This window comes from Streptomyces sp. NPDC058459 (assembly GCF_042721685.1).
Classification (GTDB): domain Bacteria; phylum Actinomycetota; class Actinomycetes; order Streptomycetales; family Streptomycetaceae; genus Streptomyces.
The window spans coordinates 1-50,310 of sequence record NZ_JBHXLV010000019.1; the positions used below are offsets into that span (position 1 = coordinate 1).

Consider the following 50,310-nt stretch of genomic DNA (forward strand, 5'->3'; position numbering starts at 1 on the left):
GCCCGGGAGACACGCTCCCGGGCCGCGTAGCACTCCCGGAAGCCTCAGCCGACGACCGTCCAGGTGTCCCCGCCCGCCAGCAGCGTGGCCAGGTCGCCCTTGCCCTGCTGCTCGATCGCCGTGTCCAGCTGCTCGGACATCAGGCTGTCGTAGACCGGCCGGTCCACCGCGCGGAACACCCCGATCGGGGTGTGGTGCAGGGTGTCGGGGTCGGCGAGGCGGGACAGGGCGAAGGCGGTGGTGGGGGAGGCCGCGTGCGCGTCGTGGACCAGCAGGTCGGCCTCGTTGTCCGGGGTCACGGTGACCACCGTCAGCTCACCGGTGCGGTCCCGGACGACCCCGCGCGAGCCGTCCGCGCCGAACCGCACCTGCTGCCCGTGCTCCAGCCGGATCAGCGCCTCCTCGGCCCGCTGCTTGTCCTTGAGGGCGTCGAAGGCACCGTCGTTGTAGATGTTGCAGTTCTGGTAGATCTCGATCAGCGCGGTGCCCGGATGGTCGGCAGCCGCCCGCAGCACCTCGGTCAGATGCCTGCGGTCGGAGTCGATGGTCCGGGCGACGAACGACGCCTCCGCGCCGAGCGCCAGGGACACCGGGTTGAACGGCGCGTCCAGCGACCCCATCGGCGTCGACTTGGTGATCTTGCCGAGTTCGGAGGTCGGGGAGTACTGGCCCTTGGTGAGGCCGTAGATCCGGTTATTGAACAGCAGGATCTTGAGGTTCACATTGCGGCGCAGCGCGTGGATCAGGTGGTTGCCGCCGATGGACAGGGCGTCCCCGTCACCGGTGACCACCCACACCGACAGGTCCCGCCGGCTGGCGGCGAGCCCGGTCGCGATGGCCGGGGCGCGGCCGTGGATGGAGTGCATCCCGTAGGTGTTCATGTAGTACGGGAAGCGGGACGAGCAGCCGATGCCCGAGACGAAGACGATGTTCTCCCTCGCCAGCCCCAGCTCCGGCATGAAGCCCTGCACGGCCGCGAGGATCGCGTAGTCACCGCAGCCTGGGCACCAGCGGACCTCCTGGTCGGACTTGAAGTCCTTCATCGACTGCTTGCCCTCGGCCTTGGGGACCAGCTGGAGCAGCTCGCGTGCGGAGTCAGTCATCGATGGCCTCCTTGAGCGCGGTGGCGAGCTGTTCCGCCTTGAACGGCATGCCGTTGACCTGGTTGAACGAGCGGGCGTCGACGAGGTACTTCGCCCGGATCAGGGTGGCGAGCTGCCCGAGGTTCATCTCCGGGACCACCACCTTGTCGTAACCCTCCAGCAACTCGCCGAGGTTGGCCGGGAAGGGGTTGAGGTGGCGCAGATGCGCCTGCGCGATCGACTCACCGGCCGCGCGCAGCCGCCGTACCGCCGCCGTGACGGGGCCGTATGTCGAACCCCAGCCCAGCACCAGCGTCCGCGCGCCGTCCGGATCGTCCACCTCGACGTCGGGGACGTCGACGCCGTCGATCTTGGCCTGGCGGGTGCGGACCATCAGGTCGTGGTTGGCCGGGTCGTAGGAGATGTTGCCCGTGCCGTACTGCTTCTCGATGCCGCCGATGCGGTGCTCCAGGCCCGGTGTGCCGGGTACGGCCCAGGGGCGGGCCAGTGTGTGCGGGTCCCGCTCGTACGGCCAGAAGACCTCGGTGCCGTCCTCCAGGGTGTGGTTCGGCCCCTGCGCGAACTGGACCTGGAGATCCGGGAGTTCGTTGATGTCCGGGACGCGCCACGGCTCCGAGCCGTTGGCCAGGTAGCCGTCGGAGAGCAGGAACACCGGGGTGCGGTAGGTCACCGCGATCCGGGCCGCCTCCAGAGCCGCGTAGAAGCAGTCGGCGGGCGTGCGGGGGGCGACCACGGGCACCGGTGCCTCGCCGTTGCGCCCGTACATCGCCTGCAGCAGATCGGCCTGCTCGGTCTTGGTCGGCAGCCCCGTCGACGGCCCGCCACGCTGGATGTCGATCACCAGCAGCGGCAGCTCCAGCGACACCGCGAGCCCGATGGTCTCCGACTTCAGCGCCACACCGGGACCGGACGTCGTCGTCACGGCGAGGGACCCGCCGAAGGCGGCCCCCAGCGCCGCGCCGATGCCCGCGATCTCGTCCTCCGCCTGGAAGGTCCGCACACCGAAGTTCTTGTGCTTCGACAGTTCGTGCAGGATGTCGGAGGCCGGGGTGATCGGGTACGAGCCCAGGAACAGCGGCAGATCCGCCTGCTGCGAGGCGGCGATCAGCCCGTAGGCGAGGGCCAGGTTCCCGGAGATGTTGCGGTAGACGCCGGGCGGGAAGGCCCGCGCGGCCGGCGCCACCTCGTAGGAGACGGCGAAGTCCTCCGTCGTCTCACCGAAGTTCCAGCCCGCACGGAACGCGGCCACGTTGGCCGCCGCGATGTCCGGCTTCCTGGCGAACTTGGTGGTCAGGAACTTCTCGGTGGCCTCGGTGGGCCGGTGGTACATCCAGCTCAGCAGCCCGAGCGCGAACATGTTCTTGCTGCGCTCGGCCTCCTTGCGGGAGAGGTCGAACTCCTTCAGCGCCTCGACCGTGAGCGTGGTCAGCGGCACCGGGTGCAGGTGATAGCCGTCGAGCGAGCCGTCGTCCAGCGGGGAGCCGGCGTACCCCACCTTCTGCAGCGCCCGCTTGGTGAACTCGTCCGTGTTGACGATGATCTCGGCGCCGCGCGGCAGATCGCCGACGTTGGCCTTCAGCGCGGCCGGGTTCATGGCGACCAGCACGTTCGGCGCGTCGCCCGGGGTCAGGATGTCGTGGTCGGCGAAGTGGAGCTGGAACGAGGAGACGCCGGGCAGGGTGCCGGCGGGCGCGCGGATCTCAGCGGGGAAATTGGGAAGGGTGGAGAGGTCGTTGCCGAAGGACGCGGTCGACGAGGTGAACCGGTCCCCGGTGAGCTGCATACCGTCACCGGAGTCCCCCGCGAACCGGATGATCACCCGGTCCAGGCGCCGTACGTCCTTCGCTCCACCCGGTCTGCGCTGCTCACCCGCGGTGTTCTCGTCGGCCTGCTCCGCTGGGCTGCTGACCTGACTGGTCACTGAACTGGACCTCCTTCGAGGCGGCCGTCCGGGGGCGGTCTTCCCCCGGACCAATCCCAGGACCAACCCTACGTCGCTCAGGGTCGGCTTCCGAGGATCGCTGCGTATCTCCCGGCATATGGACTTGCTTATGCCGCCCAGTCTCGGTGCGTCAGGAGTTCAGGTAGGTCAGCACCGCCAGAACACGCCGGTGGTCTCCGTCGCTCGGGGTCAGCCCCAGCTTCATGAAGATGTTGCTGACGTGCTTCTCGACCGCGCCGTCGCTCACCACGAGCTGCCGGGCCACCGCCGAATTGGTCCGCCCCTCCGCCATCAGCCCCAGCACCTCGCGCTCGCGCGGGGTCAGCGCCGCCAGCACGTCCTGCTTGCGGCTGCGGCCCAGCAGCTGTGCCACCACCTCCGGGTCCAGCGCCGTACCGCCCGACGCGACCCGCTCCACCGCGGCGACGAACTCGCGCACGTCCGCGACCCGGTCCTTCAGCAGATAGCCGACCCCCCGGCTGGAACCGGCCAGCAGTTCGGTGGCGTACCGCTCCTCCACGTACTGCGACAGCACCAGCACCCCCAGCTCGGGGTGGCGGCCGCGCAGCTCCACGGCGGCCCGCACCCCCTCGTCGGTGTGCGTCGGCGGCATCCGTACGTCCGCCACCACCACGTCCGGCAGCTCGCCTCGCCCGGCCAGCTCCGCGATGGTGGCGAGCAGCGCCTCCGCGTCCGCGACCCCGGCCACCACCTCGTGCCCGAGGTCGGTCAGCAGCCGGGTCAGCCCCTCTCTGAGCAGCACCGAGTCCTCGGCGATCACCACACGCACCTTGTTCTCCACGATTCCCCGAGCCCCCACACGCCTGCCGACAAGGAGGCCCAGCATCTCAGTTCCCCGGGGTCCGCCAGGGCAGTTCGGCGGTGACGACGGTCGGCCCGCCGGGCGGGGAGTCCACGACGAGCACCCCGTCGACCGCGCCGAGCCGCTCGGCGAGTCCGGCGAGTCCTGATCCGCGGCTGGGGTCGGCTCCGCCGGTGCCGTTGTCGGTGATCTGGAGCATGAGGTGGTGGGGGGTGTGCCAGAGGTCGAGGGTGGCGTGGGTGGCGTGGCTGTGTTTGCTGATGTTCTGGAGGAGTTCGCTGGCGGTGTAGTAGGTGATTCCTTCGATGGCGGGTGCGGGTCGGGTGGGGAGGTCGACGGTGAGGGTGACGGGGGTGGTGCAGCGGGTGGCGATGTGGGAGAGGGCTGCGTCGAGTCCTCGGTCGGTGAGGATGGCGGGGTGGATGCCTCGGGCGAGGTCGCGGAGTTCTTTGAGGGCGGTTTTGACTTCGCCGTGGGCTTCTTCGACCATGCGGGCGGCGGTTTCGGGGTCGTGGTGGAGTTTTTCCTTGGCGAGGCCGAGTTCCATGGCGAGGTTGACGAGGCGTGCCTGTGCTCCGTCGTGGAGGTCGCGTTCGATGCGGCGCAGGTCGGCGGCGGCGGTGTCGACCACGACACCCCGGTCCGACTCCAGCTCCTCCACCCGTGCCGTCAGCCGCGAGGGGCCGAGCAGCCCGCGCACCAGCAGCCCGTCCACCGTGGTGAGCCCCCGCAGCACCCACGGGGTGAGGAGCGTGAACACCAGGCCGGTCAGCGAGGTCACGGTGATCTCGAAGGGGTTGTCCAGGTAGACGCTGTGGTGGCCGTCCCCGTAGAGCTGGATGCCGCCCTGCCCGACCCACATCGGGAACACCCAGAACCACAGCGGGTACGTCAGCAGCGCCCAGCCGTACGTCCAGAAGCTGACGGCCACCGAGAACGAGAACACCGCCCACGGGAAGTGGACCAGCCCGTACACCAGGTGCCGCCAGGACGAGCCGCTCTTGAGCACCGCGCCGAGCCAGGGCAGCAGCCCCGGTCCGCTGGGCTTCAGCGGCTCCGGCGCGGCCACCCGCACCCTGAGCAGCGCGCCGGCCCGCGCCCGCTCCAGCACTCCGAAGCCCCGGCAGCCGACCAGGGCCAGCGCGAGGACGGGCACCCCGACGAAGGTGACCAGCAGGCCGGCGCCGAGCGACATCATCGTGACCGTCCACACGAACAGGGCGACGGCCACCGGCAGTCCGGTCAGTACGTAGCCCAGCTCCCGCCAGGTCCGTGCCTCCAGCGGCGCCCGCAGCGCGGCGGGGAGGCGGGGGCGGCCGGGCTCTTCCCGGTATGACGTGAGATGCGTGGCCATCGGTGTCTTCCTCGTTCTCCTGGTGGTGGCGTACCTGCTCAGCGTGCCCGTCCGCACCCGGTGCGGACCATGGCGTGTGTCCCCGTCTCGAACAGGGGGTTCTCCCTACCGCCCGGCGCCCCGCCCGGCGCCCCGCCCGGCGCCCCGCTCGTCGCCACGGTCCCGCCAGGGCAGTTCCGCGGTGACGACGGTCGGCCCGCCGGGCGGGGAGTCCACGACGAGCACCCCGTCGACCGCGCCGAGCCGCTCGGCGAGTCCGGCGAGTCCTGATCCGCGGCTGGGGTCGGCTCCGCCGGTGCCGTTGTCGGTGATCTGGAGCATGAGGTGGTGGGGGGTGTGCCAGAGGTCGAGGGTGGCGTGGGTGGCGTGGCTGTGTTTGCTGATGTTCTGGAGGAGTTCGCTGGCGGTGTAGTAGGTGATTCCTTCGATGGCGGGTGCGGGTCGGGTGGGGAGGTCGACGGTGAGGGTGACGGGGGTGGTGCAGCGGGTGGCGATGTGGGAGAGGGCTGCGTCGAGTCCTCGGTCGGTGAGGATGGCGGGGTGGATGCCTCGGGCGAGGTCGCGGAGTTCTTTGAGGGCGGTTTTGACTTCGCCGTGGGCTTCTTCGACCATGCGGGCGGCGGTTTCGGGGTCGTGGTGGAGTTTTTCCTTGGCGAGGCCGAGTTCCATGGCGAGGTTGACGAGGCGTGCCTGTGCTCCGTCGTGGAGGTCGCGTTCGATGCGGCGCAGGTCGGCGGCGGCGGTGTCGACCACGACACCCCGGTCCGACTCCAGCTCCGCGATCCGGCGCTCCAGCTCGTCCGAGGGTGCCAGCAGGGCCCGCGCCATCGCCCGGTCCACGTTCGCCAGGCCCCGCGCCACGTGGCCCAGCACCGGCCACAGCACGAAGAACGAGGTCAGCACGGTGGTGAAGGTCAGCACGCCCCAGGGCAGCCGGATCAGGCAGTAGAGCATCGACCGCCAGCCCACCGGGTCCCGCAGCGCCTGCCACAGCCCCCGCACCACCCCGCCGCCCCGGGCGAACGGCCGCGGCGACGGCTCCGGCACCCGCACCCCGAGCAGCACCCGGACCCGCGCCCGCTCCAGCCGGCCCAGCAGCCGGGCGCCCAGCAGCGAGCCCGCGAGCAGCGGCAGCCCGAGTACCGTGACGGTGAGGCCCCCGCTCACGGACAGCACGGTGACCGCGTAGACGAAGCCGGCCACCGCCAGCGGCAGGTTCAGCAGGAGATGCGCGATCTCCTTCCAGGTGTGCGCGTCGAAGGCGAGCCGGGCGGACGGCGGACGGCCGGGGTCGCCGGCCGGTCCGGCGGCGGGAGCGGGAACGGTCATGGCGGCCAGCCTGCCGTGCCCGGAGGGCCGTACGCCATGCGGTGGACCGCCTCCCGGCCCCTGGGGAAAACCCCACCCCGGGCCTCGCTGGGCGTGACGGGCTGCTTACCGGCGCCTTATCAGGGCCTAGACTCCCGTGCGTACGCAAACCTCCGGCCGCATCCGTCACCTGGTGCGCCGAGGCCACGAAGGACACGCGGTCCAGGGAGCGAGGACGCACGGTGCGGGAGACGCTGGGGGTTACGACGGTCGCCGCGGCCGACACCGCGCCGGACTACTTCGGTTCCTACTCGGTCGTGGGCCTGCTCGCCGTCGTCGGCGTGCTCTTCGTCGCGGCCGCCTTCGGCGCCGGCCGCCTGCTGCGGCCCGTGGTGCCCACCCCCGAGAAGCTCATGACCTACGAGTGCGGCGTCGACCCCGTCGGCGAGGGCTGGGCCCACACCCAGGTCCGCTACTACGTCTACGCCTTCCTGTACGTGGTCTTCGCCGTCGACTCGGTCTTCCTGTTCCCCTGGGCGACGGTCTTCGCCACCCCCGGCTACGGCGCGGCCACCCTGGTGGAGATGTTCGTCTTCCTGGGCTTCCTCGCCGTCGGCCTGCTGTACGCCTACAAGAAGGGCGTCCTGACATGGACGTGAACCCGGCCGCCCCCGAGCCGGTGCTGCTGCCCGAGCCCAAGAGGCTGGGCGCCCTGTCCCGGCTCGCCCCCGAGCCGATGAAGGTCGTCCTGAACTGGGGCCGCCGCTACTCGCTGTGGGTCTTCAACTTCGGCCTCGCCTGCTGCGCGATCGAGTTCATCGCCGCGTCGATGGCCCGCCACGACTTCATCCGGCTCGGCGTCATCCCCTTCGCGCCGGGCCCCCGCCAGGCGGACCTGATGGTCGTCTCCGGCACGGTCACCGACAAGATGGCGCCCGCCGTGAAGCGGCTGTACGAGCAGATGCCCGAGCCGAAGTACGTCATCTCCTTCGGCGCCTGCTCCAACTGCGGCGGACCGTACTGGGACTCCTACTCCGTCACCAAGGGCGTCGACCAGATCATCCCGGTCGACGTGTACGTGCCGGGCTGCCCGCCGCGCCCCGAGGCGCTGCTCCAGGGCATCCTGAAGCTCCAGGAGAAGATCGCCCGCGAGTCCCTGGCGGAGCGGTACGGCACGGGGGGCGCCGCCCGCCCGTCCGCCGCCGCGCTCCGGAGCGGCCTGGTGCGTCCCCCCGCCGTGGGGGAGGGGGACGCGCGATGAGCACCGGCTGGCTGCCCGCCCCCGCGGACGAACTCTTCGGCCCCGACGCCACCGCCGAGGAGTCGTACGACGTCCTCACCGTCGACGTGCCTCCCGCCGCCTGGCTCACCGCCCTTGAGACGGCCCGCACGACGCTGACCTGCACCTACTTCGACTGGCTGAGCGCGGTCGACGAACCCGGCACCGGCTTCCGGGTCTCCGCCCACGTCGTCGCCCTGCACCCGGTCCGCCGCCTGCTGGTGCGGACGACCGTCCCGCACGAGGCGCCGGTGCTGCCGAGCGCCGTCGGCGTGTACGCGGGCGCCGCCTGGCACGAGCGGGAGACCCACGAGATGTTCGGGGTCGACTTCACCGGCCACCCCGGACTGGAGCACCTGCTCCTCCCGGAGAACTTCGAGGGCCACCCACTGCGCAAGGACTTCGTCCTAGCCGCCCGCGTCGCCAAGGCGTGGCCGGGGGCGAAGGAACCGGGCGAGTCGGAACACGGCGGCCCGAAGCGACGCCAGATGCTCCCGCCGGGGGTGCCCGACCCGAACGAATGGGGCCCACTGAAGGGCCAGTTGCCACCGGCACCGTCGCGTCCCGCGAGGGGAGCGGCGGGGGAGCGCCCGGCTCGGCGGGCTCAGTCCACGGGAGAGCCCGGAGCCGACGCTGTCCGCCCGCGCGGTACTCGGAGTGCGGGTGAGGGGTCGGCGAGTCAGGTGGCACCGGCGCCGGGGGCTGCTGCTGGGCCGCGGCGGGTGCGGAGCGCCGGCGAGGGCTCGGCCGGCCAGGGCGCGGGGGAGGCGGGTGCCGGGGCTTCGCCGCGGCGGATGCGGAGTGCGAGTCAGGGGTCGGCCGGCCAGGGGGCTCCGGAGGACGCGGAAGCTCCTGCCGAGACGCCGACCGAGGCACCCAGGGGGCCGCGCAGGTCGCGCAGCGCCTCGCAGGGATCGGCCTCGCAGCGAACCGGGACGCCCGAGCCCGCTGAGCCCCCGGTACCGGCAGAGCCGGCCGAGCAGACCGAGTCTTCCGAACCGAGCGGATCGAGCGGATCGAGCGGGCCGGACGAGTCCGCACAGCTGGCCGAGCCGAAGAAGCCGGCCGAGCCGAAGAAGCCAGCCGAGCCGGCGCAGCGTCGCAGCGCGGACGCGCCCTGGCATCACGCCCGTCCGGCGTTCGAGGAGGCCGACGAGCCCCCGAAGACACCCCCCGCTCCCGAGCCGGAACCCACCGACGCCCCCGACGACCCTGACGACCCCGAAGGAGGCGCGCGGTGAACGACGTACTGGACGTCGCCCTGCGACTCCTCGTCGTGTTCGTCGTCTTCCTGACGCTCCCGCTGGTCATCGGCCAGACCGAGCACAAGGTGATGGCGCACATGCAGGGCCGCCTCGGCCCGATGTACGCGGGCGGCTTCCACGGCTGGGCCCAACTCGTGGCGGACGGTGTGAAGTTCGCGCAGAAGGAGGACGTGGTCCCGGCGGGTGCCGACCGCCGCGTCTTCCAGCTCGCCCCGGCCGTGGCCCTGCTGCCGTACCTCCTCGTGCTGCTCGCCATCCCGATCGGCCCGAGCGCCGGTGCCGTCGGCCAGGTACTCGACGCGGGCATCTTCTTCGTGCTCGCGGTGATGGGCGTGGGCGTCCTCGGCTCGCTGATGGCGGGCTGGGCCAGCGCGAACAAGTTCTCCCTGCTCGGCGGCCTGCGCACCGCCGCCCAGCTGCTCGCCTACGAACTCCCGATGCTGCTAGCCGCCGCCTCCGTGGCGATGGCGGCCGGCACGGTCTCGCTGCCCGGCATCGCCGGCGCCTTCCACTGGTGGTGGCTGCCCTGGCAGCTCACCGGCGCGGTGGTGTTCTTCGTCGCCGGTCTCGCCGAGCTGCAACGGCCACCGTTCGACATGCCGGTGGCCGACTCGGAGATCATCTTCGGCGCGTACACCGAGTACACCGGCCTGCGCTTCGCCCTGTTCCTGCTCGCCGAGTACGCGGGGATCGTCGTCCTGTGCGGTCTGACCACCGTGCTCTTCCTGGGCGGCTGGCACGGGCCCTGGGGCGCCGACGGGCTCGGCTGGGTGTGGACCCTGGTGAAGACCGCGCTCCTCGCCTTCCTGGTGATCTGGCTCCGCGTCACCTACCCCCGGCTGCGCGAGGACCAGCTCCAGAAGCTCTCCTGGACCGTCCTCGTCCCGCTCGCCCTCGCCCAGATCGCCCTCACCGGCGTCGTCAAGGTGGTGACCGCCTGATGTCCGTCCCCTTCTCCGGCCTGGCCAAGGGCCTCGCCGTCACCCTGCGCACGATGACGAGGAAGACGGTCACCGAGCAGTACCCCGACGTCCAGCCCGACCTCCCGCCCCGCACCCGCGGGGTCATCGGCCTGTTCGAGGAGAACTGCACGGTCTGCATGCTCTGCGCCCGCGAGTGCCCCGACTGGTGCATCTACATCGACTCCCACAAGGAGACCGTCCCCGCAGCCGCCCCCGGCGGACGCGAGCGCAGCCGGAACGTCCTCGACCGGTTCGCCATCGACTTCTCCCTCTGCATGTACTGCGGCATCTGCATCGAGGTCTGCCCCTTCGACGCGCTGTTCTGGTCCCCGGAGTTCGAGTACGCCGAGACCGACATCCGCGAGCTGACCCACGAGCGCGACAAGCTCCGCGAGTGGATGTGGACCGTCCCGGCCCCGCCCGCACCGGACCCGCGCGCGGAGGAGCCGAAGGAGATCGCCGCCGCTCGCAAGAGCGCCGGCAAACTGGCCGCCGCCCAGGCGGCCCAGGCAGCCGAAGACGCCCAGGCTCAGGAGGGAACGCAGTGAGCCTCGCCGCCACCGCCCCGCACGGCTTCCTGTCCCCGACCGGTGTCGAGATCGCGTTCCTCCTCGTGGGCCTCGTCACCCTCGGCGCCGCGCTGATCACCGTCACCACCCGCCAACTGGTGCACGCGGCCCTCTGGCTGGTCGTCACGCTCGGCGGGCTGGCCGTCGAATACCTCCTGCTCAGCGCCGAGTTCATCGCCTGGGTGCAGGTCCTCATCTACGTCGGTGCCGTCGTCGTCCTCCTCCTCTTCGGGCTCATGCTCACCAAGGCCCCCATCGGCCGCTCCCCGGACGCCGACTCCGGCAACCGGCCGGCCGCGCTCGTCGTCGCGGTGGGCTCGGCGGGCGCCCTGGTCTGGGTGGTGACGGACGCGTTCCGCGCCACCTGGATCGACCTGGACGGCCCGGCCGCCGGCACCACCCGTGTCACCGGCGAGAGCCTCTTCCGGCACTGGGTGCTGCCCTTCGAGGCGCTGTCCGTACTGCTCCTCGCCGCCCTGGTCGGCGCGATCGTGCTGTCCCGCAAGACCAGGGCGGACCAGGCATCGCCGGTCGTCGTCGAGACTCCCGGCGAGAAGGAAGGCGCCCGCTGATGCACATCGCCTACCCCGCCGTACTCGCCGCCCTCCTCTTCTGCACCGGCCTCTACGGCGTCCTCGCCCGCCGCAACGCCATCCTGGTCCTGATGTCGGTCGAGCTGATGCTCAACGCCGTCAACCTCAACCTCGTCGCCTTCGACGTCTGGCTCAGCAGGGCCGCGAAGGACACCCTGCACTCCGGCCAGGCGCTGACCCTGTTCACCATCGCCATCGCGGCCGCCGAGATCGGCATCGGCCTGGCGATCGTCCTCGCCGTGTACCGCGACCGGGGCACCGCCGACATCGACCGGCTCCGCGACACCGCCGAGACCCCCGGCGACGGTCCCGACGACCCAGACGACCCAGACGACCCAGACGACCCCGATCACCCCGACGCCTCCGGGACCGAGAAGGCTGAGGCCACCGCGTGACCACGACCACCCTCGCCGCCCTCGTCCCCCTCCTGCCCTTCCTCGGCGCCGTCGCCGGACTCCTGCTGGGCCGCAGAGCACCCGGCTTCGTCCGCCCGCTCGCCCTACTGCCCCCGCTGGCCTCGCTCGTCCTTGCCGCGCTGGTCGCGGCCCGCCAGGGCGGCGGACGGGCGATCGACGCGTACACCCTGCTGACGCCCACCGGCTCGGTCCCCGTCGACCTGGCGCTGCACATCGACGGCTTCGCCGCGCTCGTCGCGATCCTGGTGGCCTTCGTGGCGACCTGCGTGCAGCTCTACTCCACCGGCTATCTGCGCGACGACCCCCGCTACCCCTCCTACGCGGCCCTCGTCTCCCTCTTCACCTCCGCGATGCTCCTCGTCGTCTACTCCGGCGACCTGATCGTGCTGCTGGTCGGCTGGGAAGTCATGGGCATCTGCTCCTACTTCCTGGTCGGCCACTACTGGGGCACCCCCGAGGCCCGCGCCGCCTCCCTCAAGGCGTTCCTGGTCACCAAGCTCGGTGACGTCCCGTTCCTGATCGGCCTGTTCGCGCTCGGCACCGACGCCGGGTCCTTCCGCATCACCCGCGTCCTCGACGCCGTGGCGAGCGGCGGACTCGGCCACCCCACCCTGATCGCGCTGCTGCTCCTCACGGGCGTGGCGGGCAAGTCGGCGCAGTTCCCGCTGCACACCTGGCTCCCCGACGCGATGGCGGGCCCCACGCCCGTCTCCGCGCTGATCCACGCGGCCACGATGGTCGCCGCCGGTGTCTACTTCACCGCCCGTCTTCTCCCCGTGTTCGAGGCGTCCGCCGCCGCGATGACCGTCCTCGCGGTGATGGCCGCCGTCACCATGCTGGGCTCCGGCCTCGCCGCGCTCGCCCAGGACGACATCAAGCGCGTCCTCGCCTACTCGACGATCGGCCAGCTCGGCTACATGACCGGCGCCCTCGCCGTCGGCGACCGCGGTGCCGCCGTCTTCCACCTCCTCTCGCACGGCGCCTTCAAGGCGCTGCTGTTCCTCGCCGCCGGAGCCGTCATCCACTCCACCGGCACCAACTCGCTGGCCGCCATGTCCCGGATGAGCCACCTGCGCGACCGTGTCCCGGACGCCTTCTGGACGATGACCGTGGCCCTGCTCGCGCTGGCCGCGATCCCGCCGTTCAGCGGGTTCTTCTCCAAGGAGTCCGTCCTCGGCGCCGCCGAACGCCTCGCCACCGGCCATCCCGGCCCGGCACCGGGCGCCGCCGGCTGGATCGTGCTCGTCGCCGCGCTCGCCACGGCCCTGCTCACCGCCGCCTACGCCACCCGGCTCTGGCTGCTGGCCTTCCGGGGCCGGGGCGCCGAGGCCCCCGGCCTGCCCCGAGCTGTCACCTCCGTTCGGGCAGGGGAGACCCCGACCCGCCGGCCGCTCACCATGACCGTGGTGCTCTGGGTACTGGCCGTGCCCTCGCTGGCCTTCGGCGCGCTCGCCTACCGCGCGCTGCCCGGCTGGTTCGACGGCCGCAGCCTCGCCCCCACCCTCCTCTCCTCCATCCTCGGTACCGGCCTCGCCGTGGTCGGCGGCCTGCTCGCCTACGGCGCCTGGCAGCGTGCCGCCGCACGGGCGCCCCGGGTCCCGCTGGGCGCCGTCGCCGCCCATCCGCAGGGCGACGCGGGCCTGGTCGAGGCCGAGGCCATCGCCGCCCACGAACCGGCGTACGGCGACATCGCCGAGGCCCCCGACCCGGCCGACCCCGGCCGCCTGCTGCTCGGCCCGCTGTACGGGGCCGCCGCCGCGGGCTTCCACCTGGACGCCGTGTACTCGGCGCTGTTCGTCCGCCCCGTCCTGAGCGCCGCGAGCCTCGTCCGGTTCCTGGACCGCGAGGTCGTCGACACCTACGTACGCGGTGCCGCCGCCCTGCCCCGGCTGCTCGGCGCGGCCGTACGGCGGGCGCAGACCGGCAATGTGCAGACCTATGTGAGCGCGCTGCTCGCCGGCACCGTCGTCCTGACGGTCGCCGTCCTCCTCGTCGCCTCGGGAGCGTGAGCGGGCGTGATCGGTATCAGCGAATCAGTGATGCGGTTCCTTCTGGCGTTCGTCGTCGCCGTGCCGCTCCTCGGCGCGGCCGCCGCCCTCCTGCCGGCCCCGCCCGGACTGAAGGGGAAGTCCCCCGACCGGGCCGTGCTCCGGCACGGCGTGACCGTGACCGGCGTGGTCCTCATCGCCGCGATCGTCCTCGCGCTCGGCTTCGACCACGACCACCCCTCGAAGATCCAGGCCACGACCGACATCAGCTGGATTCCCGCACTCCAGGTGCGCGTCCACCTCGGCATCGACGGCATCTCCCTCCCCCTTCTGCTCCTGACCGCGCTGCTGACCTTCCTCTGCGCGCTCTACTCCTGCTCCAAGCCGCCCGCGGGGCCCTCCCCGAAGGCGTTCACCGCCCTGGTCCTGCTGCTCGAAGGGGGCACCCTCGCCTCCTTCGCCGTGCTCGACCTCGTCCTGTTCTTCCTGGCCTTCGAGACCGTGCTGATCCCGATGTACTTCCTCATCGCCCGCTGGGGCGGCGAGGGCCGGACCCGGGCCGCGTGGAAGTTCATCCTGTACACGCTGCTCGGCTCCGTGATCATGCTGCTCGGCCTGCTCCTGATCGGGATCAAAGCGGGCACATTCGATATGGTGGCACTCGCCACTGACAACGGCCGGTCGCTGACCACATCCGTGCAGGTCATCGCCGTTCTGGCGATCGGGATCGGGCTCGCGGTGAAGGCCCCGACGTGGCCCCTGCACAGCTGGCTCCCGGACGCCCACACCGCCGCCCCCACCGTCGGCTCGGTGCTGCTCGCCGGCGTCCTGCTGAAGATGGGCACGTACGGGTTCGTCCGCATCCTGCTCCCGGTCGCGCCCGACGGTTTCCGGGTCTTCGCGCCCTACCTCGCCGCGCTCGCCGTCGTCGGGATCATCTACGGCTCCCTGGCCTGCCTCTCGCTGGCGGGGCGGGGCGCGAACGGCGACCTGAAGCGGCTGATCGCGTACTCCTCCGTCGGCCACATGGGCTTCGTGCTGCTCGGCATCTCCACCATGACCCCGACCGGCGTCAACGGCGCCCTGTTCGCCAACATCGCCCACGGCCTCGTCACCGGCCTCCTGTTCTTCCTGGTGGGCGCGCTGAAGGACCGCACCGGCAGCACCGACCTCGACACCCTGGCCGCGCACGGCGGCGGCGCCCTCTACAGCCGGGCCCCGCGCCTCGGGGGGCTGCTCGCCTTCGGCGCGGTCGCCTCGCTCGGGCTGCCCGGACTCGCCGGGTTCTGGGGCGAGATGCTCGCCCTGTTCGGCGCGTTCCAGCCCGCCGCCGGGCTCAGCCGCGCCGCCTACCTCGTCTTCCTGGCGATCGGCGCCTTCGGCACCCTGCTGACCGCCGCGTACCTGCTGGTCGTGGTCCGCCGCGTCTGCATGGGCGACCCGCGCCAGGACCTGCCCGAACTCGCCGACGTACGCGGCTACGAGTTCGCCGCCTGGACCCCGCTCGTCGTCCTCACCGTCCTCGCCGGACTCTGGCCGAGGGCGCTGCTCGGCCTCAGCGACCCGGCCGTGCAGCAGCTCCTCGCAGGAGGCACCCGATGAGCGCCCTGGCCCAGTCCCTCGCCCAGGCCACAGCGGGGCACCTGGCCGGACCGGCGGCGGGCGCGCTGATCCAGTCCGTCGACTGGCTCGCCGTCGCCCCGCCCGTCATCGCCGCCGCCACGGCCCTCGCCGTGCTCGTCACCGACCTGTTCCTGCCCGAGCACCGCAAGCCCCTCCTGGGGTGGCTCTCCGTCGCGGGCCTGGCCGCCGCCGCGCTCATGCTGCTGCCCCTGCAGGACGGCGACCGCGCCACCTTCTGCCTGACCGGCGCCACGCGCGCGTGCAGCTACACCGCCGACCACTTCACGGTCGTCATCCAGTTCCTCGTGCTCGGCGGCGCCCTGCTCGCGGCCCTGCTGTCCGTGACCGGCGTCCAGGACGACCGGCGGCGCGTCCCGGCCGGAGAGTTCTGGTTCCTGCTGCTCTCGTCGGCGGCCGGCGCCGCCCTGCTGCCCGCCTCCCGCGACCTCGCCACCCTCGTCGTCGCCCTGGAGGTCGCCTCCCTGCCCGCCTTCGCCCTGGTCGGCATCCGGCACGGCGAGGCGCGCTCGGCCGAGGCCGCCCTGAAGTTCTTCCTCTCCTCGGTCACCGCCACCGCCGTCAGCCTGCTGGGCGTCAGCTTCGTCTACGCCGCCACCGGCACCCTGCACCTCACCGAGATCGCCCGGCGCCTGCCCCAGACCGACGGACAGCTCCACACCCTCGTACAGACCGGCGTCGTCCTCACCCTGGTCGGCTTCGCCTTCAAGACGGCCGCTGTGCCCTTCCACTTCTGGGTGCCCGAGACCTATGTGGGCGCGCCGCTCCCGGTCGCCGCCTACCTCTCGGTCGTCGGCAAGGCGGTCGGCTTCTCCGGCCTGATCCTCGTCACCGTGATCGCCTTCCCGTCGTACGCCGGCGTCTGGGGTCCCGCCCTCGCCGTCCTGGCCGCGCTCACCATGACCGCGGGCAACGCCGGCGCCCTGCGGCAGCGGGCCACGCGCGCGTACAGCGCCGTACGCCTGCTCGCCTGGTCCTCCATCGGCCAGGCCGGCTACCTCCTGGTCCCGGTCGCCGCCGCCGGCCACACCCGCGACGGCCGCCAGGCGATCGGCTCCACCGTCGCCTACGCCCTGATGTACGCCGCCGTGAACCTGGGCGCCTTCGCGGTGGCCGCCCTGGTGGGCCGTACCGAGCGGCTCAACCGGATCAGCGACTACCGGGGCCTGTACGCCACCAACCCCGTCACCGCCGTCCTGATGGCCTTCTTCCTGCTCTGCCTCGCCGGACTCCCGCCCGGCGTGATCGGGCTCTTCGCCAAGGTCACGGTGTTCTCCGCGGCCGTGGACGCCGGACTCGGCTGGCTCGCCGTGCTCATGGCCGTCAACGTCGTGGTCGCGCTCTACTACTACCTACGGTGGACGGCCCTGCTGTTCCGCGCCCCCGAGGGCGAGCCCGTACGACACCGCGTCCCGGCTCCGCTGACCGTCGCGCTCACCCTCACCGGAGCCGCCGGCGTGGTCCTCTCGGGCGCACCCCAGCTCGTGCTGCGCTTCGCCGCCACCTCCCTCTTCTGACGGCGTCCTAGCTCACACTCACTCGTACGGGTGTCCGCGCCACCGCGCCCACCTGGGAACTCGCGGCCGCCGCGTGGCGTTGAGCAGTGCGGGAAGGTCCACTGGACCGAAGGGTTCCCCCGCCGCACGACTTGGAGGGCCAGGGTGCACCGCCGGCACAACGGGCTCAAGACCGCAGTACTCCTCGGGGCACTGTCGGCGATCATCATCGTCATCGGCAGCTTCTTCGGCCGTACGGGGCTGATCGTCGCGGTCCTGGTGGCGCTCGGCACGAACGCGTACGCGTACTGGAACAGCGACAAGCTGGCCCTGCGCGCGATGCGGGCGCGCCCGGTGAGCGAGTTCGAGGCGCCCGAGCTGTACCGGATCGTGCGCGAGCTCTCCACCGAGGCCCGCCAGCCCATGCCCCGGCTGTACATCTCGCCCACGGAGGCGCCCAATGCCTTCGCCACCGGCCGCAACCCGCGCCACGCGGCAGTCTGCTGCACCGAGGGCATCCTGCGCCTGCTCGACCCGCGCGAGCTGCGCGGCGTCCTCGGCCATGAACTGAGCCACGTCTACAACCGCGACATCCTCATCTCGTCCGTCGCGGGCGCCCTCGCCTCGGTGATCATGTTCCTGGTCAACTTCGCGTGGCTGATCCCGGTCGGCCGCTCGGACGACGACGAGGGCCCCGGCCTGATCGGCATGCTGCTGACCATGCTCCTCGGCCCCCTCGCGGCCACCCTGATCCAGCTGGCCGTCAGCCGCTCCCGGGAGTACGAGGCGGACGCCTCTGGCGCCCAGCTCACCGGCGACCCGCTGGCCCTCGCCTCGGCGCTGCGCAAGCTGGAGGGAGGCACGCGGCAGCTCCCCCTGCCCCCTGAGCCGCGCATCGAGACCGCGAGCCACCTGATGATCGCCAACCCGTTCCGGCCCGGCCAGGGACTCTCGCGGATGTTCTCCACGCACCCGCCCATGGCCGAGCGGATCGCCCGACTGGAGAAGATGGCAGGTGGAAACCGGTGAAGACCCTACTGAACATCATCTGGCTGGTCCTGAGCGGCTTCTGGCTGTTCCTCGCCTACCTGCTCGCCGGTGTGCTGCTGTGCGTCACGATCATCGGCATCCCCTTCGGGGTCGCCGCCTTCCGTATCGGCGTCTACGCCCTGTGGCCCTTCGGGTACACCACGGTCGAGCGCCGGGAGGCGGGCGCGCCCTCGTGCGTCGGCAATGTGCTCTGGCTGGTGCTGGCGGGGTGGTGGCTGGCCCTGGCGCACATCACCACGGGCATCGCGCTGTGCCTGACGATCATCGGCATCCCGTTCGGCATCGCCAACTTCAAGCTGATCCCGGTCTCCCTGCTCCCGCTGGGCCGCGAGATCGTCCGCACGGAAGAGCCGTTCGGGGCGCGCGTCGCCTGACGGCAACCGGAACCCGCCCGCGCGGCGTCCTCGCAGGGGACAGTGCACACCGGCTTCTTACGGAGCGCGGGTGTGCGGAGGCGGCGCCGAAGGGCAGGTTCCTGGCATGGGCATTCTCGGTTGGATCATCCTGGGCCTGCTGGCCGGAGCCATCGCCAAGCTGCTGCTGCCTGGCCGCGACCCGGGCGGTTTCCTCGGCACGACCCTGATCGGCATCGCGGGCGCCTTCCTCGGCGGCTGGATCTCCTCGCGCTGGCTGGACCACCCGGTCTCCAAGCACTTCTACGACGGCGCGACATGGGCGGCGGCCATCGGCGGCTCCCTGGTCCTGCTGATCCTCTACCGGGTCGTCTTCGGCAATTCGCGGGACTGAGCGTCTCGCGCGGGCTCAGTCCTCGGAGCGCCGCTCGCTGCGATGCGTGCCGCGGGCCAGCTCCTGGAGGATCTCGTGCTCGGACCGCCGCGTCGTACGCGCCAGCGTGTGCAGCAACGCCGCACACAGGGCCGCCGTACCGTCCAGCAACGTCTCCGTCGCCCCCGGGTCCTCCTGGCGCCGCTCCTCCAGATACTCCGTCAGGAACTCGTCCCCGGAGACATAGGCAGTCATGAACTCGATACCGGTCCGGACACGGTCGTAGTCACTGCTCATGCGGGAACGATCGCACATGCCGGGCCCCGCCGCCGGGGAAGCGGGGGCGGGGCGGGTGCGCGGCCGTGGGTGCTACCGGTAGTTCACGAACTGGAGGGCGAAGTCGAAGTCCTTGCCCTTGAGCAGCGCGATGATGGTCTGGAGGTCGTCGCGGCTCTTGGAGCTGACGCGCAGTTCCTCGCCCTGGACCTGCGCCTTGACGCCCTTGGGGCCCTCGTCACGGATGATCTTCGCCACCTTCTTGGCGTTGTCCTGGGAGATGCCCTCCTCGATGGACGCGAAGATCTTGTACTCCTTGCCGGACAACTGGGGCTCGCCCGCGTCCAGCGCCTTCAGGGAGATGCCACGCTTGATCAGCTTGGACTCGAAGACGTCGAGCACCGCCTTGACCCGGTCCTCGGAGTTCGCCTCCATGAGGATCTTCTCGCCGGACCACGAGATCGAGGCGCCCACGCCCTTGAAGTCGTAGCGCTGCGAGATCTCCTTGGCGGTCTGGTTGAGGGCGTTGTCGACCTCCTGCCGCTCGACCTTCGAGACGATGTCGAAACTGGAGTCGGCCATGTCCTGTGGCTCCTTGCATCGGGGGCGGTACGCGTACGGACCGTGCGCCGGGGCGCCGGCCGCCGAGCCCGGCATCCAGCCGGACCGCATCCGCCCCAGCCTAGCCACCCGCGGACCCCGGGGACGGCGATCAACCGGGTGGCGAAGCACCCCCACGCATCAGGTATTGTTTACGTCGTTGCCAGGGAGCACCGCCGAGGCGGACCCCCTTCCAACAACCCCCGGCGGTGTGCCCGAGCGGCCAAAGGGAGCAGACTGTAAATCTGCCGGCTTAGCCTACCCAGGTTCGAACCCTGGCGCCGCCACACTGGGGAAAACCCCCTCCGACCAGCCTTCACGGCAGGCCGGAGGGGGTTTCTTTGTTGGGGTGATTCAGACGTGGTGCCTGGATGGGCGCCGATGAGGGGGGGCGAACGCGGTGGTCGGGCGTCGTCACCGCCGGGAAACCGACGTCGCATGGCCAGGCCAGCCTCAACTTGACCGATCGTGGCGTTCTCCGCCCAGGTCGATGCCCCGCGCGGGATCATGGCTCGTCGGATGACGTGACCATCATCCGGGAACTCGGGGGTCGACGATGGCCGGCGCCGTGCAGTGTCTGTTCGTCAGCTATGCCGACCGGGACCGAGCCTGGGCCGAGTGGGTTGGCCGGCAGCTCCAGCAGGCCGGGCACCAGGTCGAGCTGGACCGGTGGAGCTGGCGGACCGGAGACGACTTCGTCGAGAAGATGAACGCCGCTCTGGGCGCGGCGGACGCTGTGGTGGCCCTTTTCTCCAAGAGCTACTTCGCCCCGAAACGGTGGACGCGGGAGGAGTGGACGGCCAGCCTCGCGGTGCGGGGACGGCTCGTCCCGGTGGTGATCGAGCCGCTGAACGACGACGACATCCCCGTCATCCTGGCCGGGAGACTGCGCAAGGATCTCCACGGACTGGACGAGACCTCCGCTGCGGCCGCCCTGCTCGAAGCCGTTCAGGGTCCGTCACTTCCGGCTGGACCCTTCGCCTTTCCCGGCGCACCCGCCGCAGAAGCGGAGCCGGATGCCGGACGCCCAAGGCTACTTGGCGGCGTCGGCCTGCCCGAGGTCTGGAGCGTCCGCCGCCGCAACCCGGACTTCTCCGGGCGTGAAGACGCGTTGAGGCAGCTTCGCACGGGACTGGTGAGCGGGCACCCCGCGGTCATCCATGTCCTGCACGGCATGGGCGGGATCGGCAAGACCCAGATCGCCCTGGAGTACGCCCACCGGTTCGCCGGCCAGTACGACCTCGTGTGGTGGATCGACGCGGAGCAGGCCGACCAACTTCCCGTCCGTTACACCGAATTCGCCGACCGCCTCGGCATCGCCAAACCCGACGCAGGTACCGACGCCAACGCCCGCGCGCTCCTTCAGCACCTACGGACACGGCACCGCTGGCTCCTCATCCTCGACAACGCGGAACAGCCGGACCGGATCGCTCCCTGGCTCCCCGAGGGGCCGGGCCACGTACTCATCACCTCGCGTGATCCCGACTGGTCCGGGATCGCCCGTCACAGCAGTCTGGACGTGTTCACCCGCGCCGACTCCGTCACGTACCTCCGGACCCGGAGTCCGGCAATGACCGCCGAGCAGGCTGATCACCTGGCCGATGAACTCGGCGATCTTCCCTTGGCCCTTGCCCAAGCAGCGGGAGTTCTGCGCACCGGCATGTCCCTGGACCGCTACGAGCAACTTCTGAAGGCGGACACCGACCGCATGATGGCCGAGGGGACTGTCCGGGATCACCCGACGCCGCTGACGGCCACGATCAGAATCGCCGTGGCTCGACTGGCGGACGAGGAAAGTTCAGCTGCGATCGCTCTGCTCCGCATCGCGGCGTTCCTGGGGCTCGAGCCCATCCCCTTCGTCTGGTTGGAGACGGCCCGCCCTCGTCTGGTCACTGTTCCAGGTGATCCCGACGACCCCATGTGGCTCCGCGACGCTCTCCAGCACCTCGGCCGCCTCGGCCTGGTCCGCACGGACTTCGGCACGTTCCAGGTCCACCGCCTCACCCAGGCCGTCATCCGCGCTCAGACCCGTACTGGCCTGGCCGAAGCGGTTCGGCGGGACGCGACCACCGTCCTGACGTCCGTCGACCCCGGTGCCCCGGAATCCCCGACGGACCGGCCGATGTGGGCCGCCGGCGCCGAAGGGGGTCCGGGCACCGTCGGCGTTCTGACGTGCGGCCGGCATCTGGGGCATGCGAGTGCCGGCCTCGGCGAGTACGCCACAGCCCTGCCCGCCACCGAAGACACCTTGCCTCGTCGCCACGCCCTGGGTTAAGGCCGGCCCGACACCCTTCAGCCGGCCGGCGATCTCGCCGACACCCGCAGCAGTCCGGGGGCATACGCGAAAGCCCGGGAAGGCCGGCTCAAGGTGCCGTGAAAGGCGTACGCCAGAGGGTGTGTCATCAGCCGCGCTGCTCGTCCGGCCCGACTCGCGGGATCTTCTCCCGGGGCGACTGATCCGAAGTGCCGGGCGTTCAACTTGGCTTCGACCGCGACGAGTTCGGGGACAGAGAACGGCGCGGCACCCCCCGAGAGAAGTGCCGCGCCGTTCGTCAGCTGGTTCAGCGGCGGAAGTGGTCGTGGCCCCGGCCGTCGTGGTCGTGGTCGTGGCCGCGGTTGTCGTTGTCGCGGTCGTCGCGGCCCCAGTTGTCGCGACCCCAAGCGTCGCGACCACGGTCGTCGTCCCAGCGGTGGCCCCGCTCGCCCCACGACGCGCTGTCCACCACGCGGCGCTCGTCGTCGCGCAGGGTCGCGATGTCGCGGTGGTTGTCCCAGACGTAGTTGCGGCGGTCCTGGAACAGGTCGCGGTCCGTGTCGCGGCCGATGCCTGTGTGGACGCGGACGGTCTGGTAGCCGCCGAGGGTGAAGTCGCTGAACGTGTAGGTGACCCCGCGCCGGTCCTCCGTCAGCCTCCAGCCGTCGAGGTTCACCCGGTGGCGGGAGTTGTTGGTGATCTCCACCCACTCGTTGTTGAGGGAGCGGTTGGAGCCGTTGTCCCAGCCGGGGGAGTTGTACTGCACGTCGCTGATCTCGACGTTCTCGCGGTACGAGCGGTCCGCGGCGGAGGCCGGCAGGGCCGCCGCTCCGACCAGCGCTCCGGCAGCGAGAGCGGCGGCGGCCAGGCGACGGGCGGTCACGGAAGACGAAGCAGTCACAGGATCTCCTGCAAGATGCGGGCACACCCGGATACGGAGCCAGCCGTATGCGGAAGCGTGCGGTGTGCGGATGGCGACCTGCTGGCCGCGCACTCACCACTTTGACTGGATGCGGAGGAGATGTGGTGGATAAGTGAACCGTGTTACCGAGCGACCATGTTTCCGTTACTCTCGGCTGTAACGTCCATTCATAGTAATAATGCACCAAGTTGACACCCTGAAACCGGCAGCGCCCTTGTGATCACTGCGCAGAAGCGTTCTTTCGCCAGGTCACGCCACCCCGGCCAGCCCGGACGCGTCACCCGAAAGTGAGTAACAGCCCTGTCAGACCCGAAGGGCACACTGGCCCTCATGTCCCCCGTGCCATCCACGCCTTCGCGCCGCAGAACCTGTCCCGTGTGCCACCGCGAGATCGCCGTGGTCGCCGGCCGCTTCGCGCGCCACGACCCGCCCGCCGCGCGGGAGAGCCGGGAGATGGTGTCCTGCGCGGGCTCGCGGCAGCACGCCCAGCTCGGCGCCGCCCAGCCCACCCTGGACGGCTATGTCGTCCCCGACTTCCCCGGCCAGCTCCCGCTGTTCTGAGCCGTGCCGGCCGCTGAGCCCGCTGAGAACCTCTCAGCCCCCAGCCCCCCAGCCCCCCAGCCCCCTCAGTTCCCCGCGACCGCCTTCACCGCCACCGCGACCGGCGTCGACCCCTGGATCAGCTCCAGCGTCAGCCCCGCCGTCGACGAGGACTCCACCAGGTCCGCCAGCACGGCCGCCACGTCGTCCCGCGCGACCGGACCGCGCCCGGTGTGCGCCGCCAGCCTGACCAGCCCCGTGCCCGGCTCGTCCGTCAGCGAACCGGGGCGCAGGATCGTCCAGTCGAGGGCGTCCTGCGCGGTGACGTACGCGTCGGCCTCGCCCTTGGCCCGCTGGTAGATGTCGAAGGTGTCGTCGCCGGTGCGCGAGGGGTCCGCGCCCATCGAGGAGACCACCACGAACCGCCGGACCCCGGCCCGCACCGCCGCGTCCGCGAACAGCACCGCCGCGCCCTTGTCCACCGTCTCCTTGCGGGCGTTGCCGCTGGCCGGCCCGGCGCCCGCCGCGAACACGGCGGCGTCGGCACCCCGCAGCACCGCCGCGACCTCCTCCACCGGCGCGGACTCCAGGTCCAGCAGGACCGGGTCGGCACCGGCCGCACGCAGCTCCGCCGCCTGTTCCGGCTTGCGGATGATGCCCGCGACCTCCTCCCCGCGCGCCGAGAGCAACCGCTCCAGCCGCAGCGCGATCTGACCATGACCTCCAGCTATGACAATGCGCATGACTACGACCGTACGCCCGGCGCTCCCCGTCCGCCCCGCGAGCCCTCCCCGGCCGGGGAGCACCCCCCGAGGGACCACGGCGCACGACCGCGACCGAGGGCGCCCACGCGCGCCCACCCGTCCCACAGGAAGCTCAACTCCCGGCAGGCAAAGAGCTGTTACGACAGCTCCCCGCGCCCCCGCCCCTGCCGCGGCAGCCCCAGCTCCGCCTCGGCCGCCGAGCCGCAGTACTCCCGTACCGCGCTGGTCCGGGCCACCACCCGCCCCCGGTGCACGACGATCCGGCTGTACGCCAGCGACAGTGCCCCCGCCAGCTGGTCCCCGCGCACCGCGAGCAGCTCGGCCGGGAACCCCGCCTCCACCCGCACCTCCGGCAGCCCCAGCACCGCCCGCGCCGACGCGCTCACCGTGCCGTAGGCGTCCGCCGGGCGCATGCCGTGGCCGGAGGCGAGGAGGTACGCCGCCTCCAGCGGGTCGCCCCGGCCCACCGGGTTGGCCAGGTCCCGCAGGGCGCCGCTGCCCGCCGCGACCCGTACCCCGGCCGCGCGCAGCAGCCGTACCGGCGCGGTGCCCCGGCGGTCGGTGCCGGCGCAGCCGCCCTGGGGGAGGCAGACCACCGAGATCCCGGCCGCCGCCAGCCGGTCCGCGACGCGGTGCGCGGTCTCGGCGGGCAGCCGGGCGAGGGCCGCGCAGGGGCCGAGCGCCACGCCGGGACGCAGGCCCCCCGCCATCGCCGCGAACCGGGAGAGGCGGGCCGAGTCCGCCCCGTCGGTGTGCAGATCCACCGGGCAGCCCTGCTCGGCGGCCACCTCCAGCACCGCTTCCACATAGCCGACGGGGTCGGGGTCCAGGTCCGGGCAGCCGCCCACCACGGAGGCGCCCATCTTCATGGCGTCCCGCAGCATCGCCAGCCCGTCCGCGCCCGCGACCCCGGTCAGCAGCCTCGGCATCGCCACCGCGGTCAGCTCCGCGAGCCCGCGCAGCGAACGCCGGGCCTGGAGCACCGCCTCCAGCGCGCCGAGCCCCTGGACGTCGCCGACGCGCACCTGGGCCCTTACCGCCGTCGCGCCGTGCCCCAGCTGGAGCAGGGTCGCCTCGGTCACCCTGCGTCGCACGTCCTCGGGGTTGTCGGGGGCCGGGCCGGAGGACTCCGCGGTCAGGCAGGTGTCGCCGTGGGCGTGCGGCTCGGCCGGGGCCGGGAGCAGCAGGTAGCCGCGCAGGTCCAGCCGGGGCGCCCCGGCGCGGGCGGGGCCGCGGGCCAGGGTGCCCGCCGTGCCGACCGCCTCGATACGGCCGCCGCCCAGCCGTACGTCCACCGTCCGCCCGTCGGTGAGCCGCGCCCCGCACAGCACGAGGGCGCCCTGTTCTGGGGCGGGACGCGGGGGTTCCTGGCTGTCGGGCATCGGGCTCTCGGGCTCCAGAAGGGGCGGGGGATGGGGATCAAGATCACGCAGGGTGCCGAGCGTAGGGTCGGCGGCCGCGCGGACCATGGAGGAGGGCAATAGTCATACCGGCGTGGCACGAGGTGCTGGGCTGGTCGTGGGCCGGTCGCGGGCTGGTCGCGGGCGGTGCGGAAGCGGCTCGGGAGGCCCGGGAGACGGCCCGCGATGGGTGGCCGGATACGGATTTGGGCGATCGGCGGCGGACCGTGTAATGTCTTCCTCGCTCGCCCCAATAGCTCAGTCGGCAGAGCGTCTCCATGGTAAGGAGAAGGTCAACGGTTCGATTCCGTTTTGGGGCTCTGGTGTGAGAGGTCCCCGTCGAAAGGCGGGTTCCGATCTCATCAAAGCGGTGTAGCTCAGTCGGTAGAGCAAGCGGCTCATAATCGCTGTGTCACCGGTTCAAGTCCGGTCACCGCTACTGACAGTAGCCGATTGCGGGTTCGGTCCTTCGATCGGCTACTCTTTCTTGCGTTGAACTAGCCCATCCGTTCGTCCTAGGAGCACTCACGTGGCTGCCACCGACGTCCGCCCGAAGATCACGCTGGCCTGCGTGGAGTGCAAGGAGCGGAACTACATCACCAAGAAGAACCGGCGTAACAACCCGGATCGTCTGGAGATGAAGAAGCACTGCCCGCGTTGCAACGCGCACACCGCGCACCGCGAAACGCGATAAATCAGGCTCGTACCCGAGGCCGCCCCCAGCAGTATGGGGGGCGGCCTCGAGTCGTTTTCCCCGCAAGTCCCGCCATTCACTCCGCTAGACCAGGAGGTAACCGGGCCCATGGCGCTCGACCAGTCCTTCGTGGGGCGTACCTACCCGCCCACCGCGCCCTACGAGGTGGGCCGCGAGAAGATCCGTGAGTTCGCCGAGGCCGTCGGCGACACCAACCCGGCGTACACCGATCCGGAGATCTCCCGGGCTTACGGGCACGCCGATGTGATCGCCCCGCCCACCTTCGTGTTCTCCATCACCTTCCGTGCCGCCGGCCAGGTCGTCGAGGACCCCCAGCTCGGCCTGGACTACAGCCGCGTGGTGCACGGCGACCAGAAGTTCGCCTACACCCGCCCGGTGCGCGCCGGTGACCGGCTCACCGTCACCTCCACCATCGAGGCGATCAAGTCCATGGCGGGCAACGACATCCTGGACATCCGGGGTGAGGTGCACGACGAGTCCGGCGAACACGTGGTGACCGCCTGGACCAAGCTGGTCGCCCGCGCGGCCGAGGAGGTCTGAGCAGATGACCGCGAAGATCGCGTACGACGACGTCGAGGTCGGCACCGAACTCCCGGCCCGGACCTTCCCCGTGACCCGCGCCACGCTCGTGCGCTACGCGGGCGCCTCCGGGGACTTCAACCCCATCCACTGGAACGAGCGGTTCGCCAGGGAGGTGGGCCTGCCGGACGTCATCGCGCACGGCATGTTCACCATGGCCGAGGCGATCCGCGTCGTCACCGACTGGACCGGTGACCCGGCCGCGGTCGTGGAGTACGGCGTCCGCTTCACCAAGCCCGTCCCCGTGCCCGACGACGACAAGGGCGCGCTGATCGAGGTCTCGGCCAAGGTCGCGGCCAAGCTGGACGACAACACCGTCCGCGTCGACCTCACCGCCACCAGCGCCGGCCAGAAGGTGCTGGGCATGTCCCGGGCGGTCGTCCGGCTGGCCTGACCGACAGCGGCAGAGGCAAGGCAGAGGCAGCGGCCGAGGTAAGGGGCGTCCGGCAGTGGCGGGCGCCCCTTACCTTTTCCCGTGTCTCGTAGTCTTGCCCCCGTGCACGTACTCCACGACGCCCCCCTGGCCCCGCTGACCACCTTCCGGCTCGGCGGTCCCGCGACCCGGCTGGTCACCGCCACCACCGACGCCGAGGTGATCGACACCGTCCGCGCGGCCGACGACAGCGGCACCCCGCTGCTCGTCATCGGCGGCGGCTCCAACCTGGTCATCGGCGACAAGGGCTTCGACGGCACCGCCCTGCGCATCGCCACCCGGGGCGTCGAACTGCGCGGCACCACCCTGGAACTGGCCGCCGGCGAGGTCTGGACGGACGCCGTCGCCCGCACCGTCGAGGCCGGGCTCGCCGGGATCGAGTGGCTGGCCGGCATCCCCGGCTCGGCCGGCGCCACCCCGATCCAGAACGTCGGCGCGTACGGCCAGGAGGTCTCCGCCACCATCACCGAGGTGATCGCCTACGACCGCCGGACGGGCGAGACGGTCACGCTCAGCGGCGAGGAGTGCGCCTTCTCCTACCGGCACAGCCGCTTCAAGGCCGACCCCGAGCGCCACGTCGTGCTCCGCGTCCGCTTCGGCCTGGCGGACGCGGGGGGCCTGTCGGCGCCGGTCCGTTACGCGGAGACCGCGCGCGTCCTCGGTGTCGAGCCGGGCGAACGGGTACCGCTGGCCGACGCCCGCGAGACCGTGCTGAGGCTGCGCGCGGGCAAGGGCATGGTCCTCGACCCCGAGGACCACGACACCTGGTCCGCCGGGTCCTTCTTCACCAACCCGATCCTGGACGACGACCGGTTCACCGCGTTCCGGGACCGGGTGCGCGAGCGGCTCGGCGCGGACGCCGTACCGCCCGCTTACCCGGCGGGGGAGGGGCGCACGAAGACCTCCGCGGCCTGGCTGATCGACAAGGCCGGCTTCACCAAGGGCTACGGCACCGGGCCCGCCCGCATCTCCACCAAGCACACCCTGGCCCTCACCAACCGGGGCGAGGCCACCACCGAGGATCTGCTCGCCCTGGCCCGCGAGGTCGTCGCCGGGGTGCGGGACGTCTTCGGCGTGACCCTGGTCAACGAGCCGGTGACCATCGGCGTCAGCCTCTAGCCAGCCAGAGGCCCGACCAGTACGCCACCGGGAGGTCCGGCTAGTACGCCACCCCGATGCCCTGCCGGACCGTAGCCGGGTCACCGATCGTCGCCAGCATCGCGTGGGCCACGTCCGCGCGCCCGATGGTCCGGCCCGCGCGCGGGGAGCCGCCCACCACCGTGCGGTAGCGGCCGGTCAGAGGCCGGTCCAGCAGGCGCGGCGGGCGTACCGAGGTCCACTCGGCGGTGCTGCGGGCCAGCTCCGACTCCGTCTCGCGCAGATCGGCGTAGGTGTCCCTGAGGACTGCCGACACCACGGCCCGCAGCGCGCGGTCCAGCAGGCCGTCGTCCTCGGGGGCGGGGCCCACCGGGGCGGCGCTGACGATCACCAGCCGCCAGGTCCCCTCCGCCGCCATCGCGGCCAGCACCGCCCGCGTCAGCCGGGCGGTCACCCCCGCGTCCTTGCGGCTGCGCGCCCCCAGCCCCGACAGGACCGCGTCCCGGCCCGCCACGGCACCGCGCAGCGTGTGCGGATCGGACAGGTCGGCCCGGACCACGTGCAGCCGGTCCCCGGTGACGGTGAGCCGGGCGGGGTCCCGGACGACGGCCGTCACCTCGTGCCCCGCTTCCAGGGCCTGCCGGACGATCTCGCCGCCCACACCGCCGGTTGCGCCGAACACGGTCAGCCTCACGCGCTCACCGGCTCGGACAGCCACTCGTCCACGCCCGCGAGGAGACGCTCCTTCGTGTCCGCCGGCGCGGCCGAGCCGCGCACCGACTGCCGGGCCAGTTCGGCGAGTTCGGCGTCGGAGAAGGCGTGGTGGTGGCGGGCGATCTCGTACTGGGCGGCCAGCCGGGAGCCGAAGAGGAGGGGGTCGTCGGCGCCGAGGGCCAGCGGGACACCGCTCTCGAACAGAGTGCGCAGGGGGACGTCCTCGGGCTTCTCGTAGACGCCGAGGGCCACATTGGAGGCCGGACAGACCTCGCAGGTGATACCCCGGTCCGCGAGCCGCTTCAGCAGGCGCGGATCCTCCGCCGCGCGCACCCCGTGCCCGATCCGGGTGGCGTGCAGATCGTCCAGGCAGTCGCGCACCGACGCCGGGCCGGTCAGCTCGCCGCCGTGCGGCGCCGACAGCAGGCCGCCCTCGCGGGCGATGTGGAAGGCCCGGTCGAAGTCGCGGGCCAGGCCGCGCCGCTCGTCGTTGGAGAGGCCGAAGCCGACGACACCCCGGTCCGCGTACCGCACCGCCAGCCGGGCCAGGGTGCGCGCGTCCAGCGGGTGCTTCATCCGGTTCGCGGCCACCAGCACCCGCATCCCGAGCCCGGTCTCCCGGGAGGCGGTGTCCACCGCGTCCAGGATGATCTCCAGCGCCGGGATGAGACCGCCCAGCCGGGGAGCGTACGAGGTCGGGTCCACCTGGATCTCCAGCCAGCCCGAACCGTCCCGGACGTCTTCCTCGGCGGCCTCCCGGACCAGCCGCTGGATGTCCTCGGGCTCGCGCACGCACGAGCGCGCCGCGTCGTACAGCCGCTGGAAGCGGAACCAGCCGCGCTCGTCGGTGGCCCGCAGTTTCGGCGGTTCTCCGCTGGTCAGGGCCCCGATCAGCGCCTCGGGCAGCCGCACCCCGTACTTGTCCGCCAGCTCCAGGACGGTGGCGGGCCGCATCGAGCCGGTGAAGTGCAGATGCAGATGGGCCTTGGGAAGCTCCGAGAGATCACGTACACGCTCCATCCATAGATCCTGCCGCACCGGGACGCCACACCGGTAACCGGTTCCCCTCCGGTGGGCCTGCTCGTACACAGAAGCGGGCCGCCTCCCCTCAAGGAAGACGGCCCGTCGCTGGGAGGGGAACCTCAGTCCCGCGCCTCCGCCAGCAGCTTCTGCACCCGGCTGACGCCCTCGACCAGGTCCTCGTCACCCAGCGCGTACGAGAGCCGCAGGTAGCCCGGTGTGCCGAACGCCTCACCCGGGACGACCGCGACCTCGGCCTCCTCCAGGATGAGCGCGGCCAGCTCGACCGTGGTCTCCGGGCGCTTGCCCCGGATCTCCTTGCCCAGCAGGTCCTTCACCGCCGGGTAGACGTAGAAGGCGCCCTCGGGCTCGGGGCACAGCACGCCGTCGATCTCGTTCAGCATCCGCACGATCGTGCGGCGGCGTCGGTCGAACGCCTCGCGCATCTCCGCCACGGCCTTCAGGTCACCGGAGACGGCGGCCAGCGCGGCGACCTGCGCCACGTTGGAGACGTTGGAGGTGGCGTGCGACTGGAGGTTGGTCGCTGCCTTGACCACGTCCTTCGGGCCGATGACCCAGCCCACCCGCCAGCCGGTCATGGCGTACGTCTTGGCGACGCCGTTGACCACGACGCACTTGTCCCGCAGCTCGGGCAGGATCGCGGGGAGCGAGGTGAAGGTGGCGTCGCCGTAGACCAGGTGCTCGTAGATCTCGTCGGTCAGCACCCACAGGCCGTGCTCGACGGCCCAGCGGCCGATGGCCTCGGCCTCGGCCTCGCCGTAGACCGCGCCGGTCGGGTTGGACGGGGAGACGAAGAGGACGACCTTCGTCTTCTCCGTGCGCGCCGCCTCCAACTGCTCGACGGTGACGCGGTAGCCGGTCGTCTCGTCGGCCACGACCTCCACCGGGACACCGCCCGCGAGCCGGATCGACTCCGGGTACGTGGTCCAGTACGGGGCAGGGACGATGACCTCGTCGCCCGGGTCGAGGATCGCGGCGAACGCCTCGTAGATGGCCTGCTTGCCGCCGTTGGTCACCAGGATCTGGGAGGCGTCGACCTCGTAGCCCGAGTCCCGCAGGGTCTTCGCGGCGATGGCCGCCTTCAGCTCCGGCAGACCGCCGGCCGGGGTGTAGCGGTGGAACTTCGGGTTCCGGCAGGCCTCTACGGCCGCCTCGACGATGTAGTCCGGGGTCGGGAAGTCGGGTTCACCGGCGCCGAAGCCGATCACCGGACGCCCGGCGGCCTTGAGGGCCTTGGCCTTGGCGTCCACGGCGAGGGTGGCGGACTCGGAGATCGCGCCGACTCGGGCGGAGACCCGGCGCTCGGTGGGAGGGGTTGCAGCGCTCATACGCCCATCGTTCCAGACCGGAAACACGGCCGGCACACGGGTTTCACGGACTGAACGGCACCGGGCGGCCACCGGAACAAGGGTCCGAATCCCGGCCACGGCCAGGACGATCTTCCACACCGGGCTCCCGGCCGGGCACTTTCTGTTCGACGCCGGGCCGTGAAACACGTACACTCACACCTCGTTGGCCTCCAGCAGCCACCGCGTGAGCGCTCTCCACCGAGCGGTCGGGCGGATGCGGTAGGTTGGGGGACACCGAAGGGTCGTAGCTCAATTGGTAGAGCACCGGTCTCCAAAACCGGCGGTTGGGGGTTCAAGTCCCTCCGGCCCTGCTACACACACCGCCAGGATGTGTGCGCATGTACGTACAGCAATGCACCGCCGTGCGGCTCTGATTTCACCGGGCGCGGCACGGCCATGATTCCGGGATCAGGTGAGGACGCATGACGGACGCCGTGGGCTCCATCGACACGCCTGATGCCCAGGACGAGCTGTCGGACGACAAGAAGCCCCGCAAGGGCGGCAAGCGAGCCAAGAAGGGCCCGCTGAAGCGTCTTGCCACCTTCTACCGCCAGATCATCGCGGAACTCCGCAAGGTCGTCTGGCCGTCGCGCAATCAGCTGACGTCGTACACGACCGTCGTGATCGTCTTCGTCGTCATCATGATCGGCTTGGTCACCGTGATTGACTATGGCCTCAACCACGCGGCCAAGTACGTCTTCGGCTGAGCCGAGAGCGAAGGGCGCCGTGGTACCGGCGCCTTTTTCGCATGTTCCACCCCTATGTATCCAGGAAGAAGCAGCCATCGTGTCTGACCCGAACCTGAACGACGCCACCGAGCCTCGCCGTGAAACCGCCGAGGCGGTGGACGCCGAGCTCGACATCGTCGAGGGCGCGGACGAGCAGGACGAGTTCGAGGCTGCCGAGGCCCCGGCGGGCGAGCCCGCCGAAGAGGCCGCGCCGCACATCGACGGTGACGCCGAGGCCGTGGCCGAGGCCGAAGAGGACACCGAGGGTGTCGTCGGGACCGACGAGGCCGCCGAAGTCGTCGAAGCCACCGAGGCCGCCGAAGGCATCGATGCCGACGAGGCCACCGAGGCCGTCGAGGCCGTCGAGGAAGAGCCCGCCGAGCCGGTCGACCCCGTCGCCGCACTCCGCGAGGAGCTGCGCACGCTGCCCGGCGAGTGGTACGTCATCCACACCTACGCGGGTTACGAGAACCGCGTGAAGACGAACCTGGAGCAGCGCGCCGTCTCGCTGAACGTCGAGGACTACATCTTCCAGGCCGAGGTGCCGCAGGAAGAGGTCGTCCAGATCAAGAACGGCGACCGCAAGACGATCAAGCAGAACAAGCTGCCGGGTTACGTCCTGGTCCGCATGGACCTGACGAACGAGTCCTGGGGCGTCGTCCGCAACACCCCCGGTGTCACCGGCTTCGTGGGCAACGCCTACGACCCGTACCCGCTGACCCTGGACGAGATCGTCAAGATGCTCGCCCCGGAGGCCGAGGAGAAGGCCGCCCGCGAGGCCGCCGAGGCCGAGGGCAAGCCGGTGCCGCAGCGCAAGGTCGAGGTCCAGGTGCTGGACTTCGAGGTCGGCGACTCGGTCACCGTCACCGACGGCCCCTTCGCCACCCTCCAGGCCACGATCAACGAGATCAACGCCGACTCGAAGAAGGTCAAGGGTCTGGTGGAGATCTTCGGTCGCGAGACCCCGGTCGAGCTGAGCTTCGACCAGATCCAGAAGAACTAGTTCCTCGTAACCGGTTCCCGCTGGAATCACTCTCTTCCGAACAGGTCAGACGGGCTGTCACAGCTTGTCTGACCTGCTCGGTTTTCAGCCGCACAGTTATACCCGCTATCGTTGTGCGGTATGCCTGCGTCCGGGTGCTTCCCGGAGTTGGGCATGGACCCGAATCGAAAGGACCCGGAGAGCTATGCCTCCCAAGAAGAAGAAGGTCACGGGGCTTATCAAGCTCCAGATCAACGCCGGTGCGGCGAACCCGGCCCCGCCGGTCGGCCCCGCGCTCGGTCAGCACGGCGTCAACATCATGGAGTTCTGCAAGGCCTACAACGCCGCGACCGAGTCGCAGCGTGGCTGGGTCATCCCGGTGGAGATCACGGTCTACGAGGACCGCTCCTTCACCTTCGTGACCAAGACCCCGCCGGCCGCGAAGATGATCCTCAAGGCCGCTGGTGTCGAGAAGGGCTCGGGCGAGCCGCACAAGACCAAGGTCGCCAAGATCACCGAGGCGCAGGTACGCGAGATCGCCACGACCAAGCTGCCCGACCTCAACGCCAACGACCTGGACGCCGCGTCGAAGATCATCGCCGGCACCGCCCGTTCCATGGGCATCACGGTCGAGGGCTGAACACCCACCCCGTAGTCATGCGGCCGTAGCCGGTCGCACGTGGCAGGGCCCGCTCGGCCCGTACCACGACTCCTTTCAGAACACACAGGAGCAGTTGTGAGCAAGCGCAGCAAGGCTCTCCGCGCTGCGGACGCCAAGGTCGACCGGGAGAAGCTCTACGCCCCGCTCGAGGCCGTCCGTCTCGCCAAGGAGACCTCCACGACCAAGTTCGACGGCACCGTCGAGGTCGCCTTCCGCCTGGGTGTCGACCCGCGCAAGGCCGACCAGATGGTCCGTGGCACCGTGAACCTCCCGCACGGCACCGGTAAGACCGCCCGGGTCCTGGTCTTCGCGACCGGTGACCGTGCTGAGGCCGCGCTCGCCGCGGGCGCCGACATCGTCGGCTCCGACGAGCTGATCGACGAGGTCGCGAAGGGCCGTCTGGACTTCGACGCCGTCGTCGCCACCCCGGACCTGATGGGCAAGGTCGGCCGCCTCGGCCGCGTCCTCGGCCCGCGTGGTCTGATGCCGAACCCGAAGACCGGCACCGTGACCCCGGACGTGGCCAAGGCCGTGACCGAGATCAAGGGCGGCAAGATCGAGTTTCGCGTCGACAAGCACTCGAACCTGCACTTCATCATCGGCAAGACGTCGTTCGACGACGAGAAGCTGGTGGAGAACTACGGCGCCGCGCTGGAGGAGATCCTCCGTCTGAAGCCGTCCGCCGCCAAGGGCCGCTACATCAAGAAGGCCGCCATCAGCACCACGATCGGCCCCGGCATCCTGGTGGACCAGAACCGCACCCGCAACCTCCTCGTCGCGGAGGACCCGGCCGCCGTCTGAGCCCAGCTCAGCGGGCAGCCGCGTCGGCGACGTATGACGCAGGTCGAGGACCCCGCACCCCTTCCGGGTGCGGGGTCCTCCCCTTGTTCCCCCCCTCGTCCCCCCTTTCCCTCCCGGTCACGCGGGCCGCTGGGTTACGGTGCGGGCAGGCGCGTCCAGGGGTGTACAGGGTGGGGGACCGGATGAGAAGCACGACCGTCCGCCGGCTGGGGTACGTGGCGACGGCGCTCGCCGCGCTCGGTCCGCTGGCCGCCTGCGGCGACACCCCGGGCGGCGGAGGCGGGGGCGGCTCGCTCGCGGCACTGCGCTCCGCCGAACGGTCCACCGACCGCGCAGAGTCGGTCCGCGTCCGCTCCACGCTCAGCTACGGCAAGGCCCTCTCCCTGTCCTCCTACGGCGCCCTGCGCTGGGACGACGGCGTCACCGGCCACCTCACCATCCGCTACACCGGCGGCACCCTCGCCGCCGCCATGCGCAAGGCCGGCACCTCCTCCCTGAGGGCCCGCTATCTGCCGGATGCCTACTACGCGCGCATGAGCGACACCTTCGCCCGCCGGGCCGGCGGCCGGCACTGGATCAGATACGCGTACGCCGACCTCGCCCGAGGCGGCGACGGCCTGGGGATGTATCTGAAGGACCAGATGAGCAACACCACCCCCAACCAGTCGGTGAAGATGCTGCTGGCCTCCGGGGACGTGCGCAGGGTCGGCGCCGAGCGGGTCCACGGCACCGTGGCCACCCACTACCGGGGCCGGGTCCGCGTGGCCGCCCTGGCGGGCCGGGACAGCGGTCTCAGCGCCCGCGAGCTGGCCGCCCTCAAGCGCCAGCTGGACCAGGCCGAGGTCAGCACGGAGACCGTCGATCTCTGGATCGACCATCGGAACCTGCTGGTCAAGAAGGTCGAGCGGGCCGACACCGCACAGGGCAGCCTGGTCAGTACCGCCCACTACCGCGACTACGGTGTCCGTATCGCCGCGAAGGCGCCGCCGGCCGCCGACACCCAGGACTTCACGAGGCTGGCGCGCTCCGGAGGCATCGGCGGCGCCCGCTGAGTACCCCGGGACGGAGTCCGCCACGACCGGATTTGCCCGACGGCGCCCGCGTCCCGTATTCTCCTCGAGAAGCCAAAGACCGCTGGTCGTTGCCGCACGCTCACCTGAGGGTGTGGTGGCCGAAGGACCTACTGCAAAGTGGGCGACCCGCGCAGGTGTCAGTGGAAGAACTCCCGGAGCAGACGCGTCCACGCGTAGGTGTCCGGTCGAGTCCGCCCCGTGCGCCTGCGCCGGGGCGTTTCGTTTTTCCTAGTCCTCCTTCGGGTCCGCGCGGTCAGAATCACCCGGAAGGAGGCCGAGGCTCTATGGCGAGGCCCGACAAGGCTGCCGCAGTGGCCGAGTTGACGGAAGCGTTCCGCAACTCCAACGCTGCCGTGCTTACCGAGTACCGCGGTCTCACCGTGGCGCAGGTCAAGAACCTGCGCCGGTCGCTCGGTGAGAACGCCAAGTACGCCGTGGTGAAGAACACGCTGACCAAGATCGCGGCCAACGAGGCCGGGATCACCACGCTGGACGACCTGTTCAACGGTCCGACGGCTGTCGCCTTCGTCACCGGTGACCCGGTGGAGTCGGCGAAGGGTCTCCGTGACTTCGCCAAGGACAACCCGAATCTCGTCATCAAGGGCGGTGTCCTTGACGGTAAGGCGCTGTCCGCCGACGAGATCAAGAAGCTTGCGGACCTCGAGTCCCGCGAGGTTCTGCTCAGCAAGCTGGCCGGTGCCTTCAAGGGCAAGCAGTCCCAGGCTGCTCAGCTCTTCCAGGCGCTGCCCTCGAAGCTCGTCCGCACCGTGGACGCGCTCCGTGCCAAGCAGGCCGAGCAGGGCGGTGCCGAGTAATTCGGCTCGCTTTCTGACTCTCGCCGCATGACGCGGCCGGGGTCGCAGCGGGCCTGAGTACGCCCGCCACATCCAGTACATCCGGCACCCGCCGATCGAGTGGAAGGACCGCCATCATGGCGAAGCTCACCCAGGACGAGCTGCTTGCCCAGTTCGAGGAGATGACCCTCATCGAGCTCTCCGAGTTCGTGAAGGCCTTCGAGGAGAAGTTCGACGTCACCGCCGCCGCCGCGGTCGCCGTCGCCGGCCCCGCCGCCCCCGGCGCCCCGGTCGAGGCCGCTGAGGAGCAGGACGAGTTCGACGTCGTCCTCACCGGCGCCGGCGAGAAGAAGATCCAGGTCATCAAGGTCGTGCGCGAGCTGACCTCCCTGGGTCTGAAGGAGGCCAAGGACCTCGTCGACGGCGCCCCGAAGCCGGTCCTCGAGAAGGTCGCCAAGGAGGCCGCGGAGAAGGCCGCCGAGGCCCTCAAGGGCGCCGGCGCCTCCGTCGAGGTCAAGTAACACCTCACGGGGTTCCGCGAACCTCATGCGCGCGACGACGGCCCGCTGAGGCTGTAACGCGAGCGTACCGAAGAGCGATCATCCATCCGGGTGGTCGCTCTTCGGCGTCTTCGGGGTGCGACCACGGTTGCCTTGCACTCGTCGTGGCGAGGGGTATGGTGATCTTCGCTGTGTGTCCGGAGGGCCCCGTTCCGGCTGGGGGGCCTTGACGAACCGCACGCAGCGCGCAATTCTCAGGACGCGTCGTCACAACGATCCGAATCCGAGGCATGGATCGACGGCGAAGAGGGCAGGATCATCCTGCGTCGAGGGCAAGCATGCCGAGGGCGTCAAAGACGAGGGCGTTGAGGAAAACGAGGGTCTCCAAAACCCGCACTGGACATCAGTGTGCCAAGTGGCTACACTGACCCTTTGCGCTGCCTGTTAGCTGTCCCCTGCCCGTCACCAGGGGTCTGCTCTCACCCGAGCACCGACGACCGAACTTCCCCGAGCTGGGGTTTCCCGTCGTGAGCCCGGGAGAGGGACCGGTACGCGCGTAGTGAGTCCGAGCCCTCGGAAGGACCCCCTCTTGGCCGCCTCGCGCACTGCCTCGACCGCGAATACGAACAACGGCGCCAGCACCGCCCCGCTGCGCATCTCCTTTGCAAAGATCAAGGAGCCCCTCGAGGTTCCGAACCTTCTTGCGCTCCAGACCGAGAGCTTCGACTGGCTGCTCGGCAACGACGCCTGGAAGGCTCGCGTCGAGAAGGCCCTCGAGAACGGCCAGGACGTTCCGACCAAGTCCGGCCTCGAAGAGATCTTCGAGGAGATCTCGCCGATCGAGGACTTCTCCGGGTCGATGTCGCTGACCTTCCGCGACCACCGCTTCGAGCCGCCGAAGAACTCCATCGACGAGTGCAAGGACCGCGACTTCACGTACGCCGCGCCGCTCTTCGTCACCGCCGAGTTCACCAACAACGAGACCGGCGAGATCAAGTCCCAGACCGTCTTCATGGGCGACTTCCCGCTCATGACGAACAAGGGCACCTTCGTCATCAACGGCACCGAGCGTGTCGTGGTGTCGCAGCTGGTCCGCTCGCCGGGTGTCTACTTCGACTCGTCCATCGACAAGACGTCCGACAAGGACATCTTCTCCTCCAAGATCATCCCGTCCCGGGGTGCCTGGCTGGAGATGGAGATCGACAAGCGCGACATGGTCGGTGTCCGCATCGACCGCAAGCGCAAGCAGTCGGTCACCGTACTGCTGAAGGCGCTCGGCTGGACCACCGAGCAGATCCTCGAGGAGTTCGGCGAGTACGAGTCCATGCGCGCCACCCTGGAGAAGGACCACACCCAGGGCCAGGACGACGCGCTGCTCGACATCTACCGCAAGCTGCGTCCGGGCGAGCCCCCCACGCGTGAGGCCGCGCAGACGCTGCTCGAGAACCTCTACTTCAACCCCAAGCGCTACGACCTGGCCAAGGTCGGCCGCTACAAGGTCAACAAGAAGCTGGGTGCGGACGCTCCGCTGGACGCGGGCGTCCTGACCGTCGAGGACATCATCTCGACGATCAAGTACCTGGTGAAGCTGCACGCCGGTGAGACCGAGACGGTCGGCGACAGCGGTCAGTCGATCGTCGTCGAGACCGACGACATCGACCACTTCGGCAACCGTCGCCTGCGCAGCGTCGGCGAGCTGATCCAGAACCAGGTCCGTACGGGTCTCGCCCGTATGGAGCGGGTCGTGCGTGAGCGCATGACCACCCAGGACGTCGAGGCGATCACGCCGCAGACCCTGATCAACATCCGGCCGGTCGTCGCCTCCATCAAGGAGTTCTTCGGCACCAGCCAGCTGTCGCAGTTCATGGACCAGAACAACCCGCTGTCGGGTCTCACCCACAAGCGCCGTCTGTCGGCGCTCGGTCCGGGTGGTCTCTCCCGTGAGCGGGCCGGCTTCGAGGTCCGTGACGTGCACCCCTCGCACTACGGCCGCATGTGCCCGATCGAGACGCCCGAAGGCCCGAACATCGGTCTGATCGGCTCGCTCGCCTCCTACGGCCGGGTCAACGCGTTCGGCTTCGTCGAGACCCCGTACCGCAAGGTCGTCGAAGGCCAGGTCAGCGACGAGGTGGACTACCTGACCGCCGACGAGGAGGACCGCTTCGTCATCGCGCAGGCCAACGCCACGCTCAGCGACGACATGCGCTTCGAAGAGGCCCGCGTCCTGGTCCGCCGTCGTGGCGGCGAGGTCGACTACGTCCCCGGTGACGAGGTCGACTACATGGACGTCTCGCCGCGCCAGATGGTGTCGGTCGCGACCGCCATGATCCCGTTCCTGGAGCACGACGACGCCAACCGTGCCCTCATGGGCGCGAACATGATGCGCCAGGCCGTGCCGCTCATCAAGAGCGAGGCCCCGCTCGTCGGCACCGGCATGGAGTACCGCTCCGCCGTCGACGCCGGCGACGTGGTCAAGGCCACCAAGGCGGGTGTGGTCCAGGAGGTCTCCGCGGACTACGTCACCACGGCCAACGACGACGGCACGTACATCACGTACCGCCTGCACAAGTTCTCCCGGTCCAACCAGGGAACGTCGGTCAACCAGAAGGTCATCGTCAACGAGGGCGACCTGATCGTAGAAGGCCAGGTCCTGGCCGACGGTCCGGCCACCGAGAACGGCGAGATGGCCCTGGGCAAGAACCTGCTCGTGGCGTTCATGCCGTGGGAGGGCCACAACTACGAGGACGCGATCATCCTGTCGCAGCGCCTCGTGCAGGACGACGTCCTCTCCTCGATCCACATCGAGGAGCACGAGGTCGACGCCCGTGACACCAAGCTCGGCCCCGAGGAGATCACGCGGGACATCCCGAACGTCTCCGAGGAGGTCCTGGCCGACCTGGACGAGCGCGGCATCATCCGTATCGGCGCCGAGGTCACCGCGGGCGACATCCTCGTCGGCAAGGTCACGCCCAAGGGTGAGACCGAGCTGACGCCCGAGGAGCGCCTGCTCCGCGCGATCTTCGGTGAGAAGGCCCGTGAGGTCCGCGACACCTCGCTGAAGGTGCCGCACGGCGAGACCGGCAAGATCATCGGTGTCCGCGTCTTCGACCGCGAAGAGGGCGACGAACTGCCGCCGGGCGTGAACCAGCTGGTCCGCGTCTACGTCGCGCAGAAGCGCAAGATCACCGACGGTGACAAGCTCGCCGGCCGGCACGGCAACAAGGGTGTCATCTCCAAGATCCTGCCGATCGAGGACATGCCGTTCCTGGAGGACGGCACCCCGGTCGACATCATCCTGAACCCGCTGGGTGTCCCGTCCCGGATGAACCCGGGACAGGTCCTGGAGATCCACCTCGGCTGGCTCGCCAGCCGTGGCTGGGACGTCTCCGGCCTCGGGGACGAGTGGGCCGAGCGCCTCCAGGTGATCGGCGCCGACCAGGTCGACCCCGGCACCAACGTCGCCACCCCGGTGTTCGACGGTGCGCGCGAGGACGAGCTGGCGGGTCTGCTCCAGCACACCATCCCGAACCGGGACGGTGAGCGCATGGTGCAGCCGACCGGCAAGGCGCGGCTCTTCGACGGCCGCTCCGGTGAGCCGTTCCCGGACCCGATCTCCATCGGCTACATGTACATCCTCAAGCTGCACCACCTGGTCGACGACAAGCTGCACGCCCGCTCGACCGGTCCGTACTCGATGATCACCCAGCAGCCGCTGGGTGGTAAGGCTCAGTTCGGTGGCCAGCGCTTCGGTGAGATGGAGGTGTGGGCGCTCGAGGCTTACGGCGCCGCCTACGCCCTCCAGGAGCTGCTGACCATCAAGTCCGACGACGTCACCGGCCGCGTGAAGGTCTACGAGGCCATCGTCAAGGGCGAGAACATCCCCGAGCCCGGCATCCCCGAGTCCTTCAAGGTGCTCATCAAGGAGATGCAGTCCCTGTGCCTCAACGTGGAGGTGCTGTCCTCGGACGGCATGTCCATCGAGATGCGCGACACCGACGAGGACGTCTTCCGCGCAGCGGAGGAGCTCGGTATCGACCTGTCCCGGCGCGAGCCGAGCAGCGTCGAAGAGGTCTGACGGGAGTCCGGTACGGGGGCTCGGTCCCGCAAGGAACCGATCCCCGGCCGGCCCCAGGACCCCCGTTTCAGACCCCATGACTTACAACCCTGAGAGGGATTGACGCATAGTGCTCGACGTCAACTTCTTCGACGAGCTCCGGATCGGTCTGGCCACCGCTGACGACATCCGTCAGTGGAGCCACGGCGAGGTCAAGAAGCCGGAGACCATCAACTACCGCACGCTCAAGCCCGAGAAGGACGGACTCTTCTGCGAGAAGATCTTCGGTCCGACCCGGGACTGGGAGTGCTACTGCGGCAAGTACAAGCGCGTCCGCTTCAAGGGCATCATCTGCGAGCGCTGTGGCGTCGAGGTCACTCGCGCCAAGGTGCGCCGTGAGCGGATGGGCCACATCGAGCTTGCCGCCCCCGTGACCCACATCTGGTACTTCAAGGGCGTTCCGTCGCGGCTGGGCTACCTGCTCGACCTCGCCCCGAAGGACCTCGAGAAGGTCATCTACTTCGCCGCGTACATGATCACGTTCGTCGATGACGAGCGTCGTCAGCGCGACCTGCCGTCGCTGGAGGCTCACGTCTCCGTCGAGCGCCAGCAGATCGAGAACCGCCGCGACTCCGACCTGGAGGCCCGCGCCAAGAAGCTCGAGACCGACCTGGCCGAGCTGGAGGCCGAGGGCGCCAAGGCCGATGTGCGCCGCAAGGTGCGCGAGGGTGCCGAGCGCGAGATGAAGCAGCTGCGCGACCGCGCGCAGCGCGAGATCGACCGTCTCGACGAGGTGTGGAGCCGCTTCAAGAACCTCAAGGTCCAGGACCTGGAGGGCGACGAGCTGCTCTACCGCGAGCTGCGTGACCGCTTCGGCACGTACTTCGACGGCTCGATGGGTGCCGCGGCGCTGCAGAAGCGCCTGGAGTCCTTCGACCTCGAGGAGGAGGCCGAGCGTCTCCGCGAGATCATCCGCACCGGCAAGGGCCAGAAGAAGACCCGTGCGCTCAAGCGCCTCAAGGTCGTCTCCGCGTTCCTCCAGACCAGCAACAGCCCCAAGGGCATGGTGCTCGACTGCGTGCCGGTCATCCCGCCGGACCTGCGTCCGATGGTGCAGCTCGACGGTGGCCGCTTCGCGACCTCCGACCTGAACGACCTGTACCGCCGTGTCATCAACCGCAACAACCGCCTGAAGCGGCTTCTCGACCTCGGCGCGCCCGAGATCATCGTGAACAACGAGAAGCGCATGCTCCAGGAGGCCGTGGACGCGCTCTTCGACAACGGTCGTCGTGGCCGCCCGGTCACCGGTCCCGGCAACCGCCCGCTGAAGTCCCTGAGCGACATGCTCAAGGGCAAGCAGGGCCGTTTCCGTCAGAACCTGCTCGGCAAGCGAGTCGACTACTCGGCGCGTTCCGTCATCGTCGTCGGCCCGCAGCTCAAGCTGCACCAGTGCGGTCTGCCCAAGGCCATGGCGCTGGAGCTCTTCAAGCCGTTCGTGATGAAGCGCCTGGTCGACCTGAACCACGCGCAGAACATCAAGAGCGCCAAGCGCATGGTGGAGCGCGGCCGTACCGTCGTGTACGACGTCCTCGAAGAGGTCATCGCCGAGCACCCGGTGCTGCTGAACCGTGCTCCCACCCTGCACCGCCTGGGCATCCAGGCCTTCGAGCCGCAGCTGGTCGAGGGCAAGGCCATCCAGATCCACCCGCTCGTCTGCACCGCGTTCAACGCGGACTTCGACGGTGACCAGATGGCCGTGCACCTGCCGCTGTCGGCGGAGGCGCAGGCCGAGGCCCGCATCCTGATGCTGTCCTCGAACAACATCCTCAAGCCCGCCGACGGCCGTCCGGTGACGATGCCGACCCAGGACATGGTCCTCGGTCTGTTCTTCCTCACCACCGACGGCGAACTGCGTGACACCAAGGGCGAGGGCCGCGCGTTCGGCTCCACGGCCGAGGCGATCATGGCGTTCGACGCCGGCGAGCTGGCGTTGCAGTCGCCGGTCGACATCCGCTTCCCGGTGGGCACCATCCCGCCGCGTGGCTGGACGCCGCCGGCGCGCGAGGAGGGCGAGCCCGAGTACCAGACGGGCGACACCTTCCGGCTGCGCACCACCCTGGGCCGCGCGCTCTTCAACGAGCTGCTGCCCGAGGACTACCCGTTCGTGGACTACTCGGTGGGCAAGAAGCAGCTCTCCGAGATCGTCAACGACCTGGCCGAGCGCTACCCCAAGGTCATCGTGGCGGCGACGCTCGACAACCTGAAGGCGGCGGGCTTCTACTGGGCGACCCGTTCCGGTGTCACCGTGGCCATCTCCGACGTCGTCGTTCCCGAGGCGAAGAAGGAGATCGTCAAGGGCTACGAGGCACAGGACGAGAAGGTCCAGAAGCAGTACGAGCGCGGTCTGATCACCAAGGAAGAGCGCACTCAGGAGCTCATCGCGATCTGGACCAAGGCGACCAACGAGGTCGCCGAGGCGATGAACGCGAACTTCCCCAAGACCAACCCCATCTTCATGATGGTCGACTCGGGTGCCCGAGGAAACATGATGCAGATGCGGCAGATCGCCGGTATGCGTGGTCTGGTGTCGAACGCCAAGAACGAGACCATCCCGCGTCCGATCAAGGCGTCCTTCCGTGAGGGCCTGTCCGTGCTGGAGTACTTCATCTCCACCCACGGTGCCCGTAAGGGTCTGGCGGACACCGCCCTGCGTACCGCCGACTCGGGTTACCTCACCCGTCGTCTGGTGGACGTCTCGCAGGACGTCATCATCCGCGAGGAGGACTGCGGCACCGAGCGCGGCCTCAAGCTGTCGATCGCCGAGCGCGGCGCCGACGGTGTGCTGCGCAAGGCGGACAACGTCGAGACGTCCGTGTACGCGCGCTGCCTCGCCGAGGACATCGTCGTCGACGGCAAGGTGCTCGCCCCGGCGGGCGTCGACCTCGGTGACGTCCTCATCGACCAGCTGGTCAAGGCCGGCGTCGAGGAGGTCAAGACCCGCTCGGTCCTGACCTGCGAGTCCGCCGTCGGTACCTGCGCGATGTGCTACGGCCGCTCGCTGGCCACCGGCAAGCTGGTCGACATCGGTGAGGCGGTCGGCATCATCGCCGCCCAGTCCATCGGTGAGCCCGGTACCCAGCTGACGATGCGTACCTTCCACACCGGTGGTGTGGCCGGTGACGACATCACCCAGGGTCTGCCCCGAGTGGTCGAGCTGTTCGAGGCCCGTACCCCGAAGGGTGTCGCCCCGATCTCCGAGGCCAGCGGCCGCGTGCGGATCGAGGAGACCGAGAAGACCAAGAAGCTCGTCGTGACCCCGGACGACGGCAGCGACGAGACGCCGTTCCCGATCTCCAAGCGTGCCAAGGTCCTGGTCCGCGAGGGCGAGCACGTCGAGGTGGGCCAGCAGCTCACCGTGGGTGCCACCAACCCGCACGACGTGCTGCGCATCCTGGGTCAGCGTGCCGTCCAGGTCCACCTGGTCGGCGAGGTCCAGAAGGTCTACAACTCGCAGGGTGTGTCGATCCACGACAAGCACATCGAGATCATCATCCGGCAGATGCTCCGCCGTGTGACGATCATCGAGTCGGGCGACGCCGAGCTGCTGCCCGGCGAGCTGGTCGAGCGCTCGAAGTTCGAGACCGAGAACCGTCGTGTGGTCCAGGAGAACGGTCACCCCGCCTCCGGCCGTCCGCAGCTGATGGGTATCACCAAGGCGTCGCTGGCGACCGAGTCGTGGCTGTCCGCGGCCTCCTTCCAGGAGACGACCAGGGTCCTGACGGACGCGGCGATCAACGCCAAGTCCGACTCCCTGATCGGCCTCAAGGAGAACGTCATCATCGGTAAGCTCATCCCGGCCGGTACGGGTCTGTCCCGCTACCGCAACATCCGGGTCGAGCCGACCGAGGAGGCCAAGGCCGCGATGTACTCGGCCGTCGGCTACGACGACATCGACTACTCGCCGTTCGGCGCGGGCTCCGGCCAGGCCGTTCCGCTGGAGGACTACGACTACGGTCCGTACAACCAGTAGGCGGGCAGCCGAAAGGCGCTCGAACCGAAGGGCGGCATCCTCCCCGGGGTGCCGCCCTTCGGCGTTTTCCCCTCGCACGGCGGACATTTGGGCGCATGATGGAAGAACCCCGGTCGGGGGTTCGGGAGGTGCTCCGTGTCGCAGCCGTCGTGGCAGCAGTCGTCGCAGCCGTCGCAGTCGTCGCGGCCGCCGGCGTGGCCTGTGGCCCCCTTCTCCGGCTTCTCCGGTCCTTTCGTGCCCCAGCACCCCGTGCCCTGGCCGGCACCGCCCCGGGGCACGGGCGGCGCGGCCGCGTTCATGCTGGCGTCGCACGCCGAGCGGGACCGCGCCGTGGACGTGCTGCGCGCCGGGTTCGCCGAAGGGCGCCTGGAGAAGGAGGAGTTCGACCTGAGGGTGGGCCGGGTGTTCGCCGCCCGCACGGTCGGCGAGCTGGCGCTGGTGGTGGCCGACCTCCCGCAGGGGCCGGCGCCGCTACGGGCGGCCCTGACGCCCGTACCGCAGGTGTTTCTGCCCACACCGCGGCCGGCTGCCAACGGCAAGGCGGTGGGTTCGGCGGTGTGCGGGCTGCTGTGCCTGCTGACCGCCGGGCTCACCGGAATCCCGGCGGTGGTGCTGGGGCACACCGCGCGGGCGGAGATCCGCCGTACCGGCGAGGACGGGGACGGACTGGCCCTGACCGGCCTGGTTCTCGGCTGGCTGTCCGCCGGCGGCTGGGCGCTGTTCTGGCTGCTGCTGATCGCGGTGGGCGTGCTGGACCGATGACGGGAGCGTGGCGCCGTGTGTGCGCTACGTGAAATCGAAGATCGTCAGTGGCGTCGTGACTTGACATGCTCTGTCCGCCACGGGTGGCCGCCTCGCATTTGTTTTGACCGAAGTCCGTGCGGTAGGTACGCTCAGACCTTGTGCCTGGGGTGTGCCCTGGCTCCCGTGTGTGCTTCTCACCGCACGGCGAGCCGTCAGCGGCCACCGAGATCCGCGCTCTTCCCTTTGCGGCGGGAGTCCGCGGGTCCGACACACCCGACCGCGTGGGTCGGCAATGTTCCAGGTTAGCTTCACCATTCGGCACACAGAAACCGGAGAAGTAGTGCCTACGATCCAGCAGCTGGTCCGCAAGGGCCGGCAGGACAAGGTCGAGAAGAACAAGACGCCCGCACTCGAGGGTTCGCCCCAGCGTCGTGGCGTCTGCACGCGTGTGTTCACGACCACCCCGAAGAAGCCGAACTCGGCCCTGCGTAAGGTCGCGCGTGTGCGTCTGACCAGCGGCATCGAGGTCACGGCCTACATCCCGGGTGAGGGACACAACCTGCAGGAGCACTCCATCGTGCTCGTGCGCGGCGGCCGTGTGAAGGACCTGCCGGGTGTTCGTTACAAGATCATCCGCGGCTCGCTCGACACCCAGGGTGTCAAGAACCGCAAGCAGGCCCGCAGCCGCTACGGCGCCAAGAAGGAGAAGTAAGAATGCCTCGTAAGGGCCCCGCCCCGAAGCGCCCGGTCATCATCGACCCGGTCTACGGTTCTCCTCTGGTGACCTCCCTCATCAACAAGGTACTGCTGAACGGCAAGCGCTCCACCGCCGAGCGCATCGTCTACGGCGCCATGGAGGGTCTGCGTGAGAAGACGGGCAACGACCCGATCATCACGCTGAAGCGCGCGCTGGAGAACATCAAGCCGACCCTCGAGGTCAAGTCCCGCCGCGTCGGCGGTGCGACGTACCAGGTGCCGATCGAGGTCAAGCCCGGTCGCGCCAACACGCTCGCGCTGCGCTGGCTCGTCGGTTACTCCCGCGCCCGTCGCGAGAAGACGATGACCGAGCGTCTGCTCAACGAGCTTCTCGACGCTTCGAACGGCCTCGGTGCGGCCGTCAAGAAGCGCGAGGACACGCACAAGATGGCCGAGTCCAACAAGGCCTTCGCGCACTACCGCTGGTAGTCGCTACCCACATCGAGACCGAGAGAAGACCGAAGCCTTATGGCTACCACTTCACTTGACCTGGCCAGGGTCCGCAACATCGGGATCATGGCCCACATCGACGCGGGCAAGACGACCACCACCGAGCGGATCCTGTTCTACACCGGTGTGTCGTACAAGATCGGTGAGGTCCACGACGGCGCCGCCACCATGGACTGGATGGAGCAGGAGCAGGAGCGTGGCATCACGATCACCTCTGCTGCCACCACCTGTCACTGGCCCCTTGAGGGCAGCGACTACACCATCAACATCATCGACACCCCGGGTCACGTCGACTTCACCGTCGAGGTGGAGCGTTCCCTCCGGGTGCTCGACGGTGCCGTGACGGTGTTCGACGGTGTCGCCGGTGTGGAGCCGCAGTCCGAGACGGTGTGGCGTCAGGCCGACCGCTACGGCGTGCCGCGTATCTGCTTCGTCAACAAGCTGGACCGTACCGGCGCCGAGTTCCACCGCTGCGTGGACATGATCAAGGAGCGCCTCGGCGCCGTCCCGATCGTCATGCAGCTCCCGATCGGTGCCGAGATGGACTTCCAGGGCGTCGTGGACCTCGTCCGCATGAAGGCGCTCGTGTGGTCCGCCGAGGCGGCCAAGGGCGAGATGTACGACGTCGTCGACATCCCGGCCACGCATGTCGAGGCCGCCGAGGAGTACCGCGGCAAGCTGGTCGAGACCGTCGCCGAGCACGACGACGAGATCATGGAGCTGTTCCTGGAGGGCCAGGAGCCCACCGAGGAGCAGCTCTACGCCGCGATCCGCCGCATCACCATCGCGTCCGGCAAGTCCGACGGCGTCACGGTCACCCCGGTGTTCTGCGGCACCGCGTTCAAGAACAAGGGCGTCCAGCCCCTGCTCGACGCGGTCGTGCGCTACCTGCCGACCCCGCTCGACGTCGAGGCCATCGAGGGCCACGACGTCAAGGACCCCGAGGTCGTCGTCAAGCGCAAGCCGTCCGAGGACGAGCCGCTGTCGGCGCTGGCGTTCAAGATCATGAGCGACCCGCACCTCGGCAAGCTCACCTTCGTCCGGGTCTACTCGGGCCGCCTGGAGTCCGGCACCTCGGTGCTGAACTCCGTCAAGGGCAAGAAGGAGCGCATCGGCAAGATCTACCGCATGCACGCCAACAAGCGTGAGGAGATCGAGTCGGTGGGCGCCGGTGACATCGTCGCCGTCATGGGCCTGAAGCAGACCACCACCGGTGAGACGCTGTCCGACGACAAGAACCCGGTGATCCTGGAGTCCATGGACTTCCCGGCGCCGGTCATCCAGGTCGCCATCGAGCCCAAGTCCAAGGGTGACCAGGAGAAGCTGGGTGTCGCCATCCAGCGTCTCGCGGAGGAGGACCCCTCCTTCCAGGTCCACTCGGACGAGGAGACCGGCCAGACCATCATCGGTGGCATGGGCGAGCTGCACCTCGAGGTGCTGGTCGACCGTATGCGCCGTGAGTTCAAGGTCGAGGCCAACGTCGGCAAGCCGCAGGTCGCCTACCGCGAGACGATCCGCAAGGCCGTCGAGCGCGTGGACTACACCCACAAGAAGCAGACCGGTGGTACCGGTCAGTTCGCCAAGGTGCAGATCGCGATCGAGCCGATCGAGGGCGGCGACGCCTCGTACGAGTTCGTGAACAAGGTCACCGGTGGCCGCATCCCGAAGGAGTACATCCCTTCGGTGGACGCCGGCGCGCAGGAGGCCATGCAGTTCGGCATCCTGGCCGGCTACGAGATGACGGGCGTCCGCGTCATTCTTCTCGACGGTGGCTACCACGAGGTCGACTCCTCCGAGCTCGCCTTCAAGATCGCCGGTTCGCAGGCCTTCAAGGAGGCCGCGCGCAAGGCGTCCCCCGTGCTCCTGGAGCCGATGATGGCCGTCGAGGTCACCACGCCCGAGGACTACATGGGCGAGGTCATCGGCGACATCAACTCCCGCCGTGGCCAGATCCAGGCCATGGAGGAGCGGGCCGGTGCCCGCGTCGTGAAGGGCCTCGTGCCCCTCTCGGAGATGTTCGGCTACGTCGGAGACCTCCGCAGCAAGACCTCGGGTCGCGCAAGCTACTCGATGCAGTTCGACTCCTACGCCGAGGTTCCGCGGAACGTCGCCGAGGAGATCATCGCGAAGGCCAAGGGCGAGTAACGCACCCCGTTCGCACGCTTTAGGCTTGACACCGACCGCCAGGGTCGGACCACGCGGAAAGACCCTGGCGGGCGGCATCCCAGCAAAGATCACCTGGCGCCGATGAGTAAGGCGTACCAGAACCACTCCACAGGAGGACCCAGTGGCGAAGGCGAAGTTCGAGCGGACTAAGCCGCACGTCAACATCGGCACCATCGGTCACATCGACCACGGTAAGACGACCCTCACGGCCGCCATTACCAAGGTGCTGCACGACGCGTACCCGGACCTGAACGAGGCCTCGGCCTTCGACCAGATCGACAAGGCTCCCGAGGAGCGCCAGCGCGGTATCACGATCTCGATCGCGCACGTCGAGTACCAGACCGAGACGCGTCACTACGCCCACGTCGACTGCCCCGGTCACGCGGACTACATCAAGAACATGATCACCGGTGCCGCGCAGATGGACGGCGCCATCCTCGTGGTCGCCGCCACCGACGGCCCGATGCCGCAGACCAAGGAGCACGTGCTCCTGGCCCGCCAGGTCGGCGTTCCGTACATCGTCGTCGCCCTGAACAAGGCCGACATGGTGGACGACGAGGAGATCCTGGAGCTCGTCGAGCTCGAGGTCCGCGAGCTGCTCTCCGAGTACGAGTTCCCGGGCGACGACCTGCCGGTCGTCAAGGTCTCGGCGCTCAAGGCGCTCGAGGGCGACAAGGAGTGGGGCAACACCGTCCTCGACCTGATGAAGGCCGTCGACGAGAACATCCCGCAGCCCGAGCGTGACGTCGACAAGCCGTTCCTGATGCCGATCGAGGACGTCTTCACGATCACCGGTCGTGGCACCGTCGTCACCGGCCGCATCGAGCGTGGTGTCCTCAAGGTCAACGAGACCGTCGACATCGTCGGTATCAAGCAGGACAAGACCACCACCACGGTCACCGGCATCGAGATGTTCCGCAAGCTGCTCGACGAGGGCCAGGCCGGTGAGAACGTCGGTCTGCTGCTCCGCGGCATCAAGCGCGAGGACGTCGAGCGCGGCCAGGTCATCATCAAGCCCGGTTCGGTCACCCCGCACACCGAGTTCGAGGCCCAGGCCTACATCCTGTCCAAGGACGAGGGTGGCCGCCACACGCCGTTCTTCAACAACTACCGCCCGCAGTTCTACTTCCGCACCACGGACGTGACCGGCGTCGTGACCCTCCCCGAGGGCACCGAGATGGTCATGCCGGGCGACAACACCGAGATGACCGTTACGCTCATCCAGCCCGTCGCCATGGAAGAGGGCCTGAAGTTCGCCATCCGCGAGGGTGGCCGCACGGTGGGCGCCGGCCAGGTCATCAAGATCGTCAAGTAAGTACCGCTTGCTTGAGGGTCGTTGACCGACCCGGAGAGGCCCGCACGACACAAGTC

Annotated in this window: 46 protein-coding genes and 4 tRNA genes; 37 read left to right on the top strand and 13 right to left on the bottom strand. The window is 69.9% G+C overall.

The window, feature by feature from the left end; all coding sequences use genetic code 11:
- Positions 1-44 precede the first annotated feature (44 nt).
- From ACFWN1_RS06345 to ACFWN1_RS06365, 5 genes are all read right to left on the bottom strand, one after another.
- A complete protein-coding gene (locus ACFWN1_RS06345) occupies positions 45-1,103 on the bottom strand; it encodes a 2-oxoacid:ferredoxin oxidoreductase subunit beta (RefSeq protein WP_384358785.1) in 1,059 nt (352 codons plus the stop codon).
- Entirely contained in the window at positions 1,096-3,024 is a 1,929-nt protein-coding gene (locus ACFWN1_RS06350) for a 2-oxoacid:acceptor oxidoreductase subunit alpha (RefSeq protein ID WP_384358787.1), read from the bottom strand. Before ACFWN1_RS06350 ends, ACFWN1_RS06345 begins: the two co-directional genes overlap by 8 nt.
- A 151-nt stretch (positions 3,025-3,175) precedes the next feature.
- Entirely contained in the window at positions 3,176-3,835 is a 660-nt protein-coding gene (locus ACFWN1_RS06355; RefSeq protein WP_384358866.1) for a LuxR C-terminal-related transcriptional regulator, read from the bottom strand.
- Between the two features lie 58 nt (positions 3,836-3,893).
- Positions 3,894-5,222 carry a sensor histidine kinase gene (locus ACFWN1_RS06360; protein ID WP_384358789.1) on the bottom strand — a complete coding sequence of 443 codons (1,329 nt, stop codon included), beginning with the start codon at positions 5,220-5,222 and terminating at the stop codon, positions 3,894-3,896.
- A 105-nt stretch (positions 5,223-5,327) separates the two neighbouring features.
- A complete protein-coding gene (locus ACFWN1_RS06365) occupies positions 5,328-6,551 on the bottom strand; it encodes a sensor histidine kinase (RefSeq protein ID WP_384358791.1) in 1,224 nt (407 codons plus the stop codon).
- A 221-nt stretch (positions 6,552-6,772) separates the two neighbouring features.
- Here ACFWN1_RS06365 and ACFWN1_RS06370 point away from each other — a divergent pair, with 221 nt between their 5' ends.
- The 13 genes from ACFWN1_RS06370 to ACFWN1_RS06430 all read left to right on the top strand — a co-directional run bounded on the left by ACFWN1_RS06370 (position 6,773) and on the right by ACFWN1_RS06430 (position 18,536).
- Positions 6,773-7,189 carry an NADH-quinone oxidoreductase subunit A gene (locus ACFWN1_RS06370; protein WP_384358793.1) on the top strand — a complete coding sequence of 139 codons (417 nt, stop codon included), beginning with the start codon at positions 6,773-6,775 and terminating at the stop codon, positions 7,187-7,189.
- The gene (locus ACFWN1_RS06375) at positions 7,180-7,791 is read left to right on the top strand and encodes an NADH-quinone oxidoreductase subunit B (RefSeq protein ID WP_384358795.1); all 612 of its coding nucleotides are present in this window, start codon (positions 7,180-7,182) and stop codon (positions 7,789-7,791) included. Before ACFWN1_RS06370 ends, ACFWN1_RS06375 begins: the two co-directional genes overlap by 10 nt.
- Positions 7,788-9,050 carry an NADH-quinone oxidoreductase subunit C gene (locus tag ACFWN1_RS06380; RefSeq protein ID WP_384358797.1) on the top strand — a complete coding sequence of 421 codons (1,263 nt, stop codon included), beginning with the start codon at positions 7,788-7,790 and terminating at the stop codon, positions 9,048-9,050. The genes ACFWN1_RS06375 and ACFWN1_RS06380 overlap by 4 nt, the downstream gene beginning before the upstream one ends.
- Positions 9,047-10,015 carry an NADH-quinone oxidoreductase subunit H gene (locus tag ACFWN1_RS06385; RefSeq protein ID WP_384358799.1) on the top strand — a complete coding sequence of 323 codons (969 nt, stop codon included), beginning with the start codon at positions 9,047-9,049 and terminating at the stop codon, positions 10,013-10,015. Before ACFWN1_RS06380 ends, ACFWN1_RS06385 begins: the two co-directional genes overlap by 4 nt.
- Positions 10,015-10,584, top strand: a complete 570-nt coding sequence (locus tag ACFWN1_RS06390) for a NuoI/complex I 23 kDa subunit family protein (protein WP_384358801.1) — start codon at positions 10,015-10,017, stop codon at positions 10,582-10,584. Before ACFWN1_RS06385 ends, ACFWN1_RS06390 begins: the two co-directional genes overlap by 1 nt.
- Positions 10,581-11,177: an NADH-quinone oxidoreductase subunit J gene (locus tag ACFWN1_RS06395; RefSeq protein ID WP_384358803.1), complete on the top strand. Its 597-nt coding sequence runs from the start codon at positions 10,581-10,583 to the stop codon at positions 11,175-11,177. The genes ACFWN1_RS06390 and ACFWN1_RS06395 overlap by 4 nt, the downstream gene beginning before the upstream one ends.
- Positions 11,177-11,593, top strand: coding sequence for an NADH-quinone oxidoreductase subunit NuoK (nuoK, locus tag ACFWN1_RS06400; RefSeq protein ID WP_384358805.1), 417 nt, complete (start codon positions 11,177-11,179; stop codon positions 11,591-11,593). The genes ACFWN1_RS06395 and nuoK overlap by 1 nt, the downstream gene beginning before the upstream one ends.
- Positions 11,590-13,623: an NADH-quinone oxidoreductase subunit L gene (locus ACFWN1_RS06405; protein ID WP_384358807.1), complete on the top strand. Its 2,034-nt coding sequence runs from the start codon at positions 11,590-11,592 to the stop codon at positions 13,621-13,623. Before nuoK ends, ACFWN1_RS06405 begins: the two co-directional genes overlap by 4 nt.
- A gap of 6 nt (positions 13,624-13,629) precedes the next feature.
- The gene (locus tag ACFWN1_RS06410) at positions 13,630-15,204 is read left to right on the top strand and encodes a NuoM family protein (protein WP_384358809.1); all 1,575 of its coding nucleotides are present in this window, start codon (positions 13,630-13,632) and stop codon (positions 15,202-15,204) included.
- Entirely contained in the window at positions 15,201-16,760 is a 1,560-nt protein-coding gene (locus ACFWN1_RS06415; protein ID WP_384358811.1) for an NADH-quinone oxidoreductase subunit N, read from the top strand. Before ACFWN1_RS06410 ends, ACFWN1_RS06415 begins: the two co-directional genes overlap by 4 nt.
- 144 nt (positions 16,761-16,904) lie before the next feature.
- Positions 16,905-17,768 (top strand): zinc metalloprotease HtpX, encoded by an 864-nt coding sequence (gene htpX / locus ACFWN1_RS06420; RefSeq protein WP_384358813.1) that lies wholly within the window; start codon positions 16,905-16,907, stop codon positions 17,766-17,768.
- Positions 17,765-18,163 carry a YccF domain-containing protein gene (locus ACFWN1_RS06425; RefSeq protein WP_384358815.1) on the top strand — a complete coding sequence of 133 codons (399 nt, stop codon included), beginning with the start codon at positions 17,765-17,767 and terminating at the stop codon, positions 18,161-18,163. Before htpX ends, ACFWN1_RS06425 begins: the two co-directional genes overlap by 4 nt.
- A gap of 106 nt (positions 18,164-18,269) precedes the next feature.
- Positions 18,270-18,536: a GlsB/YeaQ/YmgE family stress response membrane protein gene (locus ACFWN1_RS06430; protein ID WP_384358817.1), complete on the top strand. Its 267-nt coding sequence runs from the start codon at positions 18,270-18,272 to the stop codon at positions 18,534-18,536.
- 15 nt (positions 18,537-18,551) lie between these two features.
- Here the strand turns inward: ACFWN1_RS06430 and ACFWN1_RS06435 are convergent, their stop codons facing one another.
- Positions 18,552-18,812: a hypothetical protein gene (locus ACFWN1_RS06435; protein WP_384358819.1), complete on the bottom strand. Its 261-nt coding sequence runs from the start codon at positions 18,810-18,812 to the stop codon at positions 18,552-18,554.
- A 72-nt stretch (positions 18,813-18,884) separates the two neighbouring features.
- Positions 18,885-19,373, bottom strand: coding sequence for a YajQ family cyclic di-GMP-binding protein (locus tag ACFWN1_RS06440; protein WP_384358821.1), 489 nt, complete (start codon positions 19,371-19,373; stop codon positions 18,885-18,887).
- Between the two features lie 223 nt (positions 19,374-19,596).
- Here ACFWN1_RS06440 and ACFWN1_RS06445 point away from each other — a divergent pair.
- Together ACFWN1_RS06445 and fxsT are read left to right on the top strand one after the other, a co-directional pair.
- A tRNA-Tyr gene (locus ACFWN1_RS06445) sits at positions 19,597-19,678 on the top strand.
- A gap of 269 nt (positions 19,679-19,947) precedes the next feature.
- Positions 19,948-21,666: an FxSxx-COOH system tetratricopeptide repeat protein gene (gene fxsT, locus ACFWN1_RS06450; RefSeq protein WP_384358823.1), complete on the top strand. Its 1,719-nt coding sequence runs from the start codon at positions 19,948-19,950 to the stop codon at positions 21,664-21,666.
- A gap of 286 nt (positions 21,667-21,952) precedes the next feature.
- Here fxsT and ACFWN1_RS06455 read toward each other — a convergent pair whose 3' ends face one another.
- Complete coding sequence (locus tag ACFWN1_RS06455; protein ID WP_384358825.1) at positions 21,953-22,546, bottom strand: lamin tail domain-containing protein; 594 nt, start codon at positions 22,544-22,546, stop codon at positions 21,953-21,955.
- 351 nt (positions 22,547-22,897) lie between these two features.
- Here ACFWN1_RS06455 and ACFWN1_RS06460 point away from each other — a divergent pair, with 351 nt between their 5' ends.
- Positions 22,898-23,128 carry a hypothetical protein gene (locus ACFWN1_RS06460; RefSeq protein WP_384358827.1) on the top strand — a complete coding sequence of 77 codons (231 nt, stop codon included), beginning with the start codon at positions 22,898-22,900 and terminating at the stop codon, positions 23,126-23,128.
- Between the two features lie 65 nt (positions 23,129-23,193).
- On the opposite strand, the gene ACFWN1_RS06465 is transcribed toward ACFWN1_RS06460, so the two are convergent.
- Together ACFWN1_RS06465 and ACFWN1_RS06470 are read right to left on the bottom strand one after the other, a co-directional pair.
- Positions 23,194-23,850 carry an SDR family oxidoreductase gene (locus ACFWN1_RS06465; protein WP_384358829.1) on the bottom strand — a complete coding sequence of 219 codons (657 nt, stop codon included), beginning with the start codon at positions 23,848-23,850 and terminating at the stop codon, positions 23,194-23,196.
- Positions 23,851-24,008: 158 nt separating this feature from the next.
- The gene (locus ACFWN1_RS06470) at positions 24,009-25,253 is read right to left on the bottom strand and encodes an amidohydrolase family protein (RefSeq protein ID WP_384358831.1); all 1,245 of its coding nucleotides are present in this window, start codon (positions 25,251-25,253) and stop codon (positions 24,009-24,011) included.
- A gap of 265 nt (positions 25,254-25,518) precedes the next feature.
- Here ACFWN1_RS06470 and ACFWN1_RS06475 point away from each other — a divergent pair.
- From ACFWN1_RS06475 to ACFWN1_RS06500, 6 genes are all read left to right on the top strand, one after another.
- Positions 25,519-25,591, top strand: a tRNA-Thr gene (locus ACFWN1_RS06475).
- Between the two features lie 46 nt (positions 25,592-25,637).
- Positions 25,638-25,710, top strand: a tRNA-Met gene (locus ACFWN1_RS06480).
- A 90-nt stretch (positions 25,711-25,800) separates the two neighbouring features.
- Entirely contained in the window at positions 25,801-25,965 is a 165-nt protein-coding gene (gene rpmG, locus ACFWN1_RS06485; RefSeq protein ID WP_003948671.1) for a 50S ribosomal protein L33, read from the top strand.
- A gap of 108 nt (positions 25,966-26,073) precedes the next feature.
- Entirely contained in the window at positions 26,074-26,526 is a 453-nt protein-coding gene (locus ACFWN1_RS06490) for a MaoC family dehydratase N-terminal domain-containing protein (protein WP_384358833.1), read from the top strand.
- Between the two features lie 4 nt (positions 26,527-26,530).
- Positions 26,531-26,959 carry a MaoC family dehydratase gene (locus ACFWN1_RS06495; protein ID WP_384358835.1) on the top strand — a complete coding sequence of 143 codons (429 nt, stop codon included), beginning with the start codon at positions 26,531-26,533 and terminating at the stop codon, positions 26,957-26,959.
- 102 nt (positions 26,960-27,061) lie between these two features.
- Entirely contained in the window at positions 27,062-28,117 is a 1,056-nt protein-coding gene (locus tag ACFWN1_RS06500; protein WP_384358837.1) for a UDP-N-acetylmuramate dehydrogenase, read from the top strand.
- A 40-nt stretch (positions 28,118-28,157) separates the two neighbouring features.
- Here the strand turns inward: ACFWN1_RS06500 and ACFWN1_RS06505 are convergent, their stop codons facing one another.
- The 3 genes from ACFWN1_RS06505 to ACFWN1_RS06515 form a co-directional block, all read right to left on the bottom strand.
- Positions 28,158-28,790 (bottom strand): NAD(P)-dependent oxidoreductase, encoded by a 633-nt coding sequence (locus tag ACFWN1_RS06505; RefSeq protein ID WP_384358839.1) that lies wholly within the window; start codon positions 28,788-28,790, stop codon positions 28,158-28,160.
- Positions 28,787-29,830, bottom strand: coding sequence for an adenosine deaminase (locus ACFWN1_RS06510; RefSeq protein ID WP_384358841.1), 1,044 nt, complete (start codon positions 29,828-29,830; stop codon positions 28,787-28,789). Before ACFWN1_RS06510 ends, ACFWN1_RS06505 begins: the two co-directional genes overlap by 4 nt.
- 122 nt (positions 29,831-29,952) lie before the next feature.
- Complete coding sequence (locus tag ACFWN1_RS06515) at positions 29,953-31,179, bottom strand: pyridoxal phosphate-dependent aminotransferase (RefSeq protein ID WP_384358843.1); 1,227 nt, start codon at positions 31,177-31,179, stop codon at positions 29,953-29,955.
- A gap of 259 nt (positions 31,180-31,438) precedes the next feature.
- On the opposite strand from ACFWN1_RS06515, the gene ACFWN1_RS06520 reads away from it, so the two are divergent.
- From ACFWN1_RS06520 to tuf, 15 genes are all read left to right on the top strand, one after another.
- A tRNA-Trp gene (locus ACFWN1_RS06520) sits at positions 31,439-31,511 on the top strand.
- Between the two features lie 111 nt (positions 31,512-31,622).
- Positions 31,623-31,907, top strand: coding sequence for a preprotein translocase subunit SecE (gene secE / locus ACFWN1_RS06525; RefSeq protein ID WP_384358845.1), 285 nt, complete (start codon positions 31,623-31,625; stop codon positions 31,905-31,907).
- A gap of 79 nt (positions 31,908-31,986) precedes the next feature.
- The gene (gene nusG / locus ACFWN1_RS06530) at positions 31,987-32,931 is read left to right on the top strand and encodes a transcription termination/antitermination protein NusG (protein ID WP_384358847.1); all 945 of its coding nucleotides are present in this window, start codon (positions 31,987-31,989) and stop codon (positions 32,929-32,931) included.
- Positions 32,932-33,115: 184 nt separating this feature from the next.
- Entirely contained in the window at positions 33,116-33,550 is a 435-nt protein-coding gene (rplK, locus tag ACFWN1_RS06535) for a 50S ribosomal protein L11 (RefSeq protein ID WP_005481290.1), read from the top strand.
- A gap of 96 nt (positions 33,551-33,646) precedes the next feature.
- The gene (gene rplA / locus ACFWN1_RS06540) at positions 33,647-34,372 is read left to right on the top strand and encodes a 50S ribosomal protein L1 (RefSeq protein ID WP_384358849.1); all 726 of its coding nucleotides are present in this window, start codon (positions 33,647-33,649) and stop codon (positions 34,370-34,372) included.
- 182 nt (positions 34,373-34,554) lie between these two features.
- Entirely contained in the window at positions 34,555-35,424 is an 870-nt protein-coding gene (locus ACFWN1_RS06545; RefSeq protein WP_384358851.1) for a hypothetical protein, read from the top strand.
- 305 nt (positions 35,425-35,729) lie between these two features.
- Positions 35,730-36,260, top strand: coding sequence for a 50S ribosomal protein L10 (gene rplJ, locus ACFWN1_RS06550; RefSeq protein ID WP_384358853.1), 531 nt, complete (start codon positions 35,730-35,732; stop codon positions 36,258-36,260).
- A 116-nt stretch (positions 36,261-36,376) separates the two neighbouring features.
- The gene (rplL, locus tag ACFWN1_RS06555; RefSeq protein WP_384358855.1) at positions 36,377-36,760 is read left to right on the top strand and encodes a 50S ribosomal protein L7/L12; all 384 of its coding nucleotides are present in this window, start codon (positions 36,377-36,379) and stop codon (positions 36,758-36,760) included.
- A 568-nt stretch (positions 36,761-37,328) separates the two neighbouring features.
- A complete protein-coding gene (gene rpoB, locus ACFWN1_RS06560) occupies positions 37,329-40,814 on the top strand; it encodes a DNA-directed RNA polymerase subunit beta (RefSeq protein ID WP_384358858.1) in 3,486 nt (1,161 codons plus the stop codon).
- Between the two features lie 109 nt (positions 40,815-40,923).
- Positions 40,924-44,823, top strand: a complete 3,900-nt coding sequence (locus ACFWN1_RS06565; RefSeq protein WP_384358860.1) for a DNA-directed RNA polymerase subunit beta' — start codon at positions 40,924-40,926, stop codon at positions 44,821-44,823.
- Between the two features lie 297 nt (positions 44,824-45,120).
- Complete coding sequence (locus ACFWN1_RS06570) at positions 45,121-45,585, top strand: DUF1707 and DUF4190 domain-containing protein (RefSeq protein ID WP_384358868.1); 465 nt, start codon at positions 45,121-45,123, stop codon at positions 45,583-45,585.
- 322 nt (positions 45,586-45,907) lie between these two features.
- Positions 45,908-46,279, top strand: coding sequence for a 30S ribosomal protein S12 (rpsL, locus tag ACFWN1_RS06575; protein ID WP_003948652.1), 372 nt, complete (start codon positions 45,908-45,910; stop codon positions 46,277-46,279).
- A gap of 2 nt (positions 46,280-46,281) precedes the next feature.
- On the top strand, positions 46,282-46,752 hold the full coding sequence (gene rpsG, locus ACFWN1_RS06580; RefSeq protein WP_003992340.1) for a 30S ribosomal protein S7: 471 nt from the start codon (positions 46,282-46,284) through the stop codon (positions 46,750-46,752).
- Between the two features lie 39 nt (positions 46,753-46,791).
- Entirely contained in the window at positions 46,792-48,918 is a 2,127-nt protein-coding gene (gene fusA, locus ACFWN1_RS06585; RefSeq protein WP_384358862.1) for an elongation factor G, read from the top strand.
- 142 nt (positions 48,919-49,060) lie between these two features.
- Positions 49,061-50,254, top strand: coding sequence for an elongation factor Tu (tuf, locus tag ACFWN1_RS06590; RefSeq protein WP_384358864.1), 1,194 nt, complete (start codon positions 49,061-49,063; stop codon positions 50,252-50,254).
- Positions 50,255-50,310 lie beyond the last annotated feature (56 nt).

Excerpts from the sequence above, each read along its gene's own strand:
- ACFWN1_RS06345 (WP_384358785.1), bottom strand. The coding sequence starts at position 1,103 with ATGACTGACTCCGCACGCGAGCTGCTCCAGCTGGTCCCCAAGGCCGAG.
- ACFWN1_RS06360 (WP_384358789.1), bottom strand. The coding sequence starts at position 5,222 with ATGGCCACGCATCTCACGTCATACCGGGAAGAGCCCGGCCGCCCCCGC.
- ACFWN1_RS06365 (WP_384358791.1), bottom strand. The coding sequence starts at position 6,551 with ATGACCGTTCCCGCTCCCGCCGCCGGACCGGCCGGCGACCCCGGCCGT.
- ACFWN1_RS06375 (WP_384358795.1), top strand. The coding sequence starts at position 7,180 with ATGGACGTGAACCCGGCCGCCCCCGAGCCGGTGCTGCTGCCCGAGCCC.
- ACFWN1_RS06380 (WP_384358797.1), top strand. The coding sequence starts at position 7,788 with ATGAGCACCGGCTGGCTGCCCGCCCCCGCGGACGAACTCTTCGGCCCC.
- ACFWN1_RS06390 (WP_384358801.1), top strand. The coding sequence starts at position 10,015 with ATGTCCGTCCCCTTCTCCGGCCTGGCCAAGGGCCTCGCCGTCACCCTG.
- nuoK (WP_384358805.1), top strand. The coding sequence starts at position 11,177 with ATGCACATCGCCTACCCCGCCGTACTCGCCGCCCTCCTCTTCTGCACC.
- ACFWN1_RS06415 (WP_384358811.1), top strand. The coding sequence starts at position 15,201 with ATGAGCGCCCTGGCCCAGTCCCTCGCCCAGGCCACAGCGGGGCACCTG.
- ACFWN1_RS06430 (WP_384358817.1), top strand. The coding sequence starts at position 18,270 with ATGGGCATTCTCGGTTGGATCATCCTGGGCCTGCTGGCCGGAGCCATC.
- ACFWN1_RS06435 (WP_384358819.1), bottom strand. The coding sequence starts at position 18,812 with ATGAGCAGTGACTACGACCGTGTCCGGACCGGTATCGAGTTCATGACT.
- ACFWN1_RS06440 (WP_384358821.1), bottom strand. The coding sequence starts at position 19,373 with ATGGCCGACTCCAGTTTCGACATCGTCTCGAAGGTCGAGCGGCAGGAG.
- fxsT (WP_384358823.1), top strand. The coding sequence starts at position 19,948 with ATGGCCGGCGCCGTGCAGTGTCTGTTCGTCAGCTATGCCGACCGGGAC.
- ACFWN1_RS06460 (WP_384358827.1), top strand. The coding sequence starts at position 22,898 with ATGTCCCCCGTGCCATCCACGCCTTCGCGCCGCAGAACCTGTCCCGTG.
- ACFWN1_RS06465 (WP_384358829.1), bottom strand. The coding sequence starts at position 23,850 with ATGCGCATTGTCATAGCTGGAGGTCATGGTCAGATCGCGCTGCGGCTG.
- ACFWN1_RS06470 (WP_384358831.1), bottom strand. The coding sequence starts at position 25,253 with ATGCCCGACAGCCAGGAACCCCCGCGTCCCGCCCCAGAACAGGGCGCC.
- ACFWN1_RS06490 (WP_384358833.1), top strand. The coding sequence starts at position 26,074 with ATGGCGCTCGACCAGTCCTTCGTGGGGCGTACCTACCCGCCCACCGCG.
- ACFWN1_RS06495 (WP_384358835.1), top strand. The coding sequence starts at position 26,531 with ATGACCGCGAAGATCGCGTACGACGACGTCGAGGTCGGCACCGAACTC.
- ACFWN1_RS06510 (WP_384358841.1), bottom strand. The coding sequence starts at position 29,830 with ATGGAGCGTGTACGTGATCTCTCGGAGCTTCCCAAGGCCCATCTGCAT.
- ACFWN1_RS06515 (WP_384358843.1), bottom strand. The coding sequence starts at position 31,179 with ATGAGCGCTGCAACCCCTCCCACCGAGCGCCGGGTCTCCGCCCGAGTC.
- secE (WP_384358845.1), top strand. The coding sequence starts at position 31,623 with ATGACGGACGCCGTGGGCTCCATCGACACGCCTGATGCCCAGGACGAG.
- rplK (WP_005481290.1), top strand. The coding sequence starts at position 33,116 with ATGCCTCCCAAGAAGAAGAAGGTCACGGGGCTTATCAAGCTCCAGATC.
- ACFWN1_RS06545 (WP_384358851.1), top strand. The coding sequence starts at position 34,555 with ATGAGAAGCACGACCGTCCGCCGGCTGGGGTACGTGGCGACGGCGCTC.
- rplJ (WP_384358853.1), top strand. The coding sequence starts at position 35,730 with ATGGCGAGGCCCGACAAGGCTGCCGCAGTGGCCGAGTTGACGGAAGCG.
- rplL (WP_384358855.1), top strand. The coding sequence starts at position 36,377 with ATGGCGAAGCTCACCCAGGACGAGCTGCTTGCCCAGTTCGAGGAGATG.
- ACFWN1_RS06570 (WP_384358868.1), top strand. The coding sequence starts at position 45,121 with ATGCTGGCGTCGCACGCCGAGCGGGACCGCGCCGTGGACGTGCTGCGC.
- rpsG (WP_003992340.1), top strand. The coding sequence starts at position 46,282 with ATGCCTCGTAAGGGCCCCGCCCCGAAGCGCCCGGTCATCATCGACCCG.
- fusA (WP_384358862.1), top strand. The coding sequence starts at position 46,792 with ATGGCTACCACTTCACTTGACCTGGCCAGGGTCCGCAACATCGGGATC.